The sequence below is a fragment of the Aeromonas molluscorum genome, from assembly GCF_051376105.1.
In the GTDB taxonomy this organism is placed as follows: domain Bacteria; phylum Pseudomonadota; class Gammaproteobacteria; order Enterobacterales; family Aeromonadaceae; genus Aeromonas; species Aeromonas molluscorum.
This window is the reverse complement of record NZ_JBPQCY010000001.1, coordinates 1,248,344-1,304,243: the sequence shown is the minus strand read 5'-3', so window position 1 is coordinate 1,304,243 and position 55,900 is coordinate 1,248,344. Positions and strand designations below refer to the sequence as shown.

Genomic DNA, 55,900 nt, shown 5'->3' with positions numbered 1-55,900 from the left:
TGGTCGAGCTGGCACTGGACATGTGCAACCAAGTACTGCGCGCGAATGGCAGTTTCGTGGCCAAGGTGTTTCAGGGGGAGGGATTTGATATCTATCTCAATGAAATACGACAACTTTTTACTGCAGTCAAGATACGCAAGCCGGACTCATCAAGAGCCCGCTCGCGCGAAGTGTACATTGTGGCTACCGGTTTTAAACTGTAGTACCCTACCTTTTAGCGTTAACTGTCAGTCTGCGAGGTTACTGATTTGAGTGACATGGCGAAAAACTTAATCCTGTGGCTGGTCATCGCCGTCGTGCTGATGTCGGTATTCAATAGCTTCAGCCCCAGTGATACCACCAGTCGCCAGCTGGACTATTCCAGCTTTGTAAAAGAAGTGGCCCAAGAGCAGATCCGCGAAGTGCGGATGGACGGTAAGGTCATCAATGGCGTCAAGCGCACCGGTGAGCGTTTCCAAACGATCATTCCGGCGCCGGATCCCCAGCTGCTCAACGACATGCTCAATCACAATGTGAAAGTCATGGGTGAGAAGCCGGAAGAGCCGTCGTTGCTGACGTCCATCTTCATCTCTTGGTTCCCGATGCTGTTGCTGATCGGTGTCTGGGTCTTCTTCATGCGTCAGATGCAAGGCGGCGGTGGCAAGGGTGCCATGTCGTTTGGCAAGAGCAAGGCTCGCCTGATGAGTGAAGAACAGATCAAGACCACCTTCGGTGACGTCGCAGGCTGTGACGAAGCGAAGGAAGAGGTGAAGGAGCTGGTTGACTATCTGCGCGATCCTTCCAAGTTCCAGAAGCTGGGCGGCAAGATCCCGACAGGCGTGTTGCTGGTCGGCCCGCCCGGTACCGGTAAGACTCTGCTGGCCAAGGCCATTGCAGGGGAAGCCAAGGTACCCTTCTTTACTATTTCAGGTTCCGATTTCGTGGAGATGTTCGTCGGTGTGGGTGCCTCCCGGGTACGTGACATGTTCGAACAGGCCAAGAAGTCATCGCCCTGCATCATCTTCATCGATGAAATTGATGCAGTCGGTCGCCAGCGTGGCGCTGGTTTGGGCGGTGGTCACGACGAGCGTGAGCAGACCCTGAACCAGATGCTGGTTGAGATGGATGGTTTTGAAGGCAATGAAGGCATCATCGTCATCGCCGCGACTAACCGTCCTGACGTGCTGGATCCTGCCCTGCTGCGTCCGGGTCGTTTCGATCGTCAGGTTGTGGTTGGTCTGCCGGATGTGCGTGGTCGTGAGCAGATCCTGAAAGTGCACATGCGCAAGGTGCCGTTGGCCGATGATGTCAATGCTGCCGTCATTGCGCGTGGTACTCCGGGGTTCTCCGGTGCCGACTTGGCCAACCTGGTCAACGAAGCAGCCCTGTTCTCGGCGCGTGAGAGTCGCCGCGTGGTTTCCATGTCCGAATTCGAACGGGCCAAGGACAAGATCATGATGGGCGCCGAACGTCGTTCCATGGTGATGCAGGAGTCCGAGAAGGAGATGACGGCTTACCATGAGGCTGGCCATGCCATCATAGGTCGCATGGTGCCGGATCACGATCCCGTCTATAAAGTTTCGATCATTCCCCGCGGTCGTGCGCTGGGTGTGACCATGTACCTGCCTGAGCAAGATCGCTGGAGCCACTCCAAGCAGCATCTGGAGTCCATGATCTCCAGCCTGTACGGCGGTCGTCTGGCGGAAGAGCTGATCTACGGTGCCGAAAAGGTATCGACAGGGGCGTCCAACGACATCGAACGTGCTACCGACATAGCGCGCAAGATGGTGACCCAGTGGGGGATGTCCGAGCGTCTCGGCCCCATGCTTTATGCAGAGGAAGATGGCGAGGTATTCCTTGGACGCAGCATGGCCAAGGCCAAGCACATGTCCGATGATACTGCCCGCATCATTGATGCAGAGATCAAACTGGTCATCGATCGCAACTATGATCGCGCCAAGCAGATCCTCATGGACAACATGGATGTGTTGCACACCATGAAGGATGCGCTGATGAAGTACGAAACCATCGACGCCAAACAGATCGAAGATCTGATGTCCCGTCGCGAGGTGCGTGCTCCCAGCAACTGGCATGACGATCACAGCGGTGATACGCCAAACGGCGGTAGTGCGACCAAGGCTGAACCTGAAGAGGTAAAAGCCGAGGAGCCGAAAGAGGCGAATGTCGATATCGACAAAGCCAACGACGTTCCGGCCAAATAAGATTGTTCTCTCTCAAACCCCGGGCTAGCCCGGGGTTTTTTCATTGATGAAAATGGACTCGAACATGCAGTTATCCAGCAAGGGGATCAGCCTCTCCCTCGACCGTCCCCATGTCATGGGGATCCTCAATGTGACCCCGGACTCCTTCTCCGATGGCGGCCGCTTCAATCAGATAGAGCAGGCGCTTAACCATGCCCGCCAGATGGTGAGCGATGGTGCCACCCTGATCGACATAGGAGGGGAGTCGACTCGCCCTGGTGCCCCCGATGTGAGTGAGCAGGAAGAACTGGATAGGGTGGTGCCGGTGGTTGAGCGGATCGCCCGCGAACTGGAGGTGATGATCTCCCTCGATACCTCCAAGGCCATAGTGATGCGCGAGGGGTGCGCTGCTGGCGGTCACCTTATCAATGATGTGCGTGCCCTGCTGGAGCCAGGGGCTCTGGCCGCTGCGGCGCAGGCTGACGTGCCCGTTTGTCTGATGCACATGCAGGGGCAGCCAAGAACCATGCAGGCAGAACCGCATTACGATGACCTGGTGGGGGAGGTGAGGGCTTTCTTTGATGAAAGGATCGCCGCCTGTCTTGCCGTTGGCATTCCCCGTGCGCAGCTGCTGCTCGACCCGGGTTATGGCTTTGGCAAGACTCTCGCGCACAATTATCAACTGCTCGCAAGGCAAGCCGCCTTGCTCGATTATGGTTTGCCACTCTTGGTGGGGATGTCGCGAAAGTCTATGATAGGCAGCTTGCTTGGTCGCTCTGTCGACGAGCGCCTCGCCGGCAGCCTGGCTTGCGCCCTGATAGGGATGCAACAGGGAGCCCGCATCATAAGGGTGCACGACGTGCGCGAAACCATGGATGCGCTGCGCATCGGTTGGTTGGCAACAACGGGAAATGATTTTAACTCCAAATAAAATAACGAGAACAAACCATGGCTAGAAAATACTTTGGTACCGATGGGGTACGCGGCAAGGTGGGTGAATACCCAATCACTCCGGATTTCGTGATGAAGCTGGGTTGGGCTGCCGGTAAGGTGCTTTCCAAAAAGGGTACCAAGAAAGTGCTGATCGGCAAGGATACCCGTATCTCCGGTTACATGCTGGAATCGGCGCTGGAAGCGGGCCTCTCAGCCGCTGGCCTCAAGGCGATACTGATGGGTCCCATGCCTACCCCTGCAGTGGCGTATCTGACCCGCACTTTCCGCGCCGAAGCGGGGATCGTCATCAGTGCATCCCACAACCCTTTCTATGATAACGGCATCAAGTTCTTCTCAGCCGACGGTACCAAGCTGCCGGACGAGGTCGAACTGGCCATCGAGGCTGAACTCGACAACGAGCTCAAGTGCGTCGAGTCGGCCGAGCTTGGCAAGGCGGTGCGTATCGAGGATGCCGCCGGTCGTTACATCGAGTTCTGCAAGAGTACCTTCCCCTCCAACCTCAGCCTGGAGGGGCTCAAGATGGTGATAGATTGTGGCCATGGCGCCACCTATCACATAGCGCCTTCCGTGTTTCGTGAGTTGGGTGCCGAGGTGATTGCCATTGGTTGCAGTCCGGATGGCCTCAACATCAATGAAGGGGTTGGCTCTACCGCGCCTGAGGCGCTGGTTGCCAAGGTACTGGAGACTAAGGCTGATCTGGGTATCGCCTTCGATGGTGATGGGGATCGCCTGGTCATGGTCGATCACGCGGGTTACATCATCGATGGTGACGAGATCCTCTATATCATCGCTCGGGATGCCTTGCGCAATGGCCGCCTCAAAGGCGGCGTGGTCGGTACTCTGATGGCCAACATGGGCCTTGAGCTGGCGCTGCAAACGTTAGGGATCCCCTTTGCCCGTGCCAAGGTGGGTGATCGCTATGTGCTGGAGATGCTCAATGAGAAAGGTTGGCGCATCGGTGGCGAGAACTCGGGCCATATCATTTGCCTGGATCAGACCACCACAGGAGATGGCATCGTTGCCGCCCTGCAGGTGCTCACAGCCATGTGTACTGCCGAGATGCCCCTTGCCAAGCTGCGCTCTGGCATGAGTAAGTTCCCTCAGATACTCGTCAATGTGCGCTTTGCCGAAGGACAGGATCCCCTGACTTCGCCAGCCGTGCTCGACGAGGTGAAAAAGGTTGAGCAAGAGTTGGCTGGTCGTGGGCGGGTGCTGCTGCGCAAGTCGGGCACTGAACCGCTGATCCGTGTCATGGTGGAAGGTGAGCAAGAGGAGCAGGTTCGTGACATGGCCGAGCGCATTGCTCAACAGGTAAAATCGGCGTTTTAATAAGCGATGAGGGCGGTTTTTACACCGCCCTGGTTGTATCTTGTTCAAACGATTCAAAAAATCATAAATAGCGCTTGTCAGTTCAATGTCCTCTGGATATTATCTGCCTCGCTTTCGCAAGGGAGTTTGCCGATGGGAAACCGGAAGCCGTTTGTAGCAGCCAACTGGAAGTTGCACGGTAGCAGGTCGCAGTTAGAAAGGTTCACCACCGCTTGCCTCAAGGGGTTGAGTGATGATGTAGAAACTGTACTGTGTCCATCCCATGTGCATCTCGACTTTGCATCTAACCTGCTCGCGGAGCAGGGTTTGATGAAGTTGGGGGCTCAGAGTGTGAGTCAGCACAAGTCGGGCGCTTATACGGGAGAGATCTCGTGTGAGATGCTGATTGAGGCAGGGTGTCGATACGTTATCGTAGGGCACTCCGAGCGTAGGCGTCTCTTTGGAGAAACCAGTTTCATTGTCGCGGAAAAGTTCGCGGCCGTCAGAGCGGCAGGCTTGATACCCATACTTTGTTTGGGTGAGTCAGGAGCAGCAAGGCAGGCGAGGCGCACCTTCGAAGTGATAGCCGAGGAGCTGGACATAGTCCTAGAGAAGAATGGCGCGATGGCATTCGATAATGCTATTATCGCCTACGAGCCGATTTGGGCTGTAGGCACAGGTAAATGCGCCACACCCGAGCAGGCACAAGAGGTTCATTCCTTTATTCGTGGTCGCTTGGCGGAGGATACTCCGGTAATAGGTGATAAAGTTAGAATCATCTATGGTGGGAGCCTGACACCGGCCAATGCGAGAGATTTGTTTGCCCAGCCCGACGTTGACGGCGGTCTGATTGGTGGAGCAAGCCTCGATGACCAGGCGTTCTTAGGAATTGTTGAAGCGGCAAAGGGTGCAAGTTAAATGTACGAAATTCTTTTAGTCGTTTATCTGCTGGTATCACTGACACTGATTGGTCTGGTGATGATACAGCAAGGTAAAGGGGCTGACATGGGCGCCTCCTTCGGCGCAGGGGCATCAAATACTGTATTTGGCTCCAGTGGTTCAGGTAATTTCCTGACCCGAACAACAGCAATTTTGGCAACTCTGTTTTTTGTTATCAGTCTGGTGCTTGGCTCCATGTCTGGCCACAAAGCTAAACAGGGTAGCGAGTGGGAAAATCTGCAACAAACCCAACAGGTTGAGCAGACTGAAACGCCGGTGAAGAAAGATTCCGACGTTCCCAACTGAGTGAGTTTTGCCGTGGTGGTGGAATTGGTAGACACGCTATCTTGAGGGGGTAGTGCTCTAGGGTGTGCGGGTTCGAGTCCCGCCCACGGCACCAATTAAGTAGTGAGCCTGGGTGACCAGGTATATTATGGCCCTTCTTTCTTGTACGAAAAGACGGATAAGGCTATAATCTCGCACGATTTCGGACGCGGGGTGGAGCAGCATGGTAGCTCGTCGGGCTCATAACCCGAAGGTCGTCGGTTCAAATCCGGCCCCCGCAACCAAATTTCACGCATTCCTTCGCTCAGGAAAGCGGTCGCTGCGAGGCGACAATCAGGGTACAGCGCCAAGCCCCGATTTGACATCGGGGCTTTTTGTTATGTGCAATTTACTCTGACTTTGTACTTCATCTGGGCTATATGCCCTTTTTTTGTTTTTTTCGGAGGGTAACTTTGGCTACGTTGGAACAGCGTTTGACCGATCTGCTCGAGGCGCCTATCAAAGCCTTGGGTTTTGAACTTTGGGGTGTGGAGTTTATCCGTGCGGGTAAACACTCAACCCTGCGTGTCTATATAGATAGCGAGCAGGGCGTGACCGTTGAAAACTGCGCCGAGGTGAGCCGTCAGGCCGGTGCCATCATGGACGTTGAAGATCCCATCACCGAGGAGTACTACCTGGAAGTCTCCTCTCCCGGTCTGGATCGTCCCCTGTTCAAGGTTACCCAGTTCGAAAAATACGTTGGCCAGGAGGCGGCGGTGCAGCTTCGAATGGCAACAAATAACCGCCGCAAGTTCAAAGGCGTAATCAAAGCCGTGCAGGGGGATACCATCACCCTGACGGTGGATGGTAAGGACGAGCTGTTCGCTTTCACCAATATCCAAAAAGCGAACATAGTGCCGAACTTTGGTTAACGAGGCTATCGGATATGAATAAAGAAATTTTGCTGGTCGTTGACGCAGTGTCACACGAGAAAGCCGTGCCCCGCGAGAAGATCTTCGAGGCGCTGGAAACTGCGCTGGCGACGGCTACCAAGAAGAAATACGAAGGCGAGATCGAAGTTCGCGTCGAGATCGACCGCAAGACCGGTGACTATGACACCTACCGTCGTTGGGTCGTGGTCGCCGATCAGGCTTCCATGGAGAACGCTTACGGCGAGATCACCTTGGAAGCGGCTCAGATCGATGATCCCGAGATCCAGATCGGTGACTATGTAGAAGACCAGATTGACTCTGTTACCTTCGACCGTATCACCACTCAGACCGCCAAGCAGGTTATCGTGCAGAAAGTGCGTGAAGCCGAGCGTTCCCAGGTCGTGGATCAGTTCAAGGACAAAGAAGGCACCATCATCAGTGGTGTGGTCAAGAAGAGCAACCGTGACAACGTGATCCTGGATCTGGGCAGCAATGCCGAGGCCGTGATCTTCCGTGACGACATGCTGCCGCGCGAGACCTTCCGTCCAGGCGATCGCATCCGTGGCCTGCTCTATGCGGTACGCCCTGAGGCGCGTGGTTCCCAGCTGTTTGTCAGCCGTTCCAGCCCAGAGTTCATCAAAGAGCTGTTCCGCATCGAAGTACCGGAAATCGGTGAAGAGATGATCGAGATCATGGGCGCCGCCCGTGACCCGGGTTCCCGCGCCAAGATCGCGGTCAAGACCAACGATCGTCGTATCGACCCGATCGGTGCCTGTATCGGCATGCGTGGCGCTCGTGTGCAGGCGGTTTCCGCCGAGCTGAGTGGCGAGCGCGCCGACATCGTCTTGTACGATGACAACCCTGCTCAATACGTGATCAATGCCATGGCCCCGGCTGATGTGGCCTCCATCATCGTTGATGAAGACAACCACACCATGGATATCGCCGTGGAAGCAGCCAACCTGGCTCAGGCCATCGGCCGTAACGGTCAGAACGTGCGTCTGGCTTCCCAACTGACCGGTTGGGAGCTGAATGTCATGACCGTCGAGGACATGCGTGCCAAGCACCAGGCCGAGAACGACCGTATCCTGACCCTGTTCACCAGCACCCTGGATATCGATGACGATTTCGCCGGTCTGCTGATGGAAGAGGGCTTCTCGACTCTGGAAGAGATTGCCTTCGTACCGGTCAACGAGTTGCTGGCCATCGACGGTCTGGATGAAGACATGGTCGAAGAGCTGCGCACCCGTGCCAAGGATGCCCTGACTACCCAGGCCCTGGCCAAAGAAGAATCGTTCGAAGGTGTTGAGCCTTCCGAAGAACTGCTCGGTCTCAAAGGCCTGGATCGCGAATTGGCCTATGCATTGGCTGCCCGCGGTATCGGCAATCTGGAAGACTTGGCAGAGCAAGGCATCGATGACCTTGCTGATATTGAAGAACTGACCGCAGAGAAAGCTGGTGAGCTGATTATGGCTGCTCGCAACATCTGCTGGTTCGGAGAAGAGCAGTCTAGTTAAGATCAAACGGAGGATAATGAATGGCAGAAGTATCAGTCAAACAACTTGCCACTGACATCGACACACCGGTTGATCGTCTTCTCCAGCAGTTTGTCGACGCCGGTATCAGCAAGAGCAAGGCCGACGACCTGGTCAGCGAGTCTGAGAAACAGACTCTGCTGGCCCATCTGAAGAAACAGCATGGAGGTGACGAGACTCTCGCACCTGCCCGCATGACCTTGCAGCGCAAAACCAAGAGCACCTTGAATGTTCAAGGTACTGGCGGCAAGAATAAAGAAGTGCAGGTAGAAGTGCGTAAGTCTCGCACCTATGTAAGACGTTCGGCGCTCGAAGATGAGCAGCGCCAGACGGAAGCCGAGGAAACAGCGCGTTTGGAAGCAGAAGAAAAAGTTCGTCACGAAGCCGAAGAAAAGGCTCGCCGTGAGGCTGAAGAGAAGGCTCGCCTGGCGGCTGAGCAAGCTCGTCGTGAAGCTGAGGAAAAGGCGCGCACCGAGGCACAATCAAAGGCCAAGCAGGCTCAACAGCCCGCTAAAGCAGCCGGTAGCACAGCTCAGCAAGAGGCAGAAAAGATGGCCAAGCGCGAAGCAGAAGAACTGAAGCGCCAACAGGAACAAGCAGCCTTGACCAAGGCTGAAGAACTCGCCGCGAAGAAAGCCGAAGAGGCTCGCATCATGGCGGAACAGAACGGCCCCCGTTGGGCAGAGGAAGAGGCCGCTCGCGCCAAAGAGAGCAGCGACTACCACCTGACCACCAACAAGCATGCGCAAGCAGCAGAAGACGAACTGGATCGCAAAGAAGAGACCAGCCGTCGTACTGCCGCCGCCGCCAAGAGTGCTCCCAAGAAACCGGGTCGCCGCGAAGATGATCGCAACTCCCGTGATCCGCGTGCTCGCAAGGGCAAGCGCGGCAAGATGGCCATGCCTAACGCCATGAAGCACGGCTTCAACAAGCCGGCTGCCGTGGTGAACCGTGATGTCGTCATCGGCGAAACCATCACTGTGGCCGAGCTGGCCAACAAGATGGCCGTCAAGGGTGTCGAAGTCATCAAGGCGATGATGAAGATGGGCGCCATGGCCACCATCAACCAGGTCATCGACCAGGAAACCGCTCAGCTGGTTGCCGAGGAGATGGGCCACAAGGTGGTGTTGCGTCGTGAGAACGAGCTGGAAGAGGCGGTACTGTCCGATCGTGACGAGACTTCCGAAGCCAAGCCGCGCGCACCGGTCGTGACCATCATGGGTCACGTTGACCATGGCAAGACCTCGCTGCTCGACTATATCCGTAAAGCCAAGGTTGCCGCAGGGGAAGCCGGTGGTATCACCCAGCACATCGGTGCGTATCACGTCGAAACCGACAGTGGCATGATCACCTTCCTGGATACCCCGGGTCACGCCGCGTTTACCTCCATGCGTGCTCGTGGTGCCCAGGCGACCGATATCGTTGTCCTGGTCGTTGCTGCCGATGACGGCGTCATGCCGCAGACCATCGAAGCCATCCAGCACGCCAAGGCGGCCGGTGTGCCCATCGTGGTTGCGGTCAACAAGATCGACAAGCCAGAAGCGGATCCGGATCGCGTCAAGACCGAGCTGTCCCGTTACAACGTCATGTCCGAAGATTGGGGTGGTGATAGCCAGTTCGTGCACGTCTCCGCCAAGTCTGGCGAAGGCATCGACGAGCTGCTGGAAGCCATCCTGATCCAGTCCGAAGTACTGGAACTGAAAGCGGTTGTCGATGGCATGGCCAATGGCGTCGTGATCGAGTCCTTCCTGGACAAGGGTCGCGGTCCTGTTGCTACCGTACTGGTACAAGAAGGTACTCTGCGCCAGGGCGACATCGTCCTTTGTGGTCTGGAATACGGCCGTGTTCGTGCCATGCGTGACGAACTGGGTCGCGAGATCAAGGAAGCGGGTCCCTCCCTGCCAGTTGAAATCCTGGGTCTGTCCGGTGTTCCCTCTGCCGGTGACGAAGCCACCGTTGTACGTGATGAGAAGAAAGCCCGTGAAGTGGCGCTCTATCGTCAAGGCAAGTTCCGCGAAGTCAAGCTGGCTCGCCAGCAGAAGGCCAAGCTGGAGAACATGTTCGCCAACATGACCGAGGGCGAAGTGTCCGAAGTGAACGTGGTGATCAAGGCCGACGTACAGGGTTCGGTGCAAGCCATCTGCGATGCGCTGGTCAAGCTGTCCACCGAAGAGGTCAAGGTCAAGATTGTCGGCTCCGGGGTTGGTGGCATCACCGAGACCGATGCCACGCTGGCCGCCGCGTCCAGCGGTATCCTGGTCGGCTTCAACGTCCGTGCCGACGCTTCCGCTCGCAAGGTTATCGAAGCCGAGAACCTGGATCTGCGTTACTACTCCGTCATCTATGACCTGATTGACGAAGTGAAGCAGGCCATGAGCGGCATGCTGGCTCCTGAATATCGTCAGGAGATCATCGGTCTGGCTCAGGTGCGTAGCGTCTTCAAGTCACCGAAGTTCGGCGCCGTTGCCGGCTGTATGGTTACCGAAGGTGTGGTCAAACGCTCCAACCGTATCCGCGTCTTGCGTGAGAACGTGGTTATCTATGAAGGCGAGCTGGAATCCCTGCGTCGCTTCAAAGATGACGTCAACGAAGTCCGCAACGGTTACGAGTGTGGTATCGCGGTCAAGAACTACAATGACGTACGCGAAGGCGACCAGATCGAAGTTTACGAGACTGTTGAAATTCAACGGACTCTGTAAGCCGAGAGCAAGACAAAATAGGGGGCTGCGGCCCCCTTTTATCGCAGGATAGAAATATGGCCAGAGAATTCAGCCGGACCAACAGGGTCGGCCAGCAGATCCAGCGCGAAATCGCGCTCATTCTGCAACGTGAGGTGAAAGACCCACGTATCGGCATGGTAACCGTCTCGGACGTGGAAGTGTCCAAGGACCTCAACTATGCCAAGGTGTATGTCACCTTCTTGCAGCTGGAGAATGACGGCGAGCGTATCAAGGAAGGGCTCAAGGGCCTGACCGAGGCTGCCGGTTACATCCGCAGCCTGCTCGGCAGCGCCATGCGCTTGCGCGTGGTGCCTGAGCTGCGCTTCTACTACGACCAGACCCTGGTCGAAGGGATGCGTATCTCCAACCTGGTGTCCAATACCGTGCGTGACGACAAGCGTCGCATGGCCGAAGCCGGCCGTGAAGACGAAGTGCCCGCTGCCGATGACAGCACAGAGGATAAAGCCTGAGATGTCTCGTAAACGTCGTTTCAAGGGCCGTGACGTACACGGCATCCTGCTGCTGGACAAGCCAACCGGGCTGACGTCCAACGATGTGTTGCAGAAGGTCAAGCGCATCTACAACGCCGCCAAGGCCGGTCACACCGGCGCCCTGGATCCCCTGGCGACCGGCATGTTGCCGATCTGCTTCGGCGAGGCCACCAAGTTCTCCCAGTATCTGCTGGAAGCGGACAAACGCTATGAGGTGACCGCCAAGCTGGGCGAGCGCACCAATACCAGCGACTCCGATGGCGAGGTGGTGACCACCCGTGCCGTGAACGTGGCCATGGGGACACTGATCGAGTCACTGGATCAGTTCCGCGGTCCCATCATGCAGGTGCCGTCCATGTTCTCGGCCCTCAAGCACAATGGCCGCCCGCTCTATGAATATGCCCGTGAAGGCATCGTCATCGAGCGAGAAGCGCGTCCCATCACCATCTTCGAGCTCAAGCTGCTCAGCTTCGAGGGCGATGAGGTGAAACTTGAGGTGCATTGCAGCAAGGGTACCTACATTCGTACCCTGGTCGATGATCTGGGGGAAGTGCTCGGCTGTGGCGCTCACGTCACAGCGTTGCGTCGAACTCAAGTGGCTCAATATCCCTATGAGCGGATGCTGACTCTGGAGCAGCTCGAGTGCATCTTCGAGCAGACCAAGGCCGAGAGCACGCCACCCCGCGAACAGCTTGATCCCTTGCTGCTGCCGATGGATACCGCAGTCGCTGCCTTGCCCGAGGTGAACATGTTGACGGCCGTGGCCGCTTATGTGAACCAGGGCCAGGCCGTGCAGGTTCCGGGTGCCCCCTCGAGCGGACAGGTCCGCATGACGGTCGGTCCGGAGCGTGAGTTCATCGGTGTGGGCGAGATAGACGACGAAGGGCGTGTTGCTCCCAAGCGTCTGGTGCGTTATCACGACGAAGATTAATGGCGGATAAGGCCGTGACCGAGTTAACCATTGCGTTAGCCAGGCGCTGCGATTATGATACCGCCCTCATTTCACGGCTGAATTAGAGATTGGCTGTGATTCTTTAAACACTCTATCGGAGTAACATTATGTCTCTAAATGCTGAGATCAAAGCTTCCATCGTTGCTGACAACGCTCGTTGCGCCAACGACACTGGCTCTCCTGAAGTTCAGGTTGCCCTGCTGACTGCACAGATCAATCATCTGCAAGGTCACTTCAAACAGCACTCCAAAGACCACCACGGTCGTCGCGGTCTGCTGCGCATGGTTTCCCAGCGTCGTAAGCTGCTGGACTACCTGAAGCGTAAGGACGTTCAGCGTTATGCTGCTCTGATCGCCAAGCTGGGTCTGCGTCGTTAATCGACAATCAGATTTTGCGAAAAAGGGGAACCGCGAGGTTCCCCTTTTTTATTGCCTTGCAAGCTGTTGTCTTATCACTCAATTCAGGTAAGCGCTTACCTTTTGGTTCGGATCAAGTATACTTGCACGCGAATTTAAAGAGCCAAATTGTCAAAAGGAAATTCACGTGAATCCTATTGTAAAGTCATTCCAGTACGGTCAACACACCGTCACACTGGAAACCGGTGTGATGGCCCGTCAAGCCACTGCGGCCGTCATGGTCAGCATGGACGATACCTGCGTATTTGTGACCGTTGTTGGTAAGAAAGAGGCCGACCACGGTCGCGATTTCTTCCCGCTGACCGTCAACTATCAGGAGCGTACCTATGCTGCTGGTCGTATCCCGGGTGGTTTCTTCCGTCGTGAAGGCCGTCCCAGCGAAGGTGAGACCCTGATCTCCCGTCTGATCGACCGCCCCATCCGCCCGTTGTTCCCGGAAGGCTTCCTCAATGAGGTTCAGGTGGTTGCCACCGTCATGTCCGTGAACCCGGCCGTGTCCCCCGATATCGTTGCCATGATCGGCGCTTCCGCCGCCCTGGCCACCTCCGGCATCCCGTTCGGTGGCCCTATCGCTGCCGCTCGCGTCGGTTACATGAACGGTCAGTATGTGCTGAACCCGACCACCACCGAACTGCCCCAGAGCGATCTGGATCTGGTGGTTGCCGGTACTGCCAACGCGGTACTGATGGTGGAATCCGAAGCAGCCATCCTCTCTGAAGAAGTGATGCTGGGCGCGGTTGTCTATGGCCACGAGCAGATGCAAGTCGTGATCAACGCCATCAACGAATTCGCAGCCGAAGTTGCTACCCAGCCTTGGGATTGGACTCCGCCTGCCGTCAACGAGCCCCTGAAGGCCAAGATTGCCGAGCTGGCAACCGCTGAACTGGGTGAAGCCTACCGCATCACCGAGAAGGCCGTGCGCTACGCCGCCATCGGTGCCATCAAGCAGCGTGTGGTCGAGCAGGTCATCGCCTCCGGTGTGGAAGCCGATGCCAAGAAGATTGGCGAAGAGTTCCACAATCTGGAAAGCCGCATCGTCCGTGGCCGTGTGGTGCGTGGTGAGCCGCGTATCGATGGTCGCGATCCGGAAATGATCCGTGCCCTGCACGTCGGCACCGGCGTACTGCCGCGCGCCCACGGCTCCGCCCTGTTCACTCGCGGTGAGACGCAAGCCATGGTTGTTGCGACCCTGGGGACAGAGCGTGACGCCCAGAACATCGACGAGCTGACCGGCCATCGCGCCGACCGCTTCATGCTGCACTACAACTTCCCGCCGTACTGCGTCGGCGAGACCGGCATGATGGGTAGCCCCAAGCGTCGTGAAATCGGTCACGGTCGTCTGGCCAAGCGCGGCGTCGCTGCCGTGATGCCGAGCGCCGCCGAGTTCCCGTACGTGGTACGTGTGGTCTCTGAGATCACCGAGTCCAACGGCTCCTCCTCCATGGCTTCCGTCTGTGGTTCCTCCCTGGCGCTGATGGACGCGGGTGTGCCGATCAAGGCCTCCGTTGCCGGTATCGCCATGGGTCTGGTGAAGGAAGAAGAAGGTTTCGTGGTGCTGTCCGACATCCTGGGTGATGAAGATCACCTCGGCGACATGGACTTCAAGGTGGCCGGTACCACCCAGGGTATCACTGCGCTGCAGATGGACATCAAGATCGAAGGCATCACCAAAGAGATCATGGAGATTGCCCTCAAGCAAGCTCGTGGCGCTCGCCTGCACATCCTGAAGGTCATGGACGAAGCCATCCAGGCACCGCGCAGCGAGATCTCCGATTTTGCACCGCGCATTCACACCATCAAGATCAATCCCGAGAAGATCAAGGATGTGATCGGTAAAGGTGGTTCAGTGATCCGTGCCCTGACCGAAGAGACCGGCACCAACATTGAGCTGGATGATGACGGTACCGTCCGCATCTCTGCCGTAGCCAACGAAGCTGCCATGGAAGCCATTCGTCGTATCGAGGCCATCACCGCCGAGATCGAAGTAAACCGCATCTATGAAGGCAAGGTTGTGCGTCTGGCCGACTTTGGCGCCTTCGTCAACATTCTGCCGGGTAAAGACGGTCTGGTGCACATCTCCCAGATCACCGATGCCCGCGTACAGAACGTGGCTGACCACCTGACCATCGGTGACGTGGTCAAGGTGAAGGTACTGGAAGTGGACCGTCAAGGCCGTGTGCGTCTCTCCATCAAGGAAGCGAATGCACCGACCGAAGCCGCCGCTCCGGCCGCCGATGTGGCTGTTGCCACCACCGAAGAGCCAGCTGCCGAATAAGGTATCTGTGCTGTGAAAAAGCCGACCTCAGGGTCGGCTTTTTTGTGCCTGGATTTTATCTGTGCCAATGCCATTGTTTCTTTTGAAGCCCATTGTTATAACGGAGGACCCGCTCTCAAGCTGTCATAAGGAGTTGCAGTATGTCGTGGGCCTATCTCAGGCAATTTCCCCCGCTAGTCTGGATCGTGATCCTGGGGACCTTTATGGTGCGCACCAGCTTCTTCATGGTCTGGCCCTTCCTCTCCATCTTGCTCTATCGCGACTATGACCTCTCCGCGACCCTGATTGGCCTCATCCTGGGGGCCACGGCGGCGCTCTCGACCCTGGTCAGCTTCTATGGCGGCTGGCTGTCGGACAAGTGGGGGCGGCGCAACATACTGCTGTTCGGCTGTCTGGTTTCGGCGGTCAGCTTCGGCCTGCTGGGCCTCTCCCATCAAGTCGCCTGGCTGGCGCTCGGGGTGATTGGCAGCGGTCTCTCCTATGGGCTCATCGACTCACCGGGCAAGGCGTTGATGGCCGACAGCCTGGAGGAGCCCAAGGCCCGCGAGCTGGCGCTGCACCTGCGTTATTTTCTGCTCAATCTGGGCGCGGCCATTGGTCCCCTGATCGGCGTCACCTATGGCCTGAGTGCGCGCCAGGAGACCTTCCTGCTGCTTTGCATCAGCTACCTGCTGCTCGGAGTCACCTTCTTCATCGGTTTTAGGTTGGCCCGTTGTCAGGTTGGCAGCACGGCCGGTCCCGGCATGCGCGCCGTGCTGAGGGTGCTAGCCCGGGATCGCGGCTTCTTGCTGCTGACCCTGGCCAACTTGCTGCTGATGCTGGTCTATGCCCAGTTTGAGTCACCGCTCATCCAGTACCTGACCCGGGCAGGCACCCCGGAGGTAGAGCGGCTCATCGGCCTGCTGGTGACGGCCAATGCGCTGACCATAGTGATATTGCAGTTCCCGCTGTTGCATCTGACTGCAAACTGGCGCATCAAGCACAGGCTGCAGCTCGGGGTTGCCCTCTTTCTCGGCGCCCAGCTGCTGTTTGCCCTCGGCGATACCGCCATCTGGTGGCACTGGTTGGTTGCGGTGGTGCTGCTGAGTGTGGGGGAGTGCATCTTGTTCCCGCTGCTCAATGTGTTGATCGATCAGATGGCTCCTGCACACCTCAAAGGCAGTTATTTCGGCGCGGCCTCCATGTCTGGCATGGGGGTTGCCATCGGCGTCTTGTTGGGGGGCTGGATGGTGGCAAACTGGGGAGGCAGCTGGCTTTACGGGTTCATGGCCCTGCTCTGTCTTGCCATCCTGGCGCTCTACGAGTGGGGGACTCGCATTGCGCGACCTGCATTGTCCGAGGTTGAGCAGGCGACGCAGCAGTCATCATGAGGAGAGTACAAATAGAAAGAGGCCGGGATCCCAGATCCCGGCCTCTTTTCTCTCCGGCGCCTTACAAGGTAAAGCGGCGGGTCAGCTGCTGCAGGTGGCTGGCCAGCTGGCTTAGCTCGGTACAGGCCTGGGCCGTGTGCTGGGCCCCCTGGGCATTCTCGTCCGATACATTGTGGATGTTCACTATGTTGCGGTTGAGCTCGGCGGTGACCGAGTTCTGCTGCTCGGTGGCGCTGGCAATCTGAGTGTTCATGTCGGTTATCCGGGTCACCGCCTCATTGATCCTGGCGATGCTCTGGCCGGCATCCTGTGCCAGCTCGACGCTGGTTTGCATCTGGGCATGGCTGCTGTTCATGGCCTGACCGGCCAGTTCGGCGCGGCTCTGCAGGCTCTCTATCATCTTGTGGATCTCGGCGGTGGAGTCCTGGGTGCGCTTGGCCAGAGTACGTACCTCATCCGCGACCACGGCAAAGCCTCGGCCCTGGTCACCGGCGCGGGCCGCTTCGATGGCCGCGTTGAGGGCCAGCAAGTTGGTCTGATCGGCAATGTTGCGGATCACATCCAGCACCAGGCTGATGTTGGCGCTCTCCTGCTCGAGCTGCTGCACCACCTGGCCCGCCTCGTCTATCTTGCCCGCCACGCCCTCGATGCTGCCGATGGCGCTCTGCACCACGGCCTGGCCGGCACTGGATGCCTGGGAGGCATGCTGGGCGGCATTGGCGGCATCAGTGGTGTTGCGGGAGACCTCGAGTACTGTGCTCTGCATCTGGTTCATGGCGGTCGCCACTTGGGTGATCTCGCCCTGCTGCTGGCGCATCCCCTGGGCTGATTGCTCCGAGATGGCGCTCACTTCATCCACCGAGGCACTGAGCTGGGTGACTGAGGTGGAGATCTCGTTGACCAGATCGCTGAGCCCCTCCTTCATCTGACGTACCGACAGGGCCAGCTCGCCAATCTCGTCCCGGTTGAGTTTGCCGGCATCGATGTAATCACACAGCTCTCCGCGGCCCAGATACCCACCGGCAATCAACTTGGCCTGCTTGGCCAGCAACACGATAGGATCGCGGATCTGCCGGGTCAGCAGAGTGGCAAAGGCGATGACCAGCAGTATGCCGATGGTGAGGGTGATGAAGATGCTGGTGCGGGCGCTCTCATAGGCGCTTTGGGACTCCTCTCGTCCGAGCTTGGCATAGTATTGGTTCTGAGCGATCAACTGGTCGACGGCGTCATGGAGCGCGACATAGGTTGGGGCGCCTGCCAGGAACTGCTCCGTACCAGCGGCGTGTTCCCCTCGCGCCAGTTGTGCCATGACGGCATCGTGCAGTGCCAGATAGCGCTGCCAGTTGGCGCTCACTGCCTGATAGCGGCGTGTCTCTTCGGCATCGAACAGCGTCTTGCCATACTGCGCCAACAGTCCCGTGATCTTGCTTATTTCGCTGCGCATCTGGTTGCCGTACTCCGCCTGACGGGCAGGGTTCTCATCGACCAGCAGGTAGCTCAGTTCGAAGCGACGCAAGTTGGCTACCGTCTGGCCCATGTTATTGACGCGATTGATGCTGGGAATGATGGCATCGGTCAGCTCCAGGGAGCGGCTGTTGATACGATCAAATTGCAACAAGGAGAAGCCGCCGATGGCGACCATCATCAGACCGAAGGTCGCGAAGGCGACGCTCAGTTTCTTACCGATATTCATGTTCATCAATGACATAAGTGTTCCGGAACGGTAGGCAGAAAAAGGCTCGACGGAAGGTCGAGGGAGTGCTGTTTTGCTTATTCATCCCGAAATAGCCAAACGGTCGCTTGAAGCGACCGGTTTATTGTTCTTATCAGTAAAGCCCTGGCATCAATGACGGATACCGAGGGCCAGGAAGTCATTTTGCTGGGCATGGGCCCCAGTGGCCCACGGGCCTCAAAAGACCTCAAAGGTTGGGCGCTTTATGTACGGGCAGGGGGAAAGTCAAGGGTTGTTGCGGATGAAACCACATAGCGAAATAATTATGGATTAGTCATTGTTGAATTGTTTTTTGGACGGGCAATACCAAGGAGGCAAGGCAGGGAAGCTCAGGGGTAAGTGATGACTTACCCCTGGCGATCTAGAAGGTCAGCACCTTGTCGGCAGCGAGTGTCCATTGAGCCAGGGTCGGCAGGTGGTCGATGCGGATCCCTTCGATCAGAGGCAGGGCACCAATGCCACGGGCATCGCAGCAGCTCTGGCACAGGCGCACCTCCGCCCCCTGTACCAGCAAGATGTCCAGCACCTGGCGCAGGTGATAACCCTCGGCGGGGGCCTGAGTGGCAATGGCGGCGCTCACCGCATCGGATAAGAGAAACAACCTGAGGCTGGCCCCCTCTTCCTGCAGTGCCAAGCCGAGGCGCAAGGCATTGAACAGGGACTCGCTGCCATAGGGGGCACCGCTGGCGATGATCAGTATCTGTTGGCTCATGGAAACTCCTGATGACAAAGCCCCATTGTAGATCGGAGCAATGGTCCCCATCATGATGTTGCGCAAACCCTGTCGCACCACTTTCGTGCAGTCTTGACCTGCGAGGTGACCTTGAGGTCAGATGAGCACCATTTAAAAGGTGGTGAATGAGCAGTGTGCTTGAAGTTGGATGAGCATCATTCACGGAACAACGGTGAACGAGAGGTGGAAAATGAACAAGAGCATAGCCGTGCTGGCATTGGGGTTCTGGCTGGCGGGGCCTGTGATGGCGGCTCCTGCGGTGGGTTGCGCTGCCAAGCGTGACGCCCTGGTCTCTGCCCTGAGCGAGGCGCGGGCCCATGACAACGATCGCCAAGTCGCTGGTTTGCAGCAGGCACTCAATAATGTCGAGGCTTATTGTGACGATGGCGCTTTGCTCAAAGAGAGCGATCGCAAGTTGGTCGAGCTGAAAACCAAGGTAGATGAACGGCTCAGCGAGTTGCAGAGTGCCCGGGTGGAGGGCAAGCCTGACAAGATCGCCAAGAAGCAGGCCAAGCTTGATGAGGCGCAGGCCAAACTCCAGCAGGAGCAGATCCACAATGGGGCCTTGCGCGCCCTGGTTGATGACAAGCGTAAGTAAACGCTAACCTTATCCGACCCCTGTATTCGCTGGCACCCTGTTTCGAGTCGAGGCCCTGGTCGCTCCGTTCACGTCGGCATGGCGATGCCGTATTGGCTGGGGTTGCCGCGAGGCAGACCAGCGTGGCTGCGGATAGCAATGAGGCCGGGCATAAGCCCGGCCTCATTGTTTGACCATCTCTGGCAAGTCAGCTGCGATGCAGCTTCACAAACTTCTCCATCAACTGCGCTTCGTTCTCCACCCGCAGGGGATCCCAGATGATGCAGTCGATGGGACAGACGCTGATGCAGGTGGGCTTCTCATAGTGACCGACGCATTCGGTGCATAAGTCTGGATTGATCTCGTAGATGGCTTCACCCAGGCTGATGGCCTGGTTCGGACACTCGGGATCGCACATGTCACAGTTGATGCACTTGTCGGTGATGAGCAGCGCCATCTCAGGCCGCCGTATGGGGGTTGCGGCTGTCCTGACGATCGCCCAGATTACGCAGCAATATGCCGTGGCTGATGTCGATCTCCTGGGGAACGGGCACATAGACGATGTGGCCGTTACCCGGCGCCGTGTCGACGAGCTCACCCTTGCGGTTTTGCATCTGTTCCAGGTTGAAGCTGAGGTTGCCCTGCGGGGTCATCAACTCCAGGCTGTTGCCGACCAGGAATTTGTTCTTCACGTCCACTTCCACCATGTCGCCATTGCGACCGGTGATCTCGCCGACGAACTGCTGGGTGTCGGAGATGGAGTAGCCATAGTCGTAGTTCTGGTACTCGCTGTGGTTGTGACGGCGCAAGAAGCCTTCGGTATAGCCACGGTGGGCCAGGTTCTCAAGGGTGCCCATCAGGGTTGCGTCGAACGGACGACCGGCGACCGCATCGTCGATGGCCTTGCGATAGACCTGGGCGGTACGGGCGCAGTAGTAGAAGGATTTGGTGCGGCCTTCGATTTTCAGGGAGTGCACGCCCATCTTGGTCAGGCGTTCGACGTGCTCGACGGCGCGCAGGTCCTTGGAGTTCATGATGTAGGTGCCGTGCTCGTCCTCGAACGCCGTCATGTACTCACCGGGGCGATTGGCCTCTTCCAGCAAGACCAGCGCATCGCTCGGTTTGCCCAGACCCAGGGTGTTGTCCGGGCGCACCGCAATGGGCTCCTGACGGTGAACTATCTGGCCTACGTCATCCTCCTTGCCCTCGTGAACCTTGTAGTCCCAGCGGCAGGAGTTGGTGCAGGTACCCTGGTTGGGGTCGCGCTTGTTGATGTAGCCAGAGAGCAGGCAGCGGCCGGAGTAGGCCATGCACAGGGCACCATGGACGAAGACTTCGAGCTCCATTTCCGGGACGTGCATGCGGATCTCTTCGATCTCGTCCAAGGAGAGTTCGCGGGAGAGGATGACGCGAGTCAGGCCCATCTGATGCCAGAACTTCACTGTGGCCCAGTTGACCGCATTGGCCTGTACCGACAGGTGGATAGGCATGTGCGGGAAGGCTTCACGCATCATCATGATGAGACCGGGGTCTGACATGATGATGGCGTCCGGCCCCATCTCGATCACCGGGCGCATGTCGCGCACGAAGGTCTTGAGCTTGGAGTTATGAGGCTGGATGTTGGCCACCACATAGAATTGCTTGCCGAGGGCATGGGCTTCGTTGATGCCCAGGCGCAAGTTGTCGTGGTCGAACTCGTTGTTACGCACCCGCAGGCTGTAACGCGGCTGGCCGGCATAGACGGCGTCGGCGCCATAGGCGAAGGCGTAACGCATATTCTTGAGGGTCCCGGCGGGGGAGAGCAATTCTGGTCTGAACATGATTTTCTCGCTGGTCTGATTGCAAATCAGGGCGACGCCACCGGGTGGCATCGCAATAAGGATGACGGCACAGCTGTCCCATCTACATGGTTAAGGCTATGACATCCCATTAAGGGTGCGAGATTGTACTCGTCCCCACGCCATCATGCAATTTGACTGGAACGAGGCCAAGGCGTGTGCCACCGGGACAGGTTGGATACATTCAAGACCAGCGAGAGAGGGGATCTTGTTGTCTGCCCGGTTGCTGGGCCGTGAACCGCGATGCGTTACTGCCGGGGCAGGGTCAACAGGGGGGCCGGGCGCATGGGCAATGTGTGAGGATGCAGAGCCTGACTCAACCAGTGCCAATCCAGGGGAGGGCAGCCTTGTTTGAAGCGTTGCAACGGCAGGCCGTCATACACTGTTAAAAACAGGGTACTCGACAGGCCGATGCGGTTGCGATATCGCACCATAAGTTCGCCATTGTAGCGACTGATGTGGATCTGCAACTGCGCCAGGCTCAGGCCCGAGTGATAACCTTGTTCATCCCACACTTCCAGCATGATGTGCATCCCTGACGAAGAGCAGGGCTCACTATCCTATGGGGTTAGACAATGAACAATTGTCAGATCTGACAGGGGAGAAAGCGAAAACCCGGCGCTAGGCCGGGTTTTCTTGAATGATGGTGGAGGGAGAAGGATTCGAACCTTCGAAGGCAGAGCCGTCAGATTTACAGTCTGATCCCTTTGGCCACTCGGGAACCCCTCCACAGGGGTATAAAAGCCACTCTATTCAGGAAGATGGTGGAGGGAGAAGGATTCGAACCTTCGAAGGCAGAGCCGTCAGATTTACAGTCTGATCCCTTTGGCCACTCGGGAACCCCTCCACGGGGTATTTCCTGATTTTACTAACTCATCACACTTGAATGGTGGAGGGAGAAGGATTCGAACCTTCGAAGGCAGAGCCGTCAGATTTACAGTCTGATCCCTTTGGCCACTCGGGAACCCCTCCTCAAGTGCGAGGCGCATACTAACAGATCCCACGGCTTTGTGAACCCCAAATTTGCAATCAATGTAGAAAAATATGCGAGTCGCTCATTTTTTGACATTGACCGTTCAAAATTCAATCTTTTCATAGGGTTCAGAACAAAAATAAGACAGCTAACCAAGCCGGAAGGCTGGTTTGTCGCCCTGTCATCATAGGTGGCGCCGCCATGCTGCCAGTGTTTTATGCTGGATTGCCGCCTTTGTTCTGTAAATGTGATGGCGGATTTGTTTGGGTGTGGACTTTGCTGCTGTCCGATCTTAATCTCGCCATGTTATCTAACTGTTAACATGGAATGTGATCCTATGCAGCCTCTCGATGTTGCCGTTCTGCGCGGCCAGTTTCCTGCCCTCAATCAGTTGATTGATGGAAAATCCCCACTCTTCTTCGACGGCCCGGGGGGCGCCCAGGTCCCCCAGAGCGTCTTGGGGGCAATGACGGATTATCTGGGCCGTTTCAATGCGAATCTGGGCGGCCCCTTCTTTTCTGGCCGGGAGACGGAGCAGCAGGCGCTGCGTGCTCGTCAGGCTGCGGCCACCTTGCTCGGTGCCGAGCACTGGCAGGAGATTGTATTTGGTGCCAATTTCACTAGCCTCACCTTCGCTTTCAGCCGTGCCTTGGCGCGGGAATGGCAGGCGGGGGATGAGATAGTCGTCAGCGCGCTGGATCACTACTCCAATGTATCCAGCTGGCAACAGGCGGCGGCGGATCGCGGTGCCATCGTCCATCAGGTGCGGGTCGATGCCGCCAGCGGTGGTCTCGACATGGAGCATTTGCTCAGCTTGCTTGGCCCGCGCACCCGGCTGGTGGCAGTGACAGCCGCTTCCAATACCACGGGCACCCTGGTGGACATTCCCGCCATCGCCGATGCGGTGCATGGCGTCGGTGCCCTGCTCTATGTGGATGCAGTTCACTTTGCCCCTCATGAGCGCATCGATGTGCAGGCCTGGGATTGCGACTTCCTGGGCTGCTCAGCTTACAAGTTCTTCGGTCCGCACCTGGGGATCCTCTATGGCAAACTGACGCATCTGGAACGGCTGACCCCCTACAAGGTGGAGCCAGCCAAGAACGTCTCTCCCTACAAGTGGGAGACGGGCACCCAGAGCTGGGAGGCCCTGGCCGGGTTGGAGGCGACCATCGCCTATCTGGCCTCTCTCTCTGGTCTTGCGGCAGACGAGGCTTCCCTGGAGGAGCGGCTCGATATCGGTTTCGCCCGCAGTCATGCCCATGAGCAGCTGCTGAGCGCGCACCTGCTGGCCAAGCTGGCGGAGCGTCCTTGGCTCACCCTGCATGGCATCCAGGGCACGGCGGGGCGTACCCCCACCTTCGCCCTCACCTCGCTGCGGCACACCCCGGCCCAGATGGCGGTCTACCTTGGGGAGCATCAAGTATGCAGTTGGGCGGGCCACTTCTATGCCCTGGGATTGATTGCGGCTCTTGGGGTCGGTGAAGGAGGGGTACTGCGTATCGGCTGCATGCACTACAACACCCATACCGAGATAGACAGGTTGTTCAGTCTGCTCGATGCCATGCCGACGGGCTAGCACGACCATCATCGATGACACCTCATCAGACCCCGCTGCCGGTTTACCGCAGCGGGGTCTCTCATTTGGCAATGATGTGGTGGATCTGATCGAGGGGGACTATGTGGCGGGCGGCACCGAGCTTGATCGCCTCCTTGGGCATGCCAAATACCACGCAGGAGGCTTCATCCTGGGCATAGGTCATGGCGCCCGCCTCTTGCATCTCCTTGAGACCACGGGCACCATCATCCCCCATGCCGGTCATGATGATACCGGTGGCATTCTTGCCCGCGTATTTGGCAACGGAGCGAAACAGCACATCGACCGAAGGGCGATGACGGTTGATCAGCGGGCCATCCATGACGTCCACATGGTAGTAGGCCCCGCTGCGCTTGAGCAGCATGTGCTTGCCACCCGGTGCTATCAGGGCCAGACCCGGGATCACCCTGTCATTGTGTCTGGCCTCACGCACTTCTATCTGGCACAGGCCGTTGAGCCGTTCGGCGAAGGAGGCTGTGAATTTCTCCGGCATGTGCTGAACGATGACGATGCCTGGACTGACCCTGGGCAAGGCGGTGAGGACCAGCTCCAGGGCCTGGGTGCCGCCGGTGGAGGTGCCGATGGCGACAATCCGCTCCGTCGTCTGGGCCATGGCCTGACCGCTGGCGGGCAGCCAGGCATCGACGCTGATCTTGGCGGGCACGGCCAGTGGTGCCTTGCACAGCTGTTTGACATTGGCCATGGCCGCGCCCCGTACCGCCATGGCGAGGTCGTGGGCGGATTCTTGCAGAAAGTCTTTGAGGCCTATGGTTGGCTTGGTAATGATGTCGACCGCACCGGCCGCCATGGCCTGCAAGGTGGTCTCGGCGCCCCGCGCGGTGAGGGAGGAGCAGATAACGACCGGGGTCGGCCGCTCGCTCATTATCTTCTGCAAAAAGGTGATGCCGTCCATGCGCGGCATCTCCACATCGAGCACTATCACGTCAGGCCAGGCTCGTTTGAGCTTTTCCATGGCAAACAGGGGATCCGAGGCGGTAGCGATGACACTGATGTCGGGTTCACGTTCCAGCACGCTCTGCAATACCTGCCTGACCACGGCGGAATCATCGACCAGCATGACGGTGATCTGCTTCATCTATCTCTCCTCGTTCGCATAACGCGGCCGCTAGCGGGGCGGCTTCCGCAGGCTCAGCACTGTTGTGGCCCTATTGGCCTGTGCGGCGGTGCTCATCGACTTGGCCCGGTTCCTGTATCAGCGGGCTGTGTCTGACCCAGACATGACCGGTATTGAGGTCGAAGACAAGCGCCCTGTGGCCTGTGCCGCCCAGGTCGTGGGCACTCACATCCAGGCCTTGAGCCCTGACCAGAGCCCAGGCTGCCGCCACATTCTGACTGGCGATATCCTGGGTATGACGTTCCCCCAGCTGGGGAAACATGTTGCCGCCGCCAAACAGCTTGACCACATATTCCCGCGGGGCTGCCCCCGCTTTGGCAACCCCTTGCAGCAAGATGGCCAGAGCCTCATCCGCATACTTTCCATTGAGCGAGTCAGGCAGCTGCACTGCCATCTGCCGCTCGCGATGACGTCGACTCGGCAGCATGAAGTGGCACATGCCACCCCAGTGGTGGCGTGGGTGCCAGAGGGTCAGGCTGACGCAGGAGCCGAGCTGGGTGCGCATCACCATGGCCTCCTGGCTAAACAGTGCCTCGCCGGGTTGCAATAGGATCTCTGTCATGGGATTCAGGCTTTGCGATAGATAGAAGGGGAGAGCAGCTGCAGACCAGTCTGGAGGCCATGCAGACTCTCGGCGTGGCTGATGATGAGATAGCCTCCCTGGCGCAACAGGGGAAGCAGGCGGGCGAGTACTTGCTCTTTGGTCTCCCGGTTGAAGTAGATCATCACGTTGCGGATGAAGATAAGGTCGAACAGGCCGAGATCCGGCAGCGGCTTGTTAAGATTGATTTGGCTAAAATGCACTCGCTCCTTGATCTTGCGGTCGATGAGAAAGGTTCCCTCTTGCTGACCTATGCCCTTGAGGCAGTACTTCATCAGGTAGGCGGTCGGTATGTTATGGGCACGCTCTATGGCATAGAGGCCTGCCTTGGCCTGGGTCAGTACCCGGGAGCTGATATCAGAGGCGATGATCTCCCAAGGGGCTGCGGCGCGGTGCTCTGCCAGGATCATGGCGAGGCTGTAAGCCTCTTCACCGGAGGAGCTGGCCGCACTCCAGATCCGCAGCGCACGCTCGCGCGGGAAGTTGGGCACTATCTGCTGGCTCAGGAACTCGAAATGTTTGGGTTCGCGAAAGAAGTAGGTCTCATTGGTGGTCAGCAAGTCCAGGGCCAGTTGCAGCTCCAGCTTGGCAGAGTCGTGCATGATAAGGTGAAAGTAATCCCCAAAACTTGGCAGCTGGTAATGGGAAAGCCGTTTGGCCAGCCGACTGCTGACCAGCGTCTTCTTGGCAGGGGAGAGATCGATGCCGGCGGCCTGATGCAGCCAGCGCTGAAATTGACTGAATTCCTGATCGCTCAGGGTGGCATGTTCCAACAAGTGTGCTTTCCTTGTGTGGTGTATCTGGTAGCCGGCCGGGGCGAACGGGAAGCCTTGGCTCCCCGTCCTCTTGGCTCAACTGCGCATCAGAAGCGCACAAAATCTCCCTCGCTCTGGCCTTTGCCGTGAGCGGCAAAGATATCTTGGGGCGATCCCTCTTGATTGAGGAAGCGGCCACGGCCGTTTCCTTTGTGGGGCGCGACCTTGAGTTCGGCCATCGTCTTGTGCTGTGCCAAGGTGAAGAAGCCCATGGATTGTTGCAGCTGTTCGGCCTGGCCGCTCATCTCCTCCGCGGTGGCGGCCAGCTCTTCACTACTGGAGGCATTCTGCTGGGTCACCTGGCTGAGCTGGCTCATGGCTTTGTTGATCTGGCTGACCCCGGTGGATTGTTCCGCCGAGGCGGCACTGATCTCCTGCACCAGATCCGAGGTTCGGTTGATGGAGGGCACTATCTGATCGAGCAATTCACCCGCTCGCTCTGCCATGTCGACGCTGCTGGAGGCCAGCTCGCCAATCTCCTGAGCCGCGACCTGGCTGCGTTCGGCCAGTTTGCGTACCTCGGCCGCCACCACGGCAAATCCCTTGCCATGATCGCCAGCACGGGCTGCCTCTATGGCCGCGTTGAGTGCCAGCAGGTTCGTCTGGTAGGCGATGTCATCTATGATGCTGATGCGTTTGGCTATCTGCTTCATGGCATCCACCGTCTGCTTGACCGCACCGCCTCCTTCTATCGCCTCCTTGGCTGCCTTGCTTGCCATGCCGTCCGTGACCTGGGCGTTCTCGGTATTCTGGTTGATGCTGGCGCTCATCTGCTCGATGGAGGCGCTGGTCTCCTCCATGCTCGAGGCCTGTTCACTGCTCGACTGGCTGATGCTCTGGGCGGTGGCACTGACCTGCTCTGAGGCACTGGATAGATTGTCCGAGGCGCTGCGCACCTCTGTGACTATGGTGGTGAGGGCCGTGATGGTCTGATTCAGGGCATCCTTGGTGGTGCCAAAGACCCCGGGATAGTTTGCCTCTACCTTTTGGGTCAGATCCCCTTCGGCCAGGGCCTGAACCACCCGGATCACGTCCTTGAGACTGGTGTCTATCACCTCGGCAATCTTGTTGATGCCCTCGCCCAGATTCTTGAAGAAGCCAGCCTTGTCACCGAGGGCCATGCGTTTGCTCAGCTCACCATCTATCACGGCTTGCACGATTTCGGATACCTCCCGTTCGACTGCGACCTCCTTGGTGCGATCGTCCCACTCAACCACGGAACCGAGCCGCTCGCCCGCATCGCTGAACACAGGGTTGGCGACCAGGGAGAAGGTGCGCCCGCCGAGCTGGATCTGGGTGCGATAGGTATTGGCCAACTTGGCCAGCATGCCGCGCTGGTGGCTGGGGTTCTTGTGGAAGGTATCTATGTTGCTGCCCATCAGCTGGCTGGTATTGAAGTGGGGCAACTCTGTTCTGATATCGCGCTCGGCTTCGGCCAGCATGACTTTGACCGACTCATTCATGTAGATGATGTCGAGGTCGTTGTCGGCGATCATGACGTTGGTGGTGGCGCAGTCCAGTGCCTTCTTGACCCTCATGCTCTCATCGGAAGCCAGCTTGGCAGCCGCATTGGCGGCCTTGACCTCCTGTTCAATGGCGACCTCCTTGGTGCGATCGTTCCACTCCACCACAGTGCCGAGCCGCTCACCGGCATCGCTGAACACCGGGTTGGCGACCAGGGCGAAGGTGCGTCCGCCAAGCAGTATCTGAGCGCGGTGGGTACTGGCGAGTTTGGCCAGCATGGTGCGCTGGTGGGATGGGTTTTTGTGGAAGCTGTCGATGTTTTTACCCATCAACTGGCTGGCATTGAAGTGAGGGAGATCGGTCTTGATGTCCGGTTCGGCGTCGAGCAGCATGGTGCCGACCGCCTCGTTCATATAGATGATGTCGAGGTTGTTGTCGGCGATCATCACGTTGGTGGTGGCGCAGTCCAGCGCCTTCTTCACCCTCAGGCTCTCTTCGGATGCCCGTTTGGCTGCCGCGTTGGCGGCCTTGATCTCGTTCTCGATGGCGACCTCTTTGGTGAGATCGCTCCACTCCACCACAGTGCCGAGCCGCTCGCCTTCATTGTTGACTACGGGACTGGCGATGAGGGAGAAGATGCGACCGCCCAGGGTTATCTGGGTTCGATAGGTTTTGTCGAGCTTGGCCAGCATGGCTCGCTGGTGGGATGGGTTCTTGTGGAAGCTGTCGATGTTCTTGCCCATGAGCTGCTTGACATCAAAGGCGGTCAGCTCCTGCTTGATGTCGCTCTCGGCCAGGCCGAGCATCTCCTTGATCGCCTCGTTCATGTAGATGATGTTGAGGTCTGTGTCGGCGATCATCAGATTGGTGGTGGCCCCGTCGAGGGCTTTGCGTACCCGGAAATTTTCGGTATGAAGCTGCTGGCTGGCCAGGGCATCGGCCAAGTTGTTGCGCACCGTCTGGCCGAGGCGTTCGAGCAGGAAATTGAACTCCTGGCAGAGCTCAAGCAAGGGGCCGCCAAGTCCGGCGAGGGGCAGGGATTGTTCGAACTGGCCGCTGGCTGCGGCCAGATTGATGGCCCTGGCCTCGCCCAGGGCATGGGTTAACTGGGACAACAGCTGGGCATGATCGTCGTTGTTGCCAAACAGCTTGCCGAAAAATGATTGAGTCATGAGCCTTATCCTTGTGCTGACACTCAGGTGATGGAAATCGGGTCTTTTACTATTGGGTCACGGCAATGGCCGCATCCGGGCGATGGGATATATCGTGCAGCTGCGCCATCTCGTCGATAGAGAGCACTTTTTGGGTATTGAGCAAGATGACGAATTTGCCATTGACCTTGCCCATGCCGCTGATGAAGTCGGAGCGGATCTTGGCGCCGAAGCTGGGGGGAGGCTCTATCTCGTTGCGGGGTATGGTGAGCACCTCGGAAACGGCGTCCACCACCACACCGATATCCTGGGTCTCCCCCTGATGCTCTCCCTCCTGGCTCAAGGTCTCTATGATGACGATGCAACTGCGGCGGGTGATGGTCGAGGCGATATTGCCGAAGCGGGCATTGAGATCGACGACGGACACGACGGCGCCACGCAGATTGATGACACCCCGAATGAACTCGGGCATCAGAGGGATAGGGGTGATGTTGCCGTATTCGATGATCTCCTTGACCCCCAGGATGTTGATGGCAAACATTTCGTCATTGATGACAAAGGTGAGGTACTGGGCATCCCCCTCCGCTACTGAGGATAGCTGGGAGGAGGCGAAGGTCAGTGCTGTGGATGGATTCATGGGGCCTCCGGTCAGAAACGGATAAAGTCGGCGTCATCAACCGGGCCCTTATGGCCGGCCGGTGCGCTCGGGGGGGTCAGAAAGTGGCCACGGGGTTGGGCAGTTTTTGCCCTGACCTGACTGGCACCCATGCTGCGGGTGGGGGAGCTGGCCAAGGTGAAGAATTCCATGGTCTGTTGCAGATCACCGGCCTGGCTACTCATCTCCTCCGCGGTGGCGGCCAGTTCTTCACTGCTGGCGGCATTCTGCTGGGTCACCTGATTGAGTTGGTTCATCGCCTGGCTTATCTGGGTCACTGCGCCCGCCTGTTCGCCGGAGGCTGCGCTGATCTCCTGCACCAGATCCGAGGTCTTGCGGATGGAGGGAACAATTCGAACCAGCAGCTCGCCAGCCAGCTCGGCCTGTTCCACGCTGCTGCTCGACAACTCGCCAATCTCCTGGGCCGCGACCTGGCTGCGTTCGGCCAGCTTGCGCACCTCGGCGGCTACCACGGCAAAGCCTTTGCCATGTTCGCCCGCTCTGGCCGCTTCGATGGCTGCGTTGAGAGCCAGCAGGTTCGTCTGGTAGGCGATGTCATCTATGATGCTCACCTTGCGCGCTATCTGTTGCATGGCGCTCACGGTTTGCTGCACTGAGGCGCCACCTTCTCCCGCCTCCCGGGCCGACTGACCGGCCATGGCATCGGTCTGGCGAGCGTTGTCCGTATTCTGGTTGATGCTGGCACTCATCTGTTCGACAGCCGCGCTGGTTTGCTCGACGCTGGCGGCTTGTTCGCTGGTGGCCTGACTCAGGGACTGGGCCGTGACGCTCACCTGATTGGAAGCATTGCTCAGGCTGTCGGTGGCGCTGCGTACCTCATCTATGATGCTGGTCAGTGCGGTAATGGTGGCGTTGAGGCCATCCTTGGTGCGGCCGAACACCCCGGGATAGGGTTGTTCTATGCGCTGGGTCAGGTCTCCCTTGGCCAGGGCGGTCGCGATGCGCATCACATCTCCCAGGCTGGTATCCGTCACCTCGGAGAGGCGGTTGAGCAGTTCGCTCAGTCGTTTCACATATCCCTGGCGTTGTTCCAGGCTGATGCGGTAGCTGAAGTCGCCCTGTTCGACGGCGGCACTCACTTGCTGTTCTATGTCATTGATGAGGGCTCCGAGCTTGTCGACCATGTATTGCATGGCCTCCAGCAGTTGCCCCGCCTCGTCGCGAGAGTGGATCTCCAGCTTGACGTCCAGATCCCCCTCGGCCAACTGACGCGCGGCTTTTAGCGCCTGATTGATGGGGCCTGTGATGCTGCGAATGAGGCGCAGGCCAAACCAGATGGCCGCCATCAACCCCAAGACGATGCCAACGATCACGGTGGGCAGCAGACTGCGATAAGCGGATTGAGCCCGTTCGAACTCAGTTTTGGCAACCTCGAGCTGCAGATTGACCAGTTCGGTCACCTTGGTGCTGATGGGGTCTATGGTCTCATAGAGGCGGCCATCGAATTCATCCAGCGTGCCTGTTACCAAGCCATGCTGGGTAGCCAGGCGGTGAGTGAGCAAATTGAGGTCCCGGTTTGCCGCCTCGAACAGACCAATGGCCTGGGTTGATAACCGCTGTTCATCTTCGGTGAGACTGGTTGCCTGATAGCTTTGCCACACTTGTTCAATCTGCTGCTGGGCATCCTTGAGCTCTTTGAGTGCCACCTCGGCGCTGATGAGACCCGCATTTGCCTTGTTGACGTTGTCAATGATGGCGACGGCGTAGAGATCCGATATCTCCTTGAGTTGTTTGAGGGGCACCACCCTGTCCTGATAGACCCGTAGCAGTCCCTGGTTGCCGTGGTGCATGCCGTACAGACCCAGGCTGCTCAGCAGCAATAGCAGTGTGCAAAGCGCACCGAGCAGCAGAAAAAGGCGGGTCTTGATGGTGGCATCCTTGAACATGGCTCGCTCCTACTCAGTTGATGCTTGATGGGGACAGGGTGTGCCCCATGACTTGATGGCCCAGTTGATGCAATTCCCGCTGGATGGCTGATTGCACCAGGGCCGGAATATCCAGGATCAGGGCGATGTCGCCTCCGCCGAGAATGGAGGAGCCACTGATGCCGCGCAGATGGTTGAACAGCTTGCCGAGCGGCTTGATGACGGTTTGCAGCTCGCCCAGCAACTCGTCCACCACCAGTCCGGATTTTTGTCCGCCATGGCTCACCACCACTATGTTCTCCCGCCGTCCCGGCTGGCTCTGGATATCGAAATAGTGTTGCAGGCGAACAAAAGGCAGTACTTCGCCCCGCAGGTTGATGTAATCGCGTCCCAGGGTGTCTTGCAGTGCATCCTCGGTCAGTTCGACACACTCGATCACCATGTCCAGGGGGATGACGTAGTGGGCGCTGCCGACCCGCACCAGGAAGCCGTCGATGATGGCCAGGGTCAGAGGCAGGCGGATCCGAACCAGGGTGCCCTTGCCGGTTTCGCTATGCAGCTCGACGCTGCCACGCAGTGCCTGGATATTGCGTTTGACCACATCCATGCCCACACCCCGCCCGGACAGATTGGTGACTGCCTCGGCGGTGGAAAAACCCGGCTCGAAGATGAGCTGGTAGATATCCTGTTCGCTGAGTTGTTGCCCTGGCGCAATGATGTCGCGCTCCAGGGCTTTCTTGAGGATCCTCTCCTTGTCGAGTCCTGCCCCATCATCCTGGATCTCCAGCACTATGCTGCCCGAGTCATGGAAGGCATTGAGGGTGAGAGTGCCTTGGCTCGGCTTGCCGGCCTGCTGGCGGCGCTCGGCCGATTCGATGCCGTGATCCATGGCATTGCGCACCAGATGCATCAAGGGATCGCCAATCTTCTCTACCACCGATTTGTCGAGTTCGGTATCGGCCCCCGAGATGCGCAGTGTGATGTCTTTGCCAAGCTCCTGACTCACGTCCCGTACGACGCGCTGGAAGCGGTTGAAGGTCTCGCCGATGGGCACCATGCGCAGGTGCAGGGCGCCGTCGCGGATCTCCTCGACCAGCATGGCGATGACAGAGGTTGCCTCCAGCAGCTGGCTATCGCGCAGGCGCTGGGCCAGCAAATTGGCGCCAGAGCTTGCCACCACCAGCTCGCCGACCAGGTTGATGAGGTCATCCAGCTTGTCTGCGTGCACCCGTACGAAGCGCTGTTCCTTGTTCTTCTGCTCCTTGCCTTGGTTCTGCTTCTTGAGGGCGGCATCGACTACCGCTTCGTCCACGGCGCCTTGGGAAATCAGTATCTCGCCGAGTCGGGCATGGGGAGCCTGCGCATGGAGATGTTGCAGGTGCAGGGCCGCCTCCAGCTCGGCCTGAGTGAGGGCCCCTGTCTTGACCAGCAACTGGCCCAGCATCTCGTTCTCTTCCGGCAGCGCCTCAATTAGCGCCAGGTACTCTGCTAGCTTGCTGTGGGGGGGGAGGATCAGGATCTGGCAGTCGTCGCGCACGAATTCGAACACCTCGCTGATGCTCTCCTTGCTGGCCGTCGAGTCGAAGTCGATTTCGTAGCCGAGGTAGCAGTTCTCGGGATCAAGTGCTTGCCAGTCGGGCAGAGCCGCGGTGATGGTCTCTATCGCGACTATCTCCCCCAGCGTGGCGAGGTAGCGCAGAAAAGAGGTGGGCTCCATGCCATTTTTAAACACTTCGCGACCGAACCGCAGCGAGATGTGCCAGAGCTCGGTCATGGCTTGCGGCCCCGGGTCTTGACGTTCGACGGGGCTGGTCTGGCTACAGGGCAGCCTGACCAGTGACTCCGTATCACCTTGCTGATAAATCTGCAGACGCTCACGTAGCATTCCATCCTGGGCAAGCTCGGCCGGCCCCGGATTATCCCCTTGTTCGACCACGATATTGACCAGCAGATTGATGTGATCGCAGCTCTCCAGCAGCAGCTTGATCAGCTCAGCCGAGATGGCGAGCCGGTGATTGCGCACCTGATCGAGTATGTCCTCGACGATATGGGTGAAACCTATGATGGGAGCCAGCCCGAACAGGCCAGCCGAGCCTTTGATGGTGTGGGCGGCCCGGAATACGGCGCCGATGAGTTCGTCATCCTCCGGGGTCGACTCCAGGCGAAGCAGGGAAGACTCCATCTCCTCCAGCAACTCCCGTGCCTCGACAAGGTAGGTTTGTAGCGCCTGATCCAGATCCATGCTCGGGCTCCTTGTCGTCTAGTCGCTGAGGGTATAGCGCAGCAGTGTAGGATCGCCGAAGAAGCCGGAGAGATTGCACAGCTCTATGGCATCCAGCACGGCCTGGCTGTGAAACAGCAGATGCAGGTTGCGTCCCTTGGCTTGGGACGCTTGCTTGGCTGCGATCAGCAACTGCAAGCCGGCGCTGTCTATCTCGCTGACACCGGACAGATCCATCTCTATCTCCTGTGGCTGCTCCAGCCATTCGCTCATCTGCTCCTTCAGTTCGCTGGCGTGGTAGATGGTCATTTCCCCCTCCAGTTTCATGGTGATCTTGTCTGACACTCGTTCGGCGTGTAGCGGCATAGGCACTCCCGATTAAGGCATGATGAGTTTGGCGACGGCGGCCAACATCTGCTCAGGCTGGAACGGCTTGACGACCCAGGCCTTGGCACCGGCGGCCTGCCCTTCCTGCTTCTTGCTGTCCTGGGATTCGGTGGTCAGCATGATGATGGGCGTGAATTTGTAGCTGGCCAGCTTCTTGGCCTCCCTGACGAAGCTGATCCCGTCCATATTGGGCATATTGACGTCACTGATGATGAGGTTGATCTTCTTGCCATCGAGCTTGCGCAAGGCATCCCGGCCATCACAGGCATCGATGACATCGTAACCGGCAGTTTTGAGGGTCATGCCGACAACCTGACGAATGGTGGCCGAGTCATCCACGATCAAGATGGTTTTTCCCATGCTTAGCTCCTAAAAAAAGGTGATGTCGGTATCTGTTTTCTGTGCGGCGACGTGCTTGCCATGGTGGATATTGCGCTGTTCGTCGGTGGCATAGGAGAGTTCCATGTCCGACAACCAACGCTCGGCATCGATGGCGAGCCGCTCATGGACGGGGGCATGTTTCGCGGCAATGAGATGATCAGAGAGGCTCTCCATATTCTGGCGAACATGGCTCAGGATCTGGCTGACCCTGTCCTGGAACTGGAGTGAAACGATGACGTCCGATATCTCGGCATGGATGCCGCCGCTCTCGTGCTGCAAGAGGGCGGCAGACTCGGCAAGGCTGGTGGTTGCACTGCGAAAGCTGGCCAGCACCTGCTCGATGGCGTGCTCCGAGTTCGCAACAGACTCGTGATCCTTGGTCGCCGCCGACTCGGCTATCTGGAGTACCTGGCCAATGCCGGTATTGATGGTGTCGACCTTGCCCGACATCTTTTTGGCCGTTTCACTCGACAAGTGCGACAGGGTGCGTACCTCGCCGGCCACCACGGCAAAGCCGCGCCCCGCCTCGCCAGCGCGGGCCGCTTCTATGGCCGCGTTGAGGGCGAGCAGATTGGTTTGGGATGCGATCTTGGCCACATCCAGCGCCATGGTATTGAGCTCCTGGGTGTAGGCGGTGAGTCCCTTGATCTCCGCCAGCATGTCGTCCCTGTTCTGCTGGGCCCTGTGCATGCTGGCCAGCACGGCGTTGAGCTGTTGCTGACTCTCGGTCAGCACGGCGGCCATGCCTTGCGAGTTTTCACCGGCAAGATCCCCGGCGGCGTGGTGGGAGGCGGCGACCGCCTCTTCCAGCTTGGTGGAGATACCGACAAAGCGTTCGGTGAGGCTGATCATGGCACCCTCACTCTGCTGGCGGGAGCTCTCGATTTGTTTGGTCCAGATGGGAACCGCCTGTTCGCAGACCTGCTCCAGTCCAGCCAGGGCAGGGACGACCACAGGGGACAGGTTCTCAGGGTCAGGCAACAGTGTTCTGGCCTGGTAATGGTGGAGCCAGATACCAAGGATCAGCGCCAACGCCAGGTTGAGGGCCAGATAGGGATAGGGTAACCCCTGGGTCAGTATGCAGAGCAGGATCCCGTTGATGACTGCCATGGCGAGCAGCCAGAAGAGGGGCGCTGGACCGGGGAAGATAGCGTTTTGTTTTGCCATACGTGAGCTCATCCGTGAACACTGGGGGTAATCTGAACTTATTCAAGGGCTGGGTAGCGCAAGGAAAAGTCATTAATAACCACTTACTCAGTAATGGTAGCTCAAAAAGAAAAAAGGCAAGGGATCAGCAAGATAAAGTGGGAGCAGGGCGATAAATCGGGGAGGGGCAAGGCAGAGGATGGCAGTGGGCCATCCTCTTATGGAGCTTGTGACGGGTTTGCTGGCAGCCTGCGGCTGACCCTCGTGGGGAGGCAGTGGCGTTATGGGGCAGGTACTTGTGGGCGCTCGGCCTGCTGGCAACCTGCGACGGCATCGGCAATGAGTTCGAGGCCCGTCTGGTTGCAAGGTGGCAGCTCGGCATCACAGTGGTTAATCGGGGTGACCCTATCCCCCCACTTGATGAGAGCGGCGCCCCAGGTCAGACCCGCGCCGAAGGCGGCGGTGAGCAGCCAGCTATTGGGGGCAACCCGGCCCTGCTCCAGCGCTTCACACAGGGCGATGGGCACAGTGGCGGCCGAGGTGTTGCCATAGTTTTCGATGTTGATCATCACCTTGTCCATGGGGGCATTCATACGCTTGGCGAGGGTCTCTATGATGCGAATATTGGCTTGATGGGGCACCATGAGATCGACCTGCTCCGGGCTGATATTGGCTTGGGCCAGCACGGCGCCGATCGCTTCACCCATGCCACGTACCGCGCGCTTGAAGATCTCCTGACCTTCGAAGTTGAAGGTGAACAAGCCATCAATATCGGCAAAACGGATGCGATCGGTGCCAAAATTCGGGATGTGCAGTATCTCGCGCGCCTCGCCATCACAACCCAGTTTGTTGGCGACAAGTCCAGATTGCTGCGCGCAGGCCTCGACGACCACGGCACCGGCGCCATCACCAAACAACACGGCGGTATCGCGCTTAGCCCAGTCCAGCAGGGTGGTCAGCCGCTCGGCGCCTATCACCAATACCTTCTTCATCATGCCGGTTTGCACCAGGGCGGTGGCAACCGAGAGGGCATAGACAAAACCGGTGCAGGCGGCATTGAGGTCAAATACGGCCGCATTGAGGGCACCCAGGGCTTGCTGCACCGCAGAGGCGCAGTTCGGAACTAGCGTTCCCGGGGTCGCGGTAGCGAGAATGATGCCATCGAGCTGGTCGGCATCGAGACCGGCACAGGCCAGGGCGCGACGAGCGGCCAGGGTGGCGAGGGTTGAGGTACTGACATGGGAAACTCGGCGGGACTTGATGCCGGTGCGGGAGTGGATCCACTCATCCGATGTTTCCATGATGGTGCAGAGATCGTCATTGCTCAGCACGGCGGGGGGCAGGCATTTGCCCCAACCTGTGATATTGGCGTAATTCATGGTGTGACCACTTGTCTGAGGGCCCGAAATCGGGCGAAGCATGAGGCGAAAAGTGGCGCAATTATGGCGTAATGGCCGGGATCTGTCATCCAGTGGTCATCTTGAGGGGCATTGGGGGCAAGGAGGGTTTCGGGTTGTATTGTGGGTTTCTAACTGGTTGCAGGTGATTGAGATAGTTGGTTATTTTCGCTTTGGTTAGGGAATGATGGCGCTCTGGATTAAGATGGACGGTGCCGACAAGGAGTGCGCGCGTGACATCAAATATGAACCCCAATCTGAATCTGCTACCCACCCTGAAAGTGCTGCTGGCAACCCGCAATCTCAGCCGGGCGGCAGAGCTTTTGCATCTCAGCCAGCCGGCTATCAGCAAGCAGCTGGGTCAGCTCAGGGAGGAGTTTGGCGATGAGTTGCTGGTGAGGGAAGGACAACGCTGGCTGCTGACCCCAAGAGCCGAGGCCCTTGCCGCCGTGCTGGGAGAGTCGCTGGCCGGGATCGAACGGCTCTATGCGTCCCCCACCTTTGCCCCCGGCGGCTGTGAGCGGGTGTTCAAGCTTGCCTCCTCTGACTATGTGGCCCAGTACATCTTGCCGGATATTTGTGCCGAACTGGCCCGGCAGGCGCCGGGAGCGGCGCTGGAGTACAGCCTGTGGGACAAGCGTCAGTTGCCAGAACTATGGCGATCCGAACTGGATCTTGTCTCCACCATCACGGATCTGGTGCCGGATCAGATCCGGGGGCTGCATCAGGGAGAGGACAAACTGGTGGTGCTGATGGGGCGCCATCACCCTCTCGCCGGGCAGGCGCTCAGTCTGGATCATTACCTGACCTGGCCCCACTTGCAGGTAAGTGGCGGCGGCGATAAAGACAGCCCGGTGGAGCAAGTGCTGGCCCCGCTGGGGTTGGCACGGCGCTGGTTTGCGCGGGTGCCCTTTTTCCAGGCAGCCCTTGAGGTGTTACTGCGCACCGACTGCCTGATGACGACCCCGGCACATATCGCCTGGCAGTTGAGCCAGCGACATGAACTCTGTTTTGTCTCACTGCCATTTCAGACAAACTCCCAGCAGTACCATTTGATGTGGCACCAGCGTCACCATCAGGACCCTGCACATCGCTGGTTTCGTGAACTGGCGTTTCCTTTCCTGAAAGATCATCTGCAGCGTACCATGAGGGCCAGCCGCGCCTGACATTGACCCTAAGAGCATTTTCCGGTTGGGGCCTGCAATCTGCTAGGTATTGAACTGGTGCGACTCGATCCGCTATAGCCATCGGTTATGGGTTCTATTCATAACTTTCACTACTGGCATGGTGAGCATGACGCTACCTTGGTTGGCACTATGAGATTTCGGAGTCACTGATATGGAATTAACAAGCTGGCTGGCCCTTGCCGCCATCTGCGTGATGGGCGCGATCAGCCCGGGACCCAGTCTGGCATTGATCATCCGCAATACGGTACAAGGCGGTCAGCGGCATGGGGTGGCAACAGCGCTCGGACATGGCCTGGGCGTTGGTATCTATGCGCTGATCACGGCGCTCGGCCTCGCCATCCTCATTACCCAAACCCCGCTGCTGTTTGACCTCATTCGCTACGGCGGCGCCGCCTTCCTCGCCTGGCTCGGTATCAAGGCGCTGCTTGCCAAGCCCCAGGTCACTGGCATCGAAGCCGACGAGCATCAGAGTCGGGGACGTCAGGGCGCCTTTGAGGGGTTTATGGTTGCCTTCCTCAACCCCCAGCTCGCCATCTTTTTCCTGGCGCTGTTCAGTCAGTTCGTCCACGCCGACACCGGTTGGCGCGAAGGGAGCATCATGATGCTGACTGCAGGGGGCATAGATGCAATCTGGTATGTGCTGGTGGCGCTGCTGCTCTCCCGTGGCCCGGTGCTGGCCTGGCTCAAGGCCAAATCATCCGTCATCGACAAGGTGAGTGGCTTGGTGCTGCTGGGGCTGGCGCTGAAAGTGGTGCTCTGACCCTCTGTTGAGGCTCATGCCCACTGAAGCAGCTTTATCGCCCAGCCTGATGCATACAAGCCAAGACCGAACACCCCATGGGTGATGAAACTCTGGATCCGGGCAGAGGTCGGGTGCGTTGTGCGGGAGGCGGCGATGCCAGCGCCCATGCCCGGCTGCATGAGCAGGAAGGGCGCCACGACGGTACCAATGCCAATGATCAGTGCCGGGCCCAGAGTGGGAGTCTGGGTCCAGGATCCCCCCCAGATGCCAATCAGCAGGGCGGCGAAGGCGATACCTGTCAGATAATGCAGCGTCCATCCAATGATCCTTTCCCCGGGCATGGCAGGGGATGCCGCTATGGCGTCGTGCCGAAACTGTCCATGTCTCATGTGGGCAAGCCAGCGTCCCAGCATTCCGTAGTTGGGGGGAGGGATGCCGAGCAAGGGTCTTCGCACCACACCCCACAGATCCATCACGGCCGTTGCGCCGACCCCAAGGCACACCACTGCCAGCAGATTGTTCATAGCCTTCTCCTTTGCTTGTTTAGATTGGCAACTGGGGATAGCGTACAACCTCAAGTCGACTTGAGGTCAAGGGGGATCGGTGGACATTTCTGATGTGGTGAAACGCGCCGGCATACCAGCCTCGACGCTGCGGTTCTACGAGGAGAGGGGGCTGATCCATTCCGTCGGCAGGCAGGGGATACGGCGACAGTTTCATGAGGGCGTGCTGGAGCGGTTGGCACTCATCGCCCTGGGGCAAACGGCGGGTTTCTCACTGGATGAAATAGGCCAGATGCTGGGGGAAAACAGGTGGCTTGAGATAGACAGAGCGCGGTTGTCAGCCAAGGCGCAGGAGCTTGATGACACAATCCAAAAGTTGGCGGCGATGCGCGATGGTCTTCGACATGCCGCCATCTGCTCGGCACCCAGCCATATGGCGTGCCCCACCTTTCGGCGTCTGCTGGCGCGGGCCGCCGCTGGCGCAAGAGGAGCCAGCAAGAAGAAGAGAGTCTGAGAAACCTCGGGCGGCTATCCACCGGCGATAGTTCGGCACGGGGCCATCCGTCATTGACGATCTCCCAGGCTCTTGTCTGTGCAACGAGGTCGGAGCCAGAGGGGGGATGCTTCAATGCGTTAACAATCAATCCCCTCCAGCTTGAGCAGCGCTTGCTTGATCGCCAATCCCCCCGCATAGCCGGTCAGACTGCCATTTTGGCCGATCACCCTGTGGCAGGGCACTATGATGGAGAGCGGATTGCGGCCGTTGGCGGCGCCCACGGCGCGCACCGCCTTGGGCCTGCCGATGCGGCGCGCTATCTCCCCATAACTGCAGGTTTCACCATAGGGAATGTCGCACAGCGCCTGCCACACAGCTTGCTGGAACTCGGTTCCTTTGGCCGCGAGCGGCAGGGTGAAGCCTTGACGCTCCCCGGCAAAATACTCGCGAAATTCGGCAAGGTAGGGCGCCAGGGCTGCGGCGTCTCGCTGCCACTCATCTTGTATGGGCAAGGGGCGCTCGCCCTCCAGAAAATCCACATGGCACAAGCCTTGCTCATTGATGGCGATGAGCAAGGGACCGCAATCTGTGGTCAGCAGGTCGTAACGGATCATGATGTTGTCTCCGGATTGTCAGTGGGCGGCGTACCGATCAGGCCTGTCTTGGGCTGTCTCGGCCTCGGCTTGCGATTTATGCCAAGCAGTTCAGGGGCGGCGCTCATGGCGTGCCATAGCCAGCTGGCGGCATAAGCGCGCCAGGGATACCAGGGATGACTGCGCGTCTCCACCTCGGGAACCGGCAGTTTTTGTCCGGCGCCGAGCGCCTTTTGCAACACGAGATCCGAGGCGGGAAACGCATTCGTATCGCGACCGGTGCGCAGGCGCCAGTAAGCGAGCGTCCAGGGGCCTATGCCGGGGATGGCGAGCAAGGCGTCATCACAATCCCCCTCCAGCACCAGCGCGCCACTTGTCATGGCGGCGGCCACTCCTTGCAGCGTGCGGATGCGGCTGCCGGGCATGCCGATGCCATCGAGATCCAGTTCGCATAATTGTGCCGGGGTCGGCAGTGCCGCCTCGCCAAATTGCAGTTCGGTGCGTGCAACCAGCCGCCCCATGATGGTAATGGCCCCCTTGACCGACACCTGCTGGCCGACGATGGCGCGCAGCAGCACCTCATAATCACTCCAGCCAGCGGGCAGCCGCACGCCAGGGCTGTGCGCCGCAAGGCTTGCCAATAGCGGATCCTGCATCAAATGTGCGCTTATCTGCTCCAGGTCTGCATCCAGATCCCACATGCGGCGCACCCTGTGCAAGATGTCCGGCAGGGCGCGCGGCGCCACACCGCTCAGCGTCACGTTCAGCGTATGGCCCTGGCCTGGTTCGACGCGGATCCACCCATCACTGCCCTGAATCCTGTGGCGCCGCTCGTAATAATCGGCCCCGGCACGCTCCAGCCCCGGGATGGCGCGCAGTCGATAAAATGCCAGCATGGCTTGCACATCATAAGGGGGCCTGTAGGCAAGGCGCAGCATCAAGGCGGTCTCTCCCGTGCGCGGGGATACGAGGGATGACTCGGCCCGCTGTGTGCGCGGCGCCATGCCATAGGCATGCTGCCAGGCATCATTGAAGCGGCGAATGCTCGTAAAACCAGCTGCGAATGCGATCTCGGTGATCGGCAGGCGGGTATCGGCAAGCAGGCGCTTGGCGAGCAGCAGACGGCGAGTCTGCTCTATCTGCTTGGGCGCGGCGCCAAGATGCTGTTCGAACTGACGGCGCAGCGTGCGCTCGGTGACGCCGAGTGCGCTGGCCAGCTGTGCGAGGGATTGTTCGGCGAGCACGCCGCGATCTATTGCCCTGAGCGCGCGCGCCAACAGATCCGGCAGGGCGCGCTGCGTCCCGGGGGCAAGCTCGGGGCGACAACGCAAGCAGGGCCTTAGCCCGAACTGCTCCGCGTTTGCTGCGCTCTGAAAGTAACGCACGTTGCGCTCCAGCGGCGCGCGCGCCGGACAGATGGGACGGCAATAGATACCGGTCGACAGCACCCCGGTGAAGAAGCGGCCATCGAAGCGCGCATCGTGCGCCAGGCGCGCCTCGAGACACTCAGCACGGCTCAGGCCGATGCGGACTTGTTCGTGGGCCTCGGCCTGCGCCATGCTGGAAACACCAGCGGGCGCACACTGAATGGTGGCACTGGCGGGTGCAGCACTCTTCGCTGGTTCTGAACTGGCCATGGCGCGGCTCCTGTAGCAGTGCGGCAGAACGATATGGTCCCGGAAAGAGAAGAAGAGGGAGGGGGGCAATGGGCCCTCCCTCGCGTTTGTTAGGGGCAGAGTAAGCGGGGGCGCGGGCTGATACTAGCCAGAATCGGACAGCAATGTAAAAAAACAGACGCCCGCAGGCGTCTGTGCTGGCTGAGCCGGGCTCAAGGAGCGCACATCAGCGCAGGTAGCGCTGCTCGAGGTGGCGGCGCAGCCACTGTGGGTTCAGCGCCTCGCCAGTTGCCTTCGTGATAAGCGCGTCCGTGTCGAACGCGCTGCCGTGTTGCCACAGGTTTTGCTGCAACCAGCCAAATACCTCAGCGAGTCGCCCCTGGGTAACCAGGCTGCCCAGGCTTTCCCCCAGGCAGCGCTCCAGCGCGAAGCGCAGCTGGGCCGCGTACATGGCGCCGAGCGTGTAACTCGGGAAGTAACCGAATGAACCATCGGTCCAGTGGATATCCTGCATGCAGCCGTTTTGATAGTTCGCCTTGGTCGACAGACCGAGCCACTGTTGCATCTTCCTGTCCCATAATTCAGGGATGTCTGCGACCTCGATACGTCCCTCGATGAGGTCGCGCTCCAGCTCGTAGCGCAGTATGACGTGCGCCGGGTAGGTGACCTCGTCCGCATCGACACGAATGAGACCGGGCTCGACGCGCTGATAAAGCAGCTCGAGATTCGCGGGAGTGAGTGCGGCCTGGGTGCCGAAATGGTGCTGGACGCGGGGGGCGATCAGATTCAAGAACGCGGGGTCATGGCCGAGTTGCATCTCGCAAAACAGGCTCTGGCTTTCGTGGATGCCCATGGATCGCGCCTCGGCAACCGGCTGACCGAGCAGATTGCGGGGCAGACCCTGCTCATACCGGGCGTGGCCCGTCTCGTGCACTATGCCCATCAGGCTGGAGACGAACTCCTGTTCGTTGTAACGGGTTGTGATCCGAACATCCGTTGGCACGCCGCCACAGAATGGATGGCTGCTGACATCGAGGCGGCCGTGGGCGAAATCGAAGCCGAGCAGTGTCATCACCTCCTTGCCAAGTGCCTGCTGGGTGGCGATGGGGAAGGGGCCTTGCGGGATCAGCACCTTGTCACTCTTCTGTCGTGCGCTCACCGTCTGGATAAGGTTCGGCAGCCACGCGCTGAGATCGCCGAAGATCTCATCCAGTCGTGCGCTCGTCATGCCCGGCTCATAGAGCGCCAGCATGGCATCATAGGGACGGACATCAAGTGCCTCGGCGCGCAAGGAGGCCACCTCCCGCGACAGGCTCACCACCTCCTTGAGGTTGGGGGCAAAACCGGCCCAGTCGTTCTGTTTGCGCTGGCTGCGCCAGGCGTGCTCGCACTTGCTGCCGGCGAGCGACAATGCCTCGACGAGATCGGCCGGCAGCAGGCTCGCATCTTGCCAATGGCGCTTGATCTCACGCAAGTTGGCGCGTTGTAGCCCGTCGAGCTGCTCGCCCTCGGCGACGGCAATCCAGTCTGCAATCTGAGGCTCAGTGCGTTTGCCATGCATCAGCACCTCAAGTTCTGCCATGGCTTCGGCGCGGGCCTCATTGCCCCCCTCTGGCATGACGGCGGCCTGATCCCAGCCGCAGATGGCAGCAAGGTGTGCCAGGCGGTGCAGTTGCTGTTGGTGTTGTGCAAGCTTCTGATATGACATACAGGGTCCTTGTTATTGTGTTTGGGTCCTTGCTGCCCTTGGGCAGCCCCGTTCCTGGCAAGGGCGGGCGCACTGATGCTAGCATCGGCCCGGCGCTCGGGCCAACACCCGCCTGGTCAGTCGACCGCCCATTGGCCGCGTTCAGGATCCCTTGCTTGCCGGTGATCCCGGACTTAGCCCACCATCGCATCGGCATGCTGGCCTATAGGCTGTCACGCTCAGTGACGACTGATTGAGGAGGCGGAGCGCGCTCGGGGATGGCAGGTCATCGCCATCGCAAAACAGGTCTGACAATGGTGTCGCCATCAGGCGGAGCGGCACATGTCCCGCGCGGCAAAGAGGCAGAAAAACGGGCGCCTGGGCGCCCGTTTTGCTCTGGATAGCGTTTTATTCCGGATACATGGGGTGGGTTCAGTGGTGGGACGGCTTGGTATCTGGCTGCACCTCATCCTGCGGGGGCTGCGCCTTGTGTACCTTGTAGATGAAGTAGCCGGCATAGAAGCTGATCAGGGCCGCCGTCACCAGTATGACCAGCATGGACATCCACCCCACCGGGTGACCAAACATCAGGTTCAACCAAAAATCCATCTCATCTGCTCCTGCCATCAATCGATGACAAGCAGGATAGATACCTCTTTAGAGCGCAAGGATGATCTCGATCAACTCCCATGCTGCTTATTTAATCGACGCTGACTTCTGTGATCGGTCTCACGACAGCGGTTGAGCCTAGCCCTGGATCCTGGCTTTGGTCAGGGCATCGATGCGCCACCCTGCACCTTCAAGCAAGGCCAGCAACCCCTGGTCGCCATACAGGTGCAGGGCGCCGACCACCACGAAACTCTCATTTGGCAACCTGTCCAGGCGCTTCAACCAGTTGTGGTTGCGTTTGGCGAGCAGAACTTGTTCCAGCCATTGTTGCAGCTCGGGGGGCGCCATGTCGGCCTTGAGCAGGGCAATCAGCCGGCTCTGGTCGCCATCCTGCCACGCCTGGAGGATGGCGGCGAAGCTGGCATCGAGTTCGGGCAGCTCGTCCAGGGTTGCACTCAGCATCAGATCTTGATGCTCGGCCACGCTCGCAAGATAACCGAGTTGTTCGGTCAGGCTCTCCAGCCCTTGTATTGGCTTGCCACCTTTCGCTGCCAGGGTGGTGAAATGCTGATCGATGCCGTATTCACCGCTAAACGCCGTCTTGGCGAGGGCGCTCTGGGTCAGGGTGATGGCGGCAAACCAGGGTTGCAGACCATCCAGACTCCCATCGGGCAGACCCAGCTGTTTGGCCGCTGCCAAGGTGCGTCGATAGAGCGCCGCATCTATCTGGCTGGCCAGGGTCTGGCCGCCTGGCAGGCGGGTCAGACCCGCCATCTGTTGCCATTCGCTGCTCGGGATATTCTGCATGTCTACCTCGACGACCAGGGCCCGGCTCTGGGCCCAGGCGCGCTCTATGCTGGTCGGCAGGGGATAGATGCTCGCCTCGGCGGCATGGATGGAGCCGAGCAGCCAGAACTGCTGATCTCCCTTGCTCAGCTGATAGAAGGCGGGTTCGGCCAGCAGCCGGGTCGGCAGCAGCAGCCAGAAGAGTAGGGGCAGTAGCAAGCGGGGGGCGGGCATGGAACTCCTTAACTGTGGGCAGTTTGCACATGATTCATGGGATGGCTTGGGTCTATGATAAGGCCTCATCATCATCAGCCAAGAGGTTTTCCCATGCCCCATCTGCGTTTTCGTGCCGTCGACATCGAGACAGTCCAAGGGATCAGTACCCAGCTCGTTGCCGACCTCTGCACCCTGACCGGCGGCAAGCCGGAGTTTGTCACCCTGGAATGCCTGGCCAGTCCTTTCGTTCGAGATGGCGTGCTGGAGAGGGGTAATCCCTTCGTCGAACTGATCTGGTTTGCCCGTCCGCAAGCACAGCAAGATGAGGCGGCGGCGCTCATCACCCGCCATCTCAAACAGGCACTGGGGGAGCAGACCTATGTGGTGGTGCAGGTGCTGCCCATCGACAAGTCAGCCTACTACAGCAACGGTGAACATTACTGAGCGTTTCACTGTGCTGAGCCGCCCCCCCTCCCGTTTATCCACTGGTTATGGCCTGTTTCTTTCTACCCCAGGCTGACGGATATCAAGCGGATTTGGCGAGCAGGGCATCGAGCCAGCGACTCGGCAACAGGCGGCGCAAGATGGCAAACACCTTGGTCGGCAACGTGACCCCGTAACGATGCCTGGGACGCCGGCTGGTGAGCGCATGGAGCAGCGGCGGGACGCACGCCTCGCTTGGCAGGGTGAAGCGCCCACTTGGTCCCTCTTTCTCCAACCTGGCGAGGGTCAGGCGATAGTTCGCTTCGTGACGGCTCTGAGCCGAGCCCAAGTGGTGCAAGAACGCGGCGCGGGCGTTGGCACGAAAACGGGTGTCGATGGGGCCTGGCTCTATCAGGCTGACCGCGACGCCGCTGCCCCTGAGTTCGAGGCGCAGGGTGTCGGTATAACCTTCCAGGGCAAACTTGCTGGCGTTATAGGCGCCGCGATATTTCATGGCAACCAGCCCCAGCACTGAGCTGTTTTGCACGATGCGACCCTCACCTGCGGCCAGCATGCTTGGCAGCACCAGGCGAATGAGATGATGCCAGCCGAACAGATTGGTCTCGAACTGCGCGCGTAGCGCACTGGTCGGCAGATCTTCGATGGCGCCGGGCTGGCCGTAGGCGCCGTTGTTGAACAAGCCATAGAGGCGGCCACCGGCCAGTTGCAACGCCTCGCGGGCGCCAGCCTCTATGCTGGCCTCATCATTGAGATCCAGCTGCACCGCCAGCAGACCTTCTCTCTGCAAGCGTGTCACGTCTTCGAGACGTCTGGCCGAGGCGATGGCCGTTAACCCAGCCGCGCCCAGTGCCCGGGCGGCGGCCAGGCCTATGCCGCTGGAGCAGCCGGTGATCAGCACAAAACGGGGCATGGCACTCTCCTTGAGTATGGGGAGGGGCCATAGTAGCGCGCAGCCCCCAAAAACAAAACCGGGCCAATTGGCCCGGTTTTTCTTTATCGTCAGCAGCTTACAGAATGGTAAACGGCATGATGATGTGGAACTTGACGTCATGCTCTGAGGTGAACATGTTCGGGTAGTACCAGCTGCCCTTCTCGTCTTGTTCGTTGTTGTAATCGGTGTAATGCAGTTTGAACAGGGTGCCTTTCAGCTTGCCGTCTTGCACTGTGTACATGACGTCGAAGTTGGCAGCCCACTCTTTGCCGTCTTCATCCAGGCTCTTGTCGCCATTCTGAGCACCCCAGCCATAAGCACCGGAGACACCGACGGTCCAGCCAGGGGCACCGACCAGGTCATCCAGGGAACGAGTCACACCGGCAAACAGGGCGATCTCGCCGTTTTCGTTCCAGTCGGAGCGGGAATCCCACCAGATCTCGTTCGCACCCTGGGAGTTGGCGTAGCCAGTGGTCAGACGGGGCAGGTAGTTACCCAGGTCACCATCAGCCTTGGTGTAGAGACCCTCGGCGCGGAAGCCGTAAGGACCCATGGCCCAGCTGGCGGTCAGCGCTTGTTGCCATGCCAGACCGTCGTAGTCGTCGTTGTCGGTGTTGGAACCATAGAACTGGTAGCTGGTGTTCAGGCCACCCAGTACGTCAAACTTGTGGGCCAGCTTGAAGTGGTAGCTGTCCATGTAGCCTTGGGATTGACCGAAGGAGCCAGTGACCGCGGTGCCGCCCTCGAAGGTGTAGCGCGCGGCCAGACCGTGGATGTAGTCGATGCTGTTTTCGTCATTGAAGGCGACATCGCTGCCCGCATACATGGTCTTCTTGGAGAAACCAGCGGTCTCCTTGAACCAGGGAGCCTTGTATTCATCGGCGATGGCGTAGGTCAGGTAGAGGCCACCGAAGTTACCCTCGATCTGGCCACCACGGTAGGTACCGGGTTGATAGGACCAGTTGACGCCCAGGATACCCGGTACGTACAGCTGGGTCAGACCACCCTTGGCGGTGATGGCACCGTCCATGAAGCGCAGTTTCAGCGCCGCGTTGGAGAGGCTGAAGCCACCCTCGGGTACGCCGTCCATCTTGTCGCCCCACTTGGTGCCGATGAAGGAGAATTCGTTCTCCTCGTTGACGCCGTTGCTCTCGTCGACCGACAGGTCATAGGCACCAAAACCACCCACATCGATACCGACCACATCCCAGGCATGGCCGGAGTTGTAGTTCAGGGAAATCTGGGAGGTGGCGTGTGCCAGGTTCTCGTGGTATTTGCCGTCACCGGCGCCTTCTTTACGGACGCGATCACGCTGGAAGTAGAAGAGGCCACCGTTGAGTTTGCCTTCTTCATAGAATTTGCTGGCAGCCGCTTTGTAGGCAGGGCTGACTTCATCGGCAGCCAATGCCAAACCGGGGGAGAGCAGTGCGGCGATGACCGCAGTACTCAAGGCAGCACGCTTGAAGATCACTTTTTCCATTTGAAATTGCTCCTGATTATATGGACTTAGCTTTTTTATCCGGCGATCAGGCATCAAGCCGCCGCACGGTTTTGGCATTGCAATCAAGACCCCGAAGGGCAAAAAAAGACGTTTCTCTCGCTGTTCTGCCTCGATGTCTTGGTTCATCAATCGCGAACAGTGCTTGGCTCTGTACAAGTTTTATTTTTTGTGCACCGACCTTGGCGAATCGGATAAAGCAAGAGTACGTTCGCGGAGCGAAATATCAATTAAAAGTTCCTGCCAAGTTTCAAAAACATGACAGAGTGCAAATAATTTTGTCATTAGTGAGAAAGTCGTTAAGCCTGCGTTATGACTGGAAGAGAACGCTTTCATTTGTAATTGGCTTGCCCTGGCACGGTGGGGGACGGCTTGCGCCGAACTTTCTATGTTAACTACTATTTAACAGTTAATTTTGTGCCGCAAAAAAAGCTCGCGCGAGGCGAGCTGAATGACATGGCCAGCGCTGACGCCGGTTATTTAGGGCTGATGGCCGAGGATCTTGGGGATTTGCCGTACCTGATGCTGCATATGCCCCGAGACTTGCACCGACAATTGACTGACCTGGTGGGCATGCTGACTGATCTTGCCAATCAGCGCCGCGAAGGTGGCGAGCTTGCGCTCCTGGCTTTTGGCGTTATCAGCCCCCTGCAGGGCGATGACGGCCGTGCTGCGTGCCATGTCCCGTACCTGCTGGGTGGTCTGGCGCAGCTGCTCGGCCTGCAGTCGTTGCTGGGCCGACTCGCGATGAATGCGGCCAAGGACTGAGGTGATCTGTTCTCCCGATCCGGTGAGGCGCTGCAATATCTCGGTGATCTGGCCAAGGGATCGCTGGGTGTCGCCTGAGAGGTGGCGCACCTCGTCGGCCACCACGGCAAACCCGCGGCCATGTTCCCCTGCTCGCGCCGCCTCGATGGCGGCATTGAGGGCCAGCAGGTTGGTTTGCTGGGCGATATGGCCAATCACATCGACGATGGCGGTGACGTCATCGACAGATCGACGCAGTTCGGCCAGGGCATCCCCACTCTCATGGATAGCCTGGCCGGTCAGTTCGGTCGCCTGCAACATCCACCCCACCAGCTGTTCACTGTCTGTCATCGACTGCTCGTTGTGCTGGGCATGCAGGGCGATATCGGCGGCCACCTGATGTACCTCACTGGCGAGCTGGTTCAATTCGCTCATCATCAGCTCCCCTTCGCCCACCGCCTGCTCAGTGGTATGAGTGCTCAGGTGGATGTCCTGAACCTGGCTGACCATGTCCTGCAAACTGAGGGAGACCTCCTCGAGCTGTCCCTCTTTGTGTTTTTGTTCCAGCTGCTTGTGGGCGAGCAGCCGGTTGTAACTCGCCACAATGTCGGCCAGTTCGTTACGTTCAGTGCCCTGATGCAAGGGATCGGCCAGACCGGTCTGCTCGAGCTGGGCGAAGGCGGCGCGCAGCCGATGCAGTGGATTGACTATCCAGCGTCGCTGACACCAGGCAAACAGCAGCGCCGTCAGTACCAGGGCGAGGGCCAGGCTGCCAAGCACGGTTGCCAGATGACGACTGACCTGCTGGCGCTCGGCGCCGAGGGCATCTCCCATTTGGGTCAAGGCCGTGAGCATCTTGTCGAGATCCCGATTGACCGCCTGCCGGGCCGTCTCTTGCCGGGCCAGGGCCTGCTGGCTGTTGGTCAGCTCCTGAGGGTAGCGGCGCAGCAGGCTCTGCAACTCATTGCGGGGCTGCTGGCCGAGATCGCGCCGTTCCACCTCGCCGAGGGTGAATTCGTCTTCGGCGGGGGCGGGCTCGAGCAGGCCCAGCAGCGGCAGAGTCGCGAGCCGAGCGGCCTGGCGGCTCAGGCTGGCGAGCTCAAACTGCAGGGCCTCCAATTGCTGGGCACTGCCCTGGGTCATGTATTGCTGGCGCAGATGAATGAGGTGGGGCAGGGCGGCGAGAATGTCAGTGGCACCCTGGCGATAATCGGCGGCGCTTGGGGCATCGCTGCCCTGGCCGTAGCGCAGCAGCGTCTTGGCCTGTTCGGTCAGCTCGCGTTCGGCATTTTGCAGCAACCCCTGACTGTTGCCTGACAGCTTGCCGGCGGCGAGATAGTCGCTCGCTATCTTCTTGCCCATTAGTTCAAGCTCGGCTCTGAGGGGCGTGGTCTGCGGGCTATCCAGGTGATCCAGCTGATTGATGGCCTGACGGCGCGCCCCTTCGGCACTGGCGAGACGCACCGGGTCACCGCTGGCGAGATAGTCACGCAGTGCCCCTTGCAGCGTGCTGGTGAGCCGCTGCTGCAAACGATCATGTTGATGCTGATTGGCTTCGCTCAGCTTGAGTTGGTGCCAGCCATAGCCGAGGGCTGTGCTGAGCACGCAGGCGAGCAAGATCAAGATAAGTGCTGCGAGGGAGGAGTAACGGGAGATATTCACCAAAAGAGTCCTGCTTAAACGACGAACGGCGTCAGCTTAAGCAGGCTTGATGGCACTTTGATGACAAGGGATCAGGAGGTTGCGTCGGGCAAAGGCGTCGCCTGTTTGACCTGGTTTGCCTTCATGCCGAGCAGGGCTCCCCCCAGGATCAGCGTGCCGGCCAGCATGTGGCGCAGGGTCAGCTCTTCGCCATTGAGCCAGACCAGCAACAGGGTGCTGAGCAGTGGCGTCAGGTAGGAGAGGGCGCCGATGCGGCGGGGATCCCCGTCCCGCAGTGCCAGATACCAGGTGACGAAGGCTGCGCCCATGGGCCCCAGGGCCAGGCCTATGATGAGGGCCCAGTCACCGGCCGGTATGGCCGTCAGGGGCAGGGGGCCCTCCAGCCACCAGGCCGTCAGCAGGGCGAGCAGACCTGCGGGCAGGCAGGCGGCTGCCACCATCACCGCCGGGGCGGCGGGCAGGCGCCGTGACAATACCGAATAGCCGCCCCAGATGATGGCGGCGCCCAGGGCCAGCAGATAGCCGGGCAGATAAGCATATTGCAGTTGCAGTTCGCCATTGACCATCACCAGCACGCTGCCAGCCAGCCCCAGCAGTCCCGCCAGCAGGTGGTGGCCTTGCAGGGGATGGCCGGGTAGCAACAGCGGGGTGAACAGTATGATGAACAGCGGCCACAGATAGTTGATGAGATTGGCCTCAAGCACGGGGGCGTGGCGAAAGCTCATAAACAGCAGCAGGTGATAGCAGAGCAGGGCCGTGATGGTGACCAGCCAGGTGACGGGGCTGGCGCGCCACTGGCGCCAGAACGGCAAGGCGCCTGCACCGCAGAAAAAGAGCACCAAGCCTACCAGCACCAGGGGAGAGACGCTGGTCACCCGGGAGGTGAGTGCGGCCAGGGAGGCCCACAGCAAGATGGTGAGCAGGGCAAAACCGGTGGAGCGATCGCGCAGGGGCGAACCAGACATCTTCCAATCCTTGTGAGAGAAGCCAGAGAGGGGGCCAGTCTAGCAGACGGGCCCCCTCTCTCCTATGTCTGCCGACCTTGGGTCGGGCAGGCTTTCTCATCCATTCATTCGTCGGTCTGTGATGCCCGGCAAGTTGCCCGAGCCTGACTCAAGGTTGACGCACCGGCGCCGGGCCAGGCAACCCCAGCGGCTGGCGACGCACCCCCCAGATGATGAGGGCCAGCACCAGCAGGGGCAGCACGGGGTCGAACCAGGTGCCCCCCGAGCCGAACAGCAGGTTGAGCAGGGCGACCCCGGTTCCGCCTATGGCCCAGGCGATGGTGGTCGGGATGGACCAGACGATCATCTGTTGTTTCACGTCCGAGATGCCCATCATGCGGTTCACGACCCAGAACAGGCTGTCGTTGAAGTAACCGAAGAAGAGGGATCCCATGGTCGCGGCCTGGGCGGCGAGCAGCATGTTGACCCCGGGGATCTGCGCCAGTATGGGGGCCGAGATGGAGGCCGCGGTCACCATGGCGACCGTGCCTGACCCCTGGATGAGCCGCACCAGAGTGGCGACGATGAAGGGGATCAGAATGGGGGAGATGGGCAGCCCCGCTATCTGCTCGGCGAGCTGGTTGCCGGCCCCGCTGTCGCGCAATACGGCACCCAGGGCGCCACCGGCACCGGTGACCAGCAGTATGATGCCCGCGGACTGCAGACCCTCTTCGAGATGCTCGGCGGTGGCGTGACGATCCAGGTGCGGCACCAGGGTATAGACGGCCAGCAAGACGCTGATGGCCAGCGCTATGATGGGGGTACCGATGAAGCCAATTCCTTGCACCAGCGGGTTGCTGCCGAGGGATTCAAACCCCGCGATAGTGGCTAGTGTGGTAAGCATCGCCTTGCAGAAGATGAGGACGATGGGCACCAGGATCGGCAGCAGGGAGAGGGTCAGGCTTGGCAGCACTTTGCCCTCTTTCTCCTTGAGGTACTGCTCATAGGTCACCTGCAGCTCGTCCTGGCTCTTTATCGCCTGCTGGCCAAACTCCGGGTACTTTTTGTCGAGCCACTGGGCGTAGAGGACGATGCCGATGACGCAAGGCACCGCCAGGCACATGCCGGTCAGCAGCATGGCGCCAATGTCGACCCCGAACAGACCCGCCACCCCGAGCGGACCCGGTGTGGGGGGTACGGTATGGTGAGTTACCACCAGACCACCGGCCAGGGCCACCCCCAGCGTCAGCAGGGAGCGTTTGCCACTCTTGGCCAGCGCCTTGGCCACCGGGAACAGAATGACGAAGGCGGAATCGACGAAGATGGGGATGCTGACGATATAGCCAGTGATGGCCAGCGCCCACTCTTCCCGTCGTTTGCCGAGCCACTTGATGAAGCTGTAGGCGATCTGTTCGGCCGCGCCCGACACCTCGAGCAGGCGACCCATCATGACCCCGAGGCCGATGACGATGCCGATGCTGCCGAGGGTGGAGCCAAAGCCCTGGGTGATGACGGTGAGGGTCTTGTCGATGCTCATGCCGCCGGTGACCCCGGCGATGCAGGCCGCGGCCAGCATGGCGATCAGGGCGTGAACCCGGGTGCGCAGCACCAGGAAGACCAGGGCAAATACCGCGATGATGAGCCCTATGATGGGGGTAGGTATATCGATCATGATGCCTCCTGCATGTCATGGGTGATAAAGCTGTCGATGATGTCGGCGAACGTCCTGTCCGCCACGAAGCCAAGCTCGCTGGCGCGGGCATTGTCGATGCGGCCGGGCCAGCTCGCGACGATGCGCTCGATGGCGGGATCCGGCGTCATGGTGACTCTGTCCAGTGCCGCCTGACCCCCCAATCTGTGCAGGGCGGCCAGCATCTCGTCGACCGTGACGCTGATGCCGGGCAGGTTGATGCTGCGCCAGCCGATCGGCGGGCTCAGGGTCGCGGCGGTGAGGAAGTTCGCCACCACTGTGGCCGGGCTCGACAACCAGAGTCGCAGGGCGGGGGAGACCGGACACTGGGTCCCCTCTCCTTGCAACGGCTCGCGGATGATGGCGCTCACGAAGGAGGAGGCTGCGCGGTTCGGCTTGCCGGGGCGCACGCAGATGGTGGGCAGACGCAGCACCAGGCCATCCACATAGCCTTTGCGGCTGTAGTCGTTGACCAAGAGCTCCCCCATCGCCTTCTGGGCACCGTAGGAGCTGGTGGGCGTGAGGGCCGTGCCGTCGTCCACCTGCTCGGGCAGGGGGCCGCCGTACACCGCGAGCGAGCTGGTGAAGATGAAGCGGATGCCAGGGCGGGCGTGGCGGCACGCCTCCAGCAGGGTGCGGGTGGTGTCCAGGTTGACACGCCAACCCAGATCGAAATCCTGCTCGGCGTGGCTGCTGACGATGGCGGCCAGGTGATAGACGATCCCTGTCTCCTTGGTGATCAGGGTCTCGGCCACCCCGGGGGCGGTCAGATCCCCTTGCAGGCAGCGAACCCTAGGGTCGGGCAGCGGGCTCATCGGCATCTGTATGTCCACCAGCAGCAGTTCGCTGAAGGGGAGAGGTCCTTGCAACAGGGCTCGGGCCAGACGCTGGCCAAGAAAGCCGCCGCCGCCCGTGATGATGATCTGCATCTTGTTATCCTCAGACTCGTTCGTGTGTGTGTCGTTCTTGTTGTGTTATTGCGACTGCCATTGGCGCAGCCAGCCAAGACCTGCCCGGGTACCAGCCTTGGGGTGGTATTCGCAGCCGATCCAGTCCCGGTAACCTGCCGCCTGCAGCGCCGCCAGCAGGTGGGGATAGTGGATCTCCCCCCGATCCGGCTCGTGGCGATCCGGGACAGAGGCTATCTGGACATGGCCGATGGCCGTGCCGAGCTTGCCGATGAGCCGGGTCAGGTCCCCGTCCATGATCTGGGCGTGGTAGAGATCGAGCTGCACCGCGACATTGGGCCTGTCTATCTCTTCCACCAATGCCAGGGCATCGAGCTGGTGGGCCAGGAAGTAACCGGGGACATCCCGGCTGTTGAGGGGTTCGAGCAGCACCTTGATGTTGTCCGCTGCCAGGTAGTCGGCGGCGAAGCGGATATTCTCTATCAGGGTCTGGCGATGGGCGGCCAGGGAGTGAGCCGGGTCAATCAGGCCGCTCATGGCATGTACCTTCTTGCAGCCGAGCGCCAGGGCGTAGTCACGTACCCTGGGCAGCTGGGCGCGAAACTCCGCTTCCCGGCCCGGGATGGCGGCCATGCCGCGCTCTCCGGCCGCCCAGTTCCCGGCGGGCATGTTGAACAGGGCCTGGGTGAGACCATTCTCCCGCAGCTGGCGGGCCAGTTCGGCAGCCGGCCACTCGTAGGGAAACAGGCACTCCACGGCCTCAAAGCCTTCGGCGCGGGCTGCCGCGAAGCGCTCGATAAAAGGCAGCTCGGTAAACAGCATGGTCAGGTTGGCGGCAAACTTGCTCATGGGGTGATCTTCCTCAATGCGTTGTGCTCGTGTCGGGTCAGAGGGGCGTACCAGGGCTGGCTCATGGCTTCATCCTCCTCAATTCGGTGATCTCGGGTTCGCTCAGGTAACGGATGGACTGGCCTTGCAGCAGCAGGGCCAGGCGGGCCGTCTCCTCCAGCTCTTCCATGTTGTTGACCGCCTCCACCAGGTTCTTGCCCATCACCACGGGGCCGTGGTTGGCGAGCAGGAAGGCGCCGGCATCTTGGGCGCGGCGGCCCAGCTCCTCGGCGATGCGCTCATCTCCCGGCCGGTAGTAGGGGATGAGCGGCAGGCTGCCGACCCGCATCACGTAGTAGGGGGTGAAGGGGCGGATCACGTTGGCCGGATCCAGCCCATCGAGGCAGGAGAGGGCGGTCAGGTGGGTGCAGTGCAGGTGCACCACCGCCTGGCAATCCGGGTTGTTGTGGTAGAGCGCGAGGTGGAAGGCCACCTCCTTGGAGGGGTGATCCCCCCCCAGGAGCTCGCCGCTCATGCTCACTTTCGAGAGGCTCTCTGGGGTGAGCCTGCCCAGGCAAGAGCCGGTCGGAGTGGCGATGAGGGTGCCATCGGGCAGCCGGGCCGAGAGATTGCCCGCCCCGCCGGTGGCATAGCCCCGCTCGAACAGAGAGGCTCCCAGCATCACCATGGTTTCACGTAAGGCCTGTTCACTCATTGCCATGCCTCCTGGGCCGTAGAGAAGAAGTGTTCGTCACCGAAGTTGCCGGACTTGAGTGCCAGGGAGAGGGGTC

General features: G+C 59.5%; 51 protein-coding genes and 5 tRNA genes (2 of these 56 cut by a window edge). 22 read left to right on the top strand and 34 right to left on the bottom strand.

Annotated features, from left to right (window positions below; genetic code table 11):
- The 16 genes from rlmE to ACSMDR_RS06140 form a co-directional block, all read left to right on the top strand.
- Positions 1-203, top strand: the 3' portion of a protein-coding gene (gene rlmE / locus ACSMDR_RS06215) for a 23S rRNA (uridine(2552)-2'-O)-methyltransferase RlmE (RefSeq protein ID WP_005903962.1). It extends 427 nt beyond the left edge of the window; 203 of the gene's 630 nt are visible here — the last part of the coding sequence; its start codon lies off the left edge, out of view; its stop codon occupies positions 201-203.
- A gap of 45 nt (positions 204-248) precedes the next feature.
- Positions 249-2,201, top strand: coding sequence for an ATP-dependent zinc metalloprotease FtsH (gene ftsH / locus ACSMDR_RS06210; protein ID WP_005903960.1), 1,953 nt, complete (start codon positions 249-251; stop codon positions 2,199-2,201).
- Positions 2,202-2,265: 64 nt separating this feature from the next.
- The gene (folP, locus tag ACSMDR_RS06205) at positions 2,266-3,111 is read left to right on the top strand and encodes a dihydropteroate synthase (protein WP_436467637.1); all 846 of its coding nucleotides are present in this window, start codon (positions 2,266-2,268) and stop codon (positions 3,109-3,111) included.
- A 17-nt stretch (positions 3,112-3,128) separates the two neighbouring features.
- A complete protein-coding gene (glmM, locus tag ACSMDR_RS06200; protein WP_436467636.1) occupies positions 3,129-4,463 on the top strand; it encodes a phosphoglucosamine mutase in 1,335 nt (444 codons plus the stop codon).
- Positions 4,464-4,595: 132 nt separating this feature from the next.
- Positions 4,596-5,360, top strand: a complete 765-nt coding sequence (tpiA, locus tag ACSMDR_RS06195) for a triose-phosphate isomerase (protein WP_436467635.1) — start codon at positions 4,596-4,598, stop codon at positions 5,358-5,360.
- Positions 5,361-5,687, top strand: a complete 327-nt coding sequence (gene secG, locus ACSMDR_RS06190) for a preprotein translocase subunit SecG (RefSeq protein WP_005903953.1) — start codon at positions 5,361-5,363, stop codon at positions 5,685-5,687. It abuts the gene before it with no gap.
- Positions 5,688-5,696: 9 nt separating this feature from the next.
- Positions 5,697-5,781 (top strand) — tRNA-Leu (locus tag ACSMDR_RS06185).
- Between the two features lie 92 nt (positions 5,782-5,873).
- Positions 5,874-5,950: transfer RNA gene (locus tag ACSMDR_RS06180), tRNA-Met, on the top strand.
- 168 nt (positions 5,951-6,118) lie between these two features.
- Positions 6,119-6,577, top strand: a complete 459-nt coding sequence (gene rimP / locus ACSMDR_RS06175; RefSeq protein WP_005903951.1) for a ribosome maturation factor RimP — start codon at positions 6,119-6,121, stop codon at positions 6,575-6,577.
- Between the two features lie 14 nt (positions 6,578-6,591).
- The gene (gene nusA, locus ACSMDR_RS06170) at positions 6,592-8,094 is read left to right on the top strand and encodes a transcription termination factor NusA (RefSeq protein WP_436467634.1); all 1,503 of its coding nucleotides are present in this window, start codon (positions 6,592-6,594) and stop codon (positions 8,092-8,094) included.
- Positions 8,095-8,114: 20 nt separating this feature from the next.
- Positions 8,115-10,811 (top strand): translation initiation factor IF-2, encoded by a 2,697-nt coding sequence (gene infB / locus ACSMDR_RS06165; protein ID WP_005905048.1) that lies wholly within the window; start codon positions 8,115-8,117, stop codon positions 10,809-10,811.
- Between the two features lie 56 nt (positions 10,812-10,867).
- Positions 10,868-11,302 (top strand): 30S ribosome-binding factor RbfA, encoded by a 435-nt coding sequence (rbfA, locus tag ACSMDR_RS06160; protein WP_436467633.1) that lies wholly within the window; start codon positions 10,868-10,870, stop codon positions 11,300-11,302.
- Between the two features lies 1 nt (position 11,303).
- Positions 11,304-12,254, top strand: a complete 951-nt coding sequence (gene truB, locus ACSMDR_RS06155) for a tRNA pseudouridine(55) synthase TruB (protein WP_436467632.1) — start codon at positions 11,304-11,306, stop codon at positions 12,252-12,254.
- Between the two features lie 128 nt (positions 12,255-12,382).
- On the top strand, positions 12,383-12,652 hold the full coding sequence (gene rpsO / locus ACSMDR_RS06150) for a 30S ribosomal protein S15 (protein ID WP_005905044.1): 270 nt from the start codon (positions 12,383-12,385) through the stop codon (positions 12,650-12,652).
- Positions 12,653-12,818: 166 nt separating this feature from the next.
- Positions 12,819-14,966, top strand: coding sequence for a polyribonucleotide nucleotidyltransferase (gene pnp / locus ACSMDR_RS06145; RefSeq protein WP_040319248.1), 2,148 nt, complete (start codon positions 12,819-12,821; stop codon positions 14,964-14,966).
- A gap of 140 nt (positions 14,967-15,106) precedes the next feature.
- The gene (locus ACSMDR_RS06140; RefSeq protein WP_436467631.1) at positions 15,107-16,336 is read left to right on the top strand and encodes an MDR family MFS transporter; all 1,230 of its coding nucleotides are present in this window, start codon (positions 15,107-15,109) and stop codon (positions 16,334-16,336) included.
- Positions 16,337-16,397: 61 nt separating this feature from the next.
- Here ACSMDR_RS06140 and ACSMDR_RS06135 read toward each other — a convergent pair whose 3' ends face one another.
- Entirely contained in the window at positions 16,398-18,044 is a 1,647-nt protein-coding gene (locus ACSMDR_RS06135) for a methyl-accepting chemotaxis protein (protein WP_436467630.1), read from the bottom strand.
- Positions 18,045-18,429: 385 nt separating this feature from the next.
- The gene (locus ACSMDR_RS06130) at positions 18,430-18,780 is read right to left on the bottom strand and encodes a DsrE/DsrF/TusD sulfur relay family protein (protein WP_436467629.1); all 351 of its coding nucleotides are present in this window, start codon (positions 18,778-18,780) and stop codon (positions 18,430-18,432) included.
- 211 nt (positions 18,781-18,991) lie between these two features.
- Between ACSMDR_RS06130 and ACSMDR_RS06125 the strand changes: the two genes are divergently transcribed.
- Positions 18,992-19,399 carry a DUF1090 domain-containing protein gene (locus ACSMDR_RS06125; protein WP_436467628.1) on the top strand — a complete coding sequence of 136 codons (408 nt, stop codon included), beginning with the start codon at positions 18,992-18,994 and terminating at the stop codon, positions 19,397-19,399.
- Positions 19,400-19,586: 187 nt separating this feature from the next.
- On the opposite strand, the gene ACSMDR_RS06120 is transcribed toward ACSMDR_RS06125, so the two are convergent.
- The 6 genes from ACSMDR_RS06120 to ACSMDR_RS06095 form a co-directional block, all read right to left on the bottom strand.
- Complete coding sequence (locus tag ACSMDR_RS06120) at positions 19,587-19,835, bottom strand: YfhL family 4Fe-4S dicluster ferredoxin (RefSeq protein WP_436467627.1); 249 nt, start codon at positions 19,833-19,835, stop codon at positions 19,587-19,589.
- Position 19,836: 1 nt separating this feature from the next.
- Entirely contained in the window at positions 19,837-21,198 is a 1,362-nt protein-coding gene (trhP, locus tag ACSMDR_RS06115) for a prephenate-dependent tRNA uridine(34) hydroxylase TrhP (RefSeq protein ID WP_436467626.1), read from the bottom strand.
- A 266-nt stretch (positions 21,199-21,464) separates the two neighbouring features.
- Positions 21,465-21,740 (bottom strand): hypothetical protein, encoded by a 276-nt coding sequence (locus tag ACSMDR_RS06110; protein ID WP_436467625.1) that lies wholly within the window; start codon positions 21,738-21,740, stop codon positions 21,465-21,467.
- Positions 21,741-21,860: 120 nt separating this feature from the next.
- Positions 21,861-21,945 (bottom strand) — tRNA-Tyr (locus tag ACSMDR_RS06105).
- A gap of 33 nt (positions 21,946-21,978) precedes the next feature.
- Positions 21,979-22,063, bottom strand: a tRNA-Tyr gene (locus ACSMDR_RS06100).
- 40 nt (positions 22,064-22,103) lie between these two features.
- A tRNA-Tyr gene (locus ACSMDR_RS06095) sits at positions 22,104-22,188 on the bottom strand.
- A gap of 338 nt (positions 22,189-22,526) precedes the next feature.
- Here ACSMDR_RS06095 and ACSMDR_RS06090 point away from each other — a divergent pair.
- Complete coding sequence (locus ACSMDR_RS06090; RefSeq protein WP_436467624.1) at positions 22,527-23,765, top strand: cysteine desulfurase-like protein; 1,239 nt, start codon at positions 22,527-22,529, stop codon at positions 23,763-23,765.
- A 61-nt stretch (positions 23,766-23,826) separates the two neighbouring features.
- Here the strand turns inward: ACSMDR_RS06090 and ACSMDR_RS06085 are convergent, their stop codons facing one another.
- The 11 genes from ACSMDR_RS06085 to ACSMDR_RS06035 form a co-directional block, all read right to left on the bottom strand.
- Entirely contained in the window at positions 23,827-24,879 is a 1,053-nt protein-coding gene (locus ACSMDR_RS06085; RefSeq protein WP_436467623.1) for a protein-glutamate methylesterase/protein-glutamine glutaminase, read from the bottom strand.
- Between the two features lie 70 nt (positions 24,880-24,949).
- Positions 24,950-25,480, bottom strand: a complete 531-nt coding sequence (locus ACSMDR_RS06080; protein WP_436467622.1) for a chemotaxis protein CheD — start codon at positions 25,478-25,480, stop codon at positions 24,950-24,952.
- 5 nt (positions 25,481-25,485) lie between these two features.
- Entirely contained in the window at positions 25,486-26,295 is an 810-nt protein-coding gene (locus tag ACSMDR_RS06075) for a CheR family methyltransferase (RefSeq protein ID WP_436467621.1), read from the bottom strand.
- Positions 26,296-26,381: 86 nt separating this feature from the next.
- Positions 26,382-28,970, bottom strand: coding sequence for a methyl-accepting chemotaxis protein (locus tag ACSMDR_RS06070; RefSeq protein ID WP_436467620.1), 2,589 nt, complete (start codon positions 28,968-28,970; stop codon positions 26,382-26,384).
- 49 nt (positions 28,971-29,019) lie between these two features.
- Positions 29,020-29,586 (bottom strand): chemotaxis protein CheW, encoded by a 567-nt coding sequence (locus tag ACSMDR_RS06065; protein ID WP_436467619.1) that lies wholly within the window; start codon positions 29,584-29,586, stop codon positions 29,020-29,022.
- 11 nt (positions 29,587-29,597) lie between these two features.
- The gene (locus ACSMDR_RS06060; RefSeq protein ID WP_436467618.1) at positions 29,598-31,511 is read right to left on the bottom strand and encodes a HAMP domain-containing methyl-accepting chemotaxis protein; all 1,914 of its coding nucleotides are present in this window, start codon (positions 31,509-31,511) and stop codon (positions 29,598-29,600) included.
- 13 nt (positions 31,512-31,524) lie between these two features.
- Positions 31,525-33,732, bottom strand: coding sequence for a chemotaxis protein CheA (locus ACSMDR_RS06055; RefSeq protein WP_436467617.1), 2,208 nt, complete (start codon positions 33,730-33,732; stop codon positions 31,525-31,527).
- 18 nt (positions 33,733-33,750) lie between these two features.
- Positions 33,751-34,077: an STAS domain-containing protein gene (locus ACSMDR_RS06050; RefSeq protein ID WP_436467616.1), complete on the bottom strand. Its 327-nt coding sequence runs from the start codon at positions 34,075-34,077 to the stop codon at positions 33,751-33,753.
- A 12-nt stretch (positions 34,078-34,089) separates the two neighbouring features.
- A complete protein-coding gene (locus ACSMDR_RS06045; protein WP_005905534.1) occupies positions 34,090-34,458 on the bottom strand; it encodes a response regulator in 369 nt (122 codons plus the stop codon).
- A 9-nt stretch (positions 34,459-34,467) separates the two neighbouring features.
- On the bottom strand, positions 34,468-35,646 hold the full coding sequence (locus ACSMDR_RS06040; protein WP_436467615.1) for a methyl-accepting chemotaxis protein: 1,179 nt from the start codon (positions 35,644-35,646) through the stop codon (positions 34,468-34,470).
- Between the two features lie 260 nt (positions 35,647-35,906).
- Positions 35,907-37,004, bottom strand: a complete 1,098-nt coding sequence (locus tag ACSMDR_RS06035; protein ID WP_436467614.1) for a ketoacyl-ACP synthase III — start codon at positions 37,002-37,004, stop codon at positions 35,907-35,909.
- A gap of 263 nt (positions 37,005-37,267) precedes the next feature.
- Between ACSMDR_RS06035 and ACSMDR_RS06030 the strand changes: the two genes are divergently transcribed.
- Together ACSMDR_RS06030 and ACSMDR_RS06025 are read left to right on the top strand one after the other, a co-directional pair.
- The gene (locus ACSMDR_RS06030) at positions 37,268-38,188 is read left to right on the top strand and encodes a LysR family transcriptional regulator (protein WP_436468208.1); all 921 of its coding nucleotides are present in this window, start codon (positions 37,268-37,270) and stop codon (positions 38,186-38,188) included.
- A 172-nt stretch (positions 38,189-38,360) separates the two neighbouring features.
- On the top strand, positions 38,361-38,969 hold the full coding sequence (locus tag ACSMDR_RS06025) for a LysE family translocator (protein WP_005905530.1): 609 nt from the start codon (positions 38,361-38,363) through the stop codon (positions 38,967-38,969).
- A gap of 14 nt (positions 38,970-38,983) precedes the next feature.
- On the opposite strand, the gene ACSMDR_RS06020 is transcribed toward ACSMDR_RS06025, so the two are convergent.
- Positions 38,984-39,475, bottom strand: a complete 492-nt coding sequence (locus tag ACSMDR_RS06020; RefSeq protein ID WP_436467613.1) for a DUF2938 domain-containing protein — start codon at positions 39,473-39,475, stop codon at positions 38,984-38,986.
- Positions 39,476-39,554: 79 nt separating this feature from the next.
- On the opposite strand from ACSMDR_RS06020, the gene ACSMDR_RS06015 reads away from it, so the two are divergent.
- The gene (locus ACSMDR_RS06015) at positions 39,555-39,968 is read left to right on the top strand and encodes a helix-turn-helix domain-containing protein (RefSeq protein WP_436467612.1); all 414 of its coding nucleotides are present in this window, start codon (positions 39,555-39,557) and stop codon (positions 39,966-39,968) included.
- 119 nt (positions 39,969-40,087) lie between these two features.
- Here ACSMDR_RS06015 and ACSMDR_RS06010 read toward each other — a convergent pair whose 3' ends face one another.
- From ACSMDR_RS06010 to ACSMDR_RS05990, 5 genes are all read right to left on the bottom strand, one after another.
- Complete coding sequence (locus tag ACSMDR_RS06010; protein ID WP_005905521.1) at positions 40,088-40,564, bottom strand: methylated-DNA--[protein]-cysteine S-methyltransferase; 477 nt, start codon at positions 40,562-40,564, stop codon at positions 40,088-40,090.
- Positions 40,561-42,102, bottom strand: coding sequence for a DNA-3-methyladenine glycosylase 2 family protein (locus ACSMDR_RS06005; protein ID WP_436468207.1), 1,542 nt, complete (start codon positions 42,100-42,102; stop codon positions 40,561-40,563). Before ACSMDR_RS06005 ends, ACSMDR_RS06010 begins: the two co-directional genes overlap by 4 nt.
- A 283-nt stretch (positions 42,103-42,385) precedes the next feature.
- Complete coding sequence (locus ACSMDR_RS06000) at positions 42,386-43,867, bottom strand: carboxypeptidase M32 (protein ID WP_436467611.1); 1,482 nt, start codon at positions 43,865-43,867, stop codon at positions 42,386-42,388.
- Between the two features lie 411 nt (positions 43,868-44,278).
- Positions 44,279-44,455 carry a DUF3149 domain-containing protein gene (locus ACSMDR_RS05995; RefSeq protein ID WP_436467610.1) on the bottom strand — a complete coding sequence of 59 codons (177 nt, stop codon included), beginning with the start codon at positions 44,453-44,455 and terminating at the stop codon, positions 44,279-44,281.
- A 138-nt stretch (positions 44,456-44,593) separates the two neighbouring features.
- Positions 44,594-45,475, bottom strand: a complete 882-nt coding sequence (locus ACSMDR_RS05990) for a TraB/GumN family protein (RefSeq protein ID WP_436467609.1) — start codon at positions 45,473-45,475, stop codon at positions 44,594-44,596.
- A 93-nt stretch (positions 45,476-45,568) separates the two neighbouring features.
- Here ACSMDR_RS05990 and ACSMDR_RS05985 point away from each other — a divergent pair, with 93 nt between their 5' ends.
- Positions 45,569-45,901, top strand: coding sequence for a DUF1904 family protein (locus tag ACSMDR_RS05985; protein WP_005907735.1), 333 nt, complete (start codon positions 45,569-45,571; stop codon positions 45,899-45,901).
- A gap of 82 nt (positions 45,902-45,983) precedes the next feature.
- Here the strand turns inward: ACSMDR_RS05985 and ACSMDR_RS05980 are convergent, their stop codons facing one another.
- The 9 genes from ACSMDR_RS05980 to otnK form a co-directional block, all read right to left on the bottom strand.
- Positions 45,984-46,811: an SDR family oxidoreductase gene (locus ACSMDR_RS05980; protein WP_436467608.1), complete on the bottom strand. Its 828-nt coding sequence runs from the start codon at positions 46,809-46,811 to the stop codon at positions 45,984-45,986.
- 97 nt (positions 46,812-46,908) lie between these two features.
- Positions 46,909-48,312 (bottom strand): OprD family outer membrane porin, encoded by a 1,404-nt coding sequence (locus tag ACSMDR_RS05975; RefSeq protein WP_005907733.1) that lies wholly within the window; start codon positions 48,310-48,312, stop codon positions 46,909-46,911.
- A 498-nt stretch (positions 48,313-48,810) separates the two neighbouring features.
- Positions 48,811-50,739: a methyl-accepting chemotaxis protein gene (locus tag ACSMDR_RS05970; protein WP_436467607.1), complete on the bottom strand. Its 1,929-nt coding sequence runs from the start codon at positions 50,737-50,739 to the stop codon at positions 48,811-48,813.
- A 71-nt stretch (positions 50,740-50,810) separates the two neighbouring features.
- Entirely contained in the window at positions 50,811-51,704 is an 894-nt protein-coding gene (locus ACSMDR_RS05965) for a DMT family transporter (protein WP_436467606.1), read from the bottom strand.
- 148 nt (positions 51,705-51,852) lie between these two features.
- Entirely contained in the window at positions 51,853-53,355 is a 1,503-nt protein-coding gene (locus ACSMDR_RS05960) for a GntP family permease (RefSeq protein ID WP_436467605.1), read from the bottom strand.
- A complete protein-coding gene (gene denD, locus ACSMDR_RS05955; RefSeq protein WP_436467604.1) occupies positions 53,352-54,302 on the bottom strand; it encodes a D-erythronate dehydrogenase in 951 nt (316 codons plus the stop codon). The genes ACSMDR_RS05960 and denD overlap by 4 nt, the downstream gene beginning before the upstream one ends.
- A 45-nt stretch (positions 54,303-54,347) precedes the next feature.
- Positions 54,348-55,130: a 2-oxo-tetronate isomerase gene (gene otnI / locus ACSMDR_RS05950; protein ID WP_436467603.1), complete on the bottom strand. Its 783-nt coding sequence runs from the start codon at positions 55,128-55,130 to the stop codon at positions 54,348-54,350.
- A 61-nt stretch (positions 55,131-55,191) separates the two neighbouring features.
- Positions 55,192-55,824, bottom strand: a complete 633-nt coding sequence (gene otnC / locus ACSMDR_RS05945) for a 3-oxo-tetronate 4-phosphate decarboxylase (protein WP_436467602.1) — start codon at positions 55,822-55,824, stop codon at positions 55,192-55,194.
- Positions 55,821-55,900, bottom strand: the 3' end of a protein-coding gene (otnK, locus tag ACSMDR_RS05940; RefSeq protein WP_436467601.1) for a 3-oxo-tetronate kinase. The gene runs 1,168 nt beyond the window's last position; the window shows 80 of its 1,248 coding nt (coding positions 1,169-1,248); its start codon lies off the right edge, out of view — the gene reads right to left on this strand; the stop codon is at positions 55,821-55,823. Before otnK ends, otnC begins: the two co-directional genes overlap by 4 nt.

What these genes read in the sequence shown, in the direction of transcription:
- folP (WP_436467637.1), top strand. Translation starts at nt 2,266, where the DNA reads ATGCAGTTATCCAGCAAGGGGATCAGCCTCTCCCTCGACCGTCCCCAT.
- glmM (WP_436467636.1), top strand. Translation starts at nt 3,129, where the DNA reads ATGGCTAGAAAATACTTTGGTACCGATGGGGTACGCGGCAAGGTGGGT.
- tpiA (WP_436467635.1), top strand. Translation starts at nt 4,596, where the DNA reads ATGGGAAACCGGAAGCCGTTTGTAGCAGCCAACTGGAAGTTGCACGGT.
- secG (WP_005903953.1), top strand. Translation starts at nt 5,361, where the DNA reads ATGTACGAAATTCTTTTAGTCGTTTATCTGCTGGTATCACTGACACTG.
- nusA (WP_436467634.1), top strand. Translation starts at nt 6,592, where the DNA reads ATGAATAAAGAAATTTTGCTGGTCGTTGACGCAGTGTCACACGAGAAA.
- infB (WP_005905048.1), top strand. Translation starts at nt 8,115, where the DNA reads ATGGCAGAAGTATCAGTCAAACAACTTGCCACTGACATCGACACACCG.
- rbfA (WP_436467633.1), top strand. Translation starts at nt 10,868, where the DNA reads ATGGCCAGAGAATTCAGCCGGACCAACAGGGTCGGCCAGCAGATCCAG.
- truB (WP_436467632.1), top strand. Translation starts at nt 11,304, where the DNA reads ATGTCTCGTAAACGTCGTTTCAAGGGCCGTGACGTACACGGCATCCTG.
- rpsO (WP_005905044.1), top strand. Translation starts at nt 12,383, where the DNA reads ATGTCTCTAAATGCTGAGATCAAAGCTTCCATCGTTGCTGACAACGCT.
- ACSMDR_RS06140 (WP_436467631.1), top strand. Translation starts at nt 15,107, where the DNA reads ATGTCGTGGGCCTATCTCAGGCAATTTCCCCCGCTAGTCTGGATCGTG.
- ACSMDR_RS06135 (WP_436467630.1), bottom strand. Translation starts at nt 18,044, where the DNA reads ATGTCATTGATGAACATGAATATCGGTAAGAAACTGAGCGTCGCCTTC.
- ACSMDR_RS06130 (WP_436467629.1), bottom strand. Translation starts at nt 18,780, where the DNA reads ATGAGCCAACAGATACTGATCATCGCCAGCGGTGCCCCCTATGGCAGC.
- ACSMDR_RS06125 (WP_436467628.1), top strand. Translation starts at nt 18,992, where the DNA reads ATGAACAAGAGCATAGCCGTGCTGGCATTGGGGTTCTGGCTGGCGGGG.
- ACSMDR_RS06120 (WP_436467627.1), bottom strand. Translation starts at nt 19,835, where the DNA reads ATGGCGCTGCTCATCACCGACAAGTGCATCAACTGTGACATGTGCGAT.
- trhP (WP_436467626.1), bottom strand. Translation starts at nt 21,198, where the DNA reads ATGTTCAGACCAGAATTGCTCTCCCCCGCCGGGACCCTCAAGAATATG.
- ACSMDR_RS06110 (WP_436467625.1), bottom strand. Translation starts at nt 21,740, where the DNA reads ATGCTGGAAGTGTGGGATGAACAAGGTTATCACTCGGGCCTGAGCCTG.
- ACSMDR_RS06090 (WP_436467624.1), top strand. Translation starts at nt 22,527, where the DNA reads ATGCAGCCTCTCGATGTTGCCGTTCTGCGCGGCCAGTTTCCTGCCCTC.
- ACSMDR_RS06085 (WP_436467623.1), bottom strand. Translation starts at nt 24,879, where the DNA reads ATGAAGCAGATCACCGTCATGCTGGTCGATGATTCCGCCGTGGTCAGG.
- ACSMDR_RS06080 (WP_436467622.1), bottom strand. Translation starts at nt 25,480, where the DNA reads ATGACAGAGATCCTATTGCAACCCGGCGAGGCACTGTTTAGCCAGGAG.
- ACSMDR_RS06070 (WP_436467620.1), bottom strand. Translation starts at nt 28,970, where the DNA reads ATGACTCAATCATTTTTCGGCAAGCTGTTTGGCAACAACGACGATCAT.
- ACSMDR_RS06065 (WP_436467619.1), bottom strand. Translation starts at nt 29,586, where the DNA reads ATGAATCCATCCACAGCACTGACCTTCGCCTCCTCCCAGCTATCCTCA.
- ACSMDR_RS06060 (WP_436467618.1), bottom strand. Translation starts at nt 31,511, where the DNA reads ATGTTCAAGGATGCCACCATCAAGACCCGCCTTTTTCTGCTGCTCGGT.
- ACSMDR_RS06055 (WP_436467617.1), bottom strand. Translation starts at nt 33,732, where the DNA reads ATGGATCTGGATCAGGCGCTACAAACCTACCTTGTCGAGGCACGGGAG.
- ACSMDR_RS06050 (WP_436467616.1), bottom strand. Translation starts at nt 34,077, where the DNA reads ATGCCGCTACACGCCGAACGAGTGTCAGACAAGATCACCATGAAACTG.
- ACSMDR_RS06045 (WP_005905534.1), bottom strand. Translation starts at nt 34,458, where the DNA reads ATGGGAAAAACCATCTTGATCGTGGATGACTCGGCCACCATTCGTCAG.
- ACSMDR_RS06040 (WP_436467615.1), bottom strand. Translation starts at nt 35,646, where the DNA reads ATGGCAAAACAAAACGCTATCTTCCCCGGTCCAGCGCCCCTCTTCTGG.
- ACSMDR_RS06035 (WP_436467614.1), bottom strand. Translation starts at nt 37,004, where the DNA reads ATGAATTACGCCAATATCACAGGTTGGGGCAAATGCCTGCCCCCCGCC.
- ACSMDR_RS06030 (WP_436468208.1), top strand. Translation starts at nt 37,268, where the DNA reads ATGAACCCCAATCTGAATCTGCTACCCACCCTGAAAGTGCTGCTGGCA.
- ACSMDR_RS06025 (WP_005905530.1), top strand. Translation starts at nt 38,361, where the DNA reads ATGGAATTAACAAGCTGGCTGGCCCTTGCCGCCATCTGCGTGATGGGC.
- ACSMDR_RS06020 (WP_436467613.1), bottom strand. Translation starts at nt 39,475, where the DNA reads ATGAACAATCTGCTGGCAGTGGTGTGCCTTGGGGTCGGCGCAACGGCC.
- ACSMDR_RS06010 (WP_005905521.1), bottom strand. Translation starts at nt 40,564, where the DNA reads ATGATCCGTTACGACCTGCTGACCACAGATTGCGGTCCCTTGCTCATC.
- ACSMDR_RS06005 (WP_436468207.1), bottom strand. Translation starts at nt 42,102, where the DNA reads ATGGCGCAGGCCGAGGCCCACGAACAAGTCCGCATCGGCCTGAGCCGT.
- ACSMDR_RS06000 (WP_436467611.1), bottom strand. Translation starts at nt 43,867, where the DNA reads ATGTCATATCAGAAGCTTGCACAACACCAACAGCAACTGCACCGCCTG.
- ACSMDR_RS05995 (WP_436467610.1), bottom strand. Translation starts at nt 44,455, where the DNA reads ATGGATTTTTGGTTGAACCTGATGTTTGGTCACCCGGTGGGGTGGATG.
- ACSMDR_RS05990 (WP_436467609.1), bottom strand. Translation starts at nt 45,475, where the DNA reads ATGCCCGCCCCCCGCTTGCTACTGCCCCTACTCTTCTGGCTGCTGCTG.
- ACSMDR_RS05985 (WP_005907735.1), top strand. Translation starts at nt 45,569, where the DNA reads ATGCCCCATCTGCGTTTTCGTGCCGTCGACATCGAGACAGTCCAAGGG.
- ACSMDR_RS05980 (WP_436467608.1), bottom strand. Translation starts at nt 46,811, where the DNA reads ATGCCCCGTTTTGTGCTGATCACCGGCTGCTCCAGCGGCATAGGCCTG.
- ACSMDR_RS05975 (WP_005907733.1), bottom strand. Translation starts at nt 48,312, where the DNA reads ATGGAAAAAGTGATCTTCAAGCGTGCTGCCTTGAGTACTGCGGTCATC.
- ACSMDR_RS05965 (WP_436467606.1), bottom strand. Translation starts at nt 51,704, where the DNA reads ATGTCTGGTTCGCCCCTGCGCGATCGCTCCACCGGTTTTGCCCTGCTC.
- ACSMDR_RS05960 (WP_436467605.1), bottom strand. Translation starts at nt 53,355, where the DNA reads ATGATCGATATACCTACCCCCATCATAGGGCTCATCATCGCGGTATTT.
- denD (WP_436467604.1), bottom strand. Translation starts at nt 54,302, where the DNA reads ATGCAGATCATCATCACGGGCGGCGGCGGCTTTCTTGGCCAGCGTCTG.
- otnI (WP_436467603.1), bottom strand. Translation starts at nt 55,130, where the DNA reads ATGAGCAAGTTTGCCGCCAACCTGACCATGCTGTTTACCGAGCTGCCT.
- otnC (WP_436467602.1), bottom strand. Translation starts at nt 55,824, where the DNA reads ATGAGTGAACAGGCCTTACGTGAAACCATGGTGATGCTGGGAGCCTCT.